Source organism: Allobosea sp. 2KB_26 (assembly GCF_052115715.1).
In the GTDB taxonomy this organism is placed as follows: domain Bacteria; phylum Pseudomonadota; class Alphaproteobacteria; order Rhizobiales; family Beijerinckiaceae; genus Allobosea.
The window spans coordinates 170677-228151 of sequence record NZ_JBFRHE010000011.1 but is presented as its reverse complement, the minus strand read 5'-3'; the positions used below and the strand labels follow the sequence as shown (position 1 = coordinate 228151).

Sequence of the window (57475 nt, the reverse complement as noted above, 5' to 3'; positions counted from 1 at the left end):
TTCCAGCCCGACGATGGTAACGACGGGGATCAGGATGTTCTTGAGGAGATGGACCCGCAGGATCGCGCTCTCGCCAAGGCCCTTGGCGCGGGCCGTGCGGATATAGTCCTGCGGAATGATCTCGCGGGTCTCGGCCCGCACCAGCCGCATCACCAGCGAGATCTTGAACAAAGCGAGGTTCAGGGCCGGCAGGATGAGATGGCGCAGGCCCTCCGGGGTCAGGAACGACCATTGCAGCCCGAGCAATTCGCGCGTCGGTCCGCGGCCGCCGGCCGGCAGCCAGCTCAGCTGCACCGCAAAGACCATGATCAGCAGCAGCCCGACCCAGAAGCTGGGCAGCGAGAAGCCCAGGATCGAGCCGGCCATCATCGTCTTCGCCACCGGCGAGTTCGGCCGGACGCCGGCATAGAGGCCGAGCGGAATGCCGATCACCACCGAGAGCAGCATGGCGGCGAGCGCCAGCTCGAGCGTCGCGGGCATGCGCTGCAGGATGACCCGCAGCGCCGGCTCGTTGAAGACGAAGCTGCGCCCGAGATCGCCCCTGACCGCGCCGCCGAGGAAGGAGAGATATTGCTGCCAGAGCGGCCGGTCGAGCCCGAAGGCCGCGACCACGCGCAGGCGTTCCGCCTGGTCGGCATCGGGCGGAACCAGCACGGCAACCGGATCGCCGATCACGTTGACGCCGACGAAGACGATCACGGTCATGGCGAGCACGACCGCGAAAGCCTGCAGAAGTCGTTGGGCGAACCAGGCAATCATTAGATGTCCCCGGGCGACGGACCGTGCCGGTCCGCCGCGATGTCGATGCTCGAGTTACTTGGCTCGTGTTACTTGGCTCGGGTTACTTGGCTCGGGTTACTTGGCTCGTGTTATTTGGCCTGGCGGGCATCCACCGCCAGCGTGCGCTCGTCGCGGCGCGGGTCGATGACGATGCCCTTGCGGGTGACCCAGGCGTTGTCGAGGATGAAGAGCGGGATGATCGGCACCTCGCGCGCCGCCGTCTCGACCGCGCCGACGAGCAGCTGCTCGCGCTTGCCGTCGTCGATCGTCGCCAGCGCCTGGACGATCTGCGCATCGAGCGCCGGGTTCGCATAGCGCCCGTAATTGAACACGCCGAGGCCCTTGGAGGGATTGTTGCTGGCGAGCACGTTCGAGAGCAGGTAGCCGGCCTCGCCCGTCGGGCTGCCCCAGCCCCAGAGTCCGGCGCCGAATTCCTGCTTGCCGCCGCGCGTCGCATAGGCGCTCCAGGGCAGCGTCTCGACCGCGGTCTTGACGCCGATCCGCGTCCACATCTGGGCGACCGCCTGGGCGGTTGCCGCATCGTTGGGGTAGCGGTCATTGGGCGTGAAGAGCGTGATCTTGAACCCGTCCGGGAAACCCGCCTCCTTCAGCAGCGCCTTGGCCTTGTTGGGGTCATTGGCGGGAACCGCGACGCTCTTGGCATAGGAATAGGTGCCGGCCGGCAGCCACTGGCCGGTCGGCCGGGCCGTCTTCTGCATGATCCGGTCGGCCAGGCCCTCGCGGTTGATCGCGATGGACAGCGCCTGGCGCACCTTGAGATCGAGCAGCGGGTTCTTCGGCAGCGGCTTGCCGTCATTGCCGGTGACGGTGGCGGCACCCGGCTCGAGCGAATTCAGCGCGAGATAGATGACGCGCAGCCCTTCCGTGGTGGCGACAGCGACGCGCGGATCCGCCTTCAGCTTCTCGAGATCGCCGACGGGCGGCGTGTCGATGATGTCGACATCGCCCGCCAGGACGGCAGCGACCCGTGCACCGGAATTGGTGATCATCCGCAGCGTGACCTTGTCCCAGTCCTGCTTGGGCCCCCACCAGGCGTCGTTGCGGACGAGCTCGACCCGGTCGCCCGGGGTCTGGCTGACGAATTTATAGGGGCCGGTGCCGATGGCGGCCTTGCCGGAATTATAGTCCTCGGTCGTGGCGGTCTCGCCGACATGGCGCGAGACGATCGGCACGAAGGCGAGCTCGCGCGGCAGGTTGGGGGCCGGCTCGCCGGTGTCGATGCGCAGCGTCAGCGGATCGACGACCTCGACCGTCTTCACGGCGCGCAGGAAGCCGCCGAAGCCACCGGGGCTGTTGGGGACGTTGCGAGCGCGCTGATAGGTGAAGGCGACATCGTCGGCGGTGAAGGGCTTGCCGTCATGCCAGGTCACGCCGGGACGCAGCTTGAACTCCCAGACCGTGTCGGAGACCGGCGTCCAGCTCAGGGCGAGGCCGGGCTTCAGGCTGACATCGGGCGCGCGGTCGACAAGGCGGTCGAAGACATGCATCGCGACGGAATGATTGGGCGTGGCATTGTAGAAATGCGGGTCGATCGAAGTGAAGGCGCCGCCGATCGCGATCCGCAGCGGGGCCGCCTGTGCGGGCGCGAGGCCGAGCCCCGTCGTCAGCAGCGTCGCCGCAAGCCAGGTTTTCAGTGATGCGCTCATCGGGGTCCTCATGATCGATTGACTGGAATTAGGTCTGCTGGCCGCTTCGTTCCGGCTCAGCCGCTCAGCCACATGCCGTCGCGCTGCGGGTCGGCGCCGGCCGACAGGCGCCCGGCATCGGCGAGCACCGCATGCAGCGCCGCGAAGGCGAAGCCCTGGTAGGAGCGCGCGACGCGATAGCCCTGCCGCTCCAGCTCCTGGGCGACATAGCGCGGGATCCGGTTCGAGATATCGATGCTGTTGCTGGTCACGCTGATCCGTGGCGCCGCCACGGCATCGAAGACCGGCATGCCGAAATCGACGATGTTGCTGATGCCCTGCGCCATTGCCGGCAGGATCGCGGTGCCGCCTGGCGCGCCGATGACGATGAAGGGCCTGTCATCCTTGAAGACGATGCTCGGCATCTGCGAGCTGGTGCGGCCCTTGTTCGGCGCCAGCGAGCCCGGCCGGCCGGGCCGCGGATCGAAGGCGCTCATCAGCCCGTTATACATGAAGCCCAGCCCATCGCTGATGACGCCGCTGGGGATGTTGAGCGTGTGGGTGAGCGTCACCGCATTGCCCTCGCCGTCGACGACGCAGACCTGCGTGGTGTCGTTGGCCTCGGGCTTCAGCTTCATGCGCTCGATGGCGCCGCGCTCGCCCCGGCGGATGCTCTGCGCCAGCGTCGCGGCATAGTCCTTCGCCAGCAGCCGGTCGGTCGGCACCTCGACGAAATCGGGATCGCCGATATGCGCGTCCTTGTCGGCGGTCACCCGCATCAGCGCCTCGGTCAGGATGCGCAGATGCTCGCCGCCATTGTGTTCGAGCTCGCCGAGCGGGAAATTCTCGAGGACATGCAGCAGCTGGATCAGCGAGACGCCGCCGCCGGGCGGCTGGACGCTGGCGATGCGGTGGCCGCGATAGCTGCCCCAGACCGGCTTCGAGCGGCGCAACTGGTAGTTCGCCAGGTCCTCATAGGCGAGCAGGCCGCCATTCGCCTTCATGTCGGCGGCGATCTGCTCGGCGATCTCGCCGCGATAGAAGATCTCGGGGCCGGCCGCCGCGATCCGCTCCAGGGTGCGGGCGAGATCGGGATTGGCGACGGTGTCGCCGGGGCGCTTCAGGCTGCCATCGCCCCGGAAATACAGCTCCCGGCCGGTCGCGCTGAAGCGGAGCAGGTCCTCATTGGGCACCCGTCCCTGCTCGGACTGGTTCAGCGCCATGTAGTAATGCATGTAGGGCCGGATCCTGAACCCGCCCCGCGCGTAGTCGATCGCCGGCTGCATGATATCGGCGAGATCCATGGTGCCGTATTCGGCCAGCGCCGTGGTGTATCCCTTCAGGTTGCCGGGCGAACCGACGGCCTGGTAGCCGATCTCGTTGACATGGCCCTTGACCACGAAGGAGAAGCCGTCCGGCGCTTCGCCGATGATCGCGTCCTGCCACATGTCGGCACGGGTCGCCGCCGGGCTGCGGGCATAGAATTCCAGCACCTCATGGGCATTGCGGCCGGGCATGTAGATCTGCATCGAGCCATAGCCGGCGATGCCGGTCATTTGCGGATCGACGACGGATTGCACGAAGGCGCAGGCGATCGCGGCATCGACGGCGTTGCCGCCGCGCCTGAGAACCAGCGCTCCGGCCTCGACGGCCTCGGGCTGGGCCGCGACGATCATCCCGGCCATCGGCTCAGCCCTTCCCGCCCGGAGCGGCAGCTCCAAACGCTGCGGCGGGAAAACGTCCGAGCTCCTCCAGCAGCATCGGCCAGGCCTGCAGGCCGAGCGGGATCGACGCCAGATGGAAGAACTCGTTGGGCGCGTGTACGTCCTCGTCGGGCAGGTTGAAGCCGAACATCAGCGTGTCGAGACCGAGCGTCTCCTTGAAGATCGCGGTGATCGGCACGGTCGCGCCGAGCCGGACATGGACCGGCTCCTGCTGCGACGTCGTCCTGAGGACGCGCGTGGCGGCCTGGACCAGGGGGTGATCGGCAGCGAGCGTCGAGGCCGGCGAGCCGCCGCCGATCGCCTCGAAGCTGACCGCGACGCCGGACCGCGCCACGGCCAGGATATGCTCCTTGAGCGCCTGCGCCGCCTGGTCGGGGTCCTGCCCCGGTGCGAGACGGATCGTGATCTTGGCGCGCGCCTCGTCGGGGATCACCGTCTTGCTGCCGGAGCCGGTATAGCCGCCCCACATGCCATTGACGTCGATGGCGGGGCGGAGCGTCAGTCTCTCGCGGATGCTGTAGCCCGGCTCGCCCGCGGCGATGCCGCCGATATCGCCGACAAAGGCCGCCTCGTCGAAAGGCAGGGCGGCGGTGTCGTGCCGGTCCCGCTCGCTGAGCGGGCGCACGGCCTCCATCAGCGCCGGGATCGCGATCGCGCCATTCCGGTCATGGAGCGTTGCGATGATCGCGGCGAGTTCGTGCAGGGCGTTGCGGACCGCGCCGCCATAGCGGCCGGAATGCAGCTCCTTGTCGGCGGTGCGGACCACGAGTTCGAGCTTGGTCAGCCCGCGCGCCCCGACATTGATCGTCGGTACGTTCGGGCTGGCGCGGCCGCCATCGGCGGAGATCATGGCGTCGGCCTCGAGAAGCGAGCCATAGCGCTCGACGATGGCATGCAGGCTCGGGCTGCCGGTCTCCTCCTCGCCCTCGATGAAGAGCTTGATATTGACCGGGCAACGGCCGTTGACCGCGAGGAAGGCCGCGACCGTCTCGATGGCGATCGTGGTCGAGCCCTTCACATCGGACGCGCCGCGCGCATAAAGCCTGCCGTCGCGGGTCGTCGGCTCGAAGGGCGGCGTCTTCCAGAGCGCCAGCGGATCAGGCGGCTGCACATCGTAATGGCCGTAGATGATGATCGTGGGGGCGCCCGGCGCGCCGAGCCAGGTGCCGTAGACTGCCGGCTGACCGCCGCCATCGAGCAGCTGGACATCCGACAGCCCGATCTCCCTGAGCCAGTCGAGCAGGAACTCGCGCGTGTCCTGCATGCCCTGCGCATAGGCCGGATCGGTGCTGACGCTCGGCAGCCTCAGGAAGGCATTCAGCCGGTCCAGCACGGCATCGTGCCGGGCGAGCAGATGATCGACGACGGGCTGCGCGCTCATCGCGGGCCTCCAAGGGGTTGGGGATGGCAAATGGGGCTCGCTGCCGGGCTCTCGCCGGCGATCGCGTCCAGCACCGCTTTGGGGACCGGCACGGAGGCCGCGAGCAGCAGGAAGGACAGGGTCTTGCCATGGCCGTCGAGGCCGAGGCTGGCATTGACGCCGCCGTCGAGAACATCGTCGAGGACGAAATTGAAGGCTGACAGCCGGGGCAGTTCATAGCGCACGACCCGGGAGGGTGCTCTCGCCCGAAAGATCTCCGCGACGACATCGGCCGTGAGCTCTGCGGCCAGCACCGGGAAGAGCGCCGGGTGGCGGCAGACCAGCGCGATATTCAGGCGGTTGCCCTTGTCGCCGGAGCGGGCATGAGCAAGCGCATGGAGGGGTGTGCTGAGCAGTTCCATCAGCCCATACCCTCCAGGAAGCTTACGCTGGGCGTGACCCTGTCGCGCGCGACCAGGCAGGACGCGCTGCGCAGCCGCGGCGTCAGGCGCCTGCGCACTCCGCCCCCGCCGGCCGGCCCGGCGCAGTACAGCGCCTCGACCTCGTCCAGCAGGCACTCGGCGGCAGCGCGATCATCGCTTTCGGCCGCGAAGCGGATGCGCAGATCGGACGGCAGCCTGTCCCAGGCGATCCCGGTGACGCCGGAGCCCGCGCGGTCGCCGAAGACGCTGACGGCGCCGATCAGGTCGACGCGGATGGCGAGAGCGGGATGGTACCGGCGCATCCGACGCTGCACGGTCTCGATCGCGAGTTTTGCCCGCGCCCCGGCATTGGGACCGGCATAGGAGATTTCGGCCTCGGCGAGATGGCCGCCATCGACGCAGATCGTCGCCTTCAGGGTGGGCGGCAGCGGGTGGCCCCTGGCGCCGGTGACGCGCACCCGGTCGGGGCCGACCTGCTTGATCTCGACCTTAGTCAGGTCGAGCACGACATCGGGCGTCAGATAGGCGGCCGGATCGTGGATCTCATAGAGGATCTGTTCGGTGACGGTGCGCCGGTCGACCAGCCCGCCGGTGCCGTCGGGCTTGGTCACGACGAAGCTGCCATCGGCCTCGACCTCGGCAATGGGATAGCCAATCCGGTCCATGCCCGGCACGTCCTTGACGCCCGGATCAGCGAAATAGCCGCCCGTGACCTGCGACCCGCATTCGAGCAGATGCCCGGCCAGGATGCCGGCGGCAAGCCGGTCCCAATCGTCCCAGGCCCAGCCGAAGCTGTGAATCAGCGGCCCGAGCACCAGGGCGGGATCGGCGACGCGCCCGGTGACGACGATGTCGGCGCCGCGCGACAGGGCCTCGGCGATCGGGCCCGCACCGAGATAGGCATTGGCGGCGATGATCTCGGGCGCCCGCGCCAGGACCGTGCCATCGCTCTCGCAGGCGGCGAATTCGGCTGGACTCATCAGGCCGAGAAGGTCATCGCCCTCGACGACGGCGATCTTCAGGCGGGGATATCCGGCCTCTACGGCCCAGCCCCGGATTTTCGCGGCAGCGGCCCGCGGATTGGCCGCGCCGAAATTGCCGATGATCCTGATGCCGTGCCGGGCGGCGTCCCTGAGCGCCGGGCGCAGCAGGCGCTCGAGCGCGGGGACCTCGCCGCGGGCGGGGTTGGCGATCCGGTCGATCTGCGCGAGCGCCAGCGTGCGTTCGGCCAGCGTCTCGAAGATCAGGAAACGGGGCCCGTCATGCTGCGCCAAGGCCTCGATCACCGGCCCGGCCGAATCCGATCGGTCCCCGGCAAAGCCCGCCGCAGCACCGATCCGAACCTGTGTCACCATGCCGAACTCATCCGTTTCCGTCAGCCCGGCCCTGGCCGCGCATGATGCATTGATGGCGCTGCATTCAGAAAGTCAAATAATGGGAGTTCATTATTTCATAGGATAAGCCTATGACTGAAACATACGGGGATGCGAGCCACCGCCTGCCCGGCCGATCGAGCGCCGAGGCCGCATGAACCTGACAATCCGGCAATTGGAGATCCTGGTCGCGATCGGCGAGACGCTGAATCTCACGGCTGCGGCCGAGCGCCTGGGCATCACGCAACCATCCGTCAGCGAGACGCTGAAGCGCATCGAGGCCGAGCTCGGCTATCGGCTGGTGCACCGGACGACGCGCGCGCTGACGCTGACCTATGAAGGGCGGCACGTCGTCGCCAGTGCGCGCGATGCCGTGCGCAGCCTGCACCAGACCTTCGAGGCGATCGCCGGCCGGAACGAAGGCGTGCATGGCCGGGTCTCGATCGCCGCGCTGCCATCCGTGGTCTGTACGCTGCTGCCCGCCGCTATCCGCGCCTTTCGCAGCAGCTTCCCCGGCATCGAGGTCCAGATCCGCGACGCGCCGCAGGACCGGGCGACGGAACTCCTGGAGGACGGCATCGTGGATCTCGCGATCGTCAGCCACCCGGCCGCGCTCGGGGCCTTCGCCTTCGACCCGGTCACGTCGGACCGCATGCACCTGATCTGCCACCGCCAGCACAGCCTGGCCGGGCGCGAGAGCGTGACCTGGGCGGACCTTGCCGGACACGACTTCATCGCGATCTCGCCGGCCTCGTCGGTGCGCCGGCTCACCGATGCCGGGTTCGTCCATGGCAACCTGTCGATCGAGCCCCGATACGAAGTCGACCAGATCCCCTCGGCGGCGGCCCTTGCGGCGGCCGGCCTCGGCATCACGGCCTTGCCATCGATGACCTTCGCGATGTTCCGGAGCACGGATCTGGCCACGGTGCCGATCACGGCGCCCACCATCGAGCGCCGGATCGGCTTGCTCTGGGTCAAATCCCGGCCGCTCTCACTCAGCGCGACCCGGCTGGCGGACGCGATCCGGAAACATGGCGGCGGCTGACCCAACGGCGCTTCGACGAGCCCCCTCGCCGTCTCAAGGTGCGACCACTCTTCGCCGAAGAGCTAGATCATCGGACCGGAAATCGTGTCCGGGCCGATGATCTAACCCTTTGTGTTTGCATCGGCTTTCCCGAAAACCGCAATCCACTTTTCCGGCCGATGCTTTATGCGTCGGCAACTGACCCCGCACGATCCGAGCCGATGCGCTCGGCCTCGATGCCCTGGGGATGCGTTCCGGCCGCGGGCTCGGCGGAAGCCCGCAGCCGAAACCGTGCACTGTGCGCAACACCTCAATGCAGCGAGCGGAATGTCGCGCGCAGATCGTCGGTCAGCGCTTGCGGCTGCTCCCAGGCCGCAAAATGTGTGCCCGTGTCGTGGCGCCCGTAGAAGACCAGGTTCGGATAGGCCTTGCGTGTCCAGCTTTCCGGCGCCTGATAGATCTCGTCGTGGAACGCGCTGACGCCGGTCGGCAGCGCTATGCCCTTGGGCGCGAAGAACGCGAGCTTGCTTTCCCGGTACAGCCGCGCCGAGGAGACGGCCGTGTTCGTCAGCCAGTACAGCGTGATGTTGTCGAGGATATCGTCCCGGGTCAGGCCCTCTTTCGCGCCATCGAAGACGCGCGAGATAAGGTTGTAGCTGCGGATGTCGTGGTCGATGATCCAGGCGGCCAGCCCCACCGGCGAATCCGCCAGCGCGTAGAGCGTCTGCGGCCGGCCCGCCATTTCCTGCGCGTAGCCGAGTCCGTTCGCATAGAAATCGACGAGTTGGTCCCAGGCATGCTTTTCCTCGGCATCCAGGCCCGAAGGCTCGGGGCCGTTGGGAAGCAGCGGGGCAATCTCGGCTGGAACCGTGGCGGGCATGTTGGTGTGGATCCCGATCAGGCCGGCCGGGCGTTGCAGCGCCATCTGCTCGGTGACCGCATTGCCCCAATCGCCGCCCTGCGCGACATAGCGCTGGTAGCCGAGCCGCTGCATCAGCACGGCCCAGGCGCGCGCGACATGCTGCGGATCCCAGCCATTGACGGCCGGCTTGCCGGAAAAGCCATAGCCCGGCAGCGACGGGATCACGACATCGAAGGCATCGGCTGCAGTGCCGCCAAAAGCGGTCGGATCGGTGAGCGGGTCGATGATCTTCAGCTGCTCGATGATCGACCCGGGCCAACCATGCGTGACGATGATCGGCAGCGCGTCCGGGTGTTTCGACTTCACCTGGATGAAGTGAATATCCAACCCGTCGATCGTCGTGACGAAGTTCGGGTAGCTGTTGATCCGTGTCTCGGCGTCTCGCCAGTCATGCTGGTCCGCCCAGTACGCGGCGAGTTTCTCGATGGTCGAGAGGCTGACGCCCTGCGTCGGGTCGTTCTCGCGCTCGGGCCATTTCGTCGCCTTGATGCGGCGCTTCAGGTCGGCGAGTTCTTCGTCGGTCGCATGGTAGCGGAATGGCCGGATCGAACTGTCGCCGCTCGCCTTCGGGTCTGCGGCCGCAGTCTCCTGCGGCGAGCCACCGACGCGCGAGGGAGGCGGAGCTGCGGTCGCGTTCACGGCGGGAAGCATCGCGCCGATCGTTCCCACGACGGTTGATGCAATGAAGCTCCTGCGGCCGATCAAGGGGTGGGGGCCAGGCATGGCGGTTCTCCTCAGGGGTTAAAGCGGAGACGGGAACGGTGCTGACGAGCCCGTCCGCGTCCCCGGTTCGGCGTGCATGGGGGCCATCCGCGCCGCGGCATCTGGATGGGGTCAGGCGGCGACGGCGAGCGCGACGCGGGCGTCGATCCCGTTGCGGGTCATCTTCGAATAGGGGCAGGTCGCATGCGCGCGCTCGACCAGCTGCTGCGCGATGTCATCGGCGAGGCCGGGGATGCTGACATTCAGGCGGGCGGTCAGGAAATAGCCTTCCGCATCGTCAAGCGACAGGTTCACCTCGGCATCGACAGCCGTCTCGGGCGGCAGCCTGACGCCCCGTTCCCGGGCTGCGTGTGCCAGCGCGCCCTCGAAGCAGGCGGACCAGCCGGCCGCGAAGAGCTGCTCGGGATTGGTGCCGGGACGGTTCGAGCCGGGCACCGACAACTTGACGTCGAGCTGGCCGTCCGAACTCTTCGCCCAGCCCTCGCGGCCTCCGACGGTGTGGACCTGCGCGGTGAAGAGAGTCTTGGTCGTCATAGCGAAGCTCCTGTCTTTGTATTCGGGGTTGCCAATACGTAGAGGAGGCTTCAGTTCGGCAGCAGATCGTCAAAGCGATAGGCAGCCTCTCACGTGCCGATATGGACGATGCCACGCCGGTTTCGCCTGCTGGCGAGCGGCCAACGATCGGCGCGCTATCCCTGCGCTTACTCTCCCGCTGGCCTGAACGCAGCGAGTTCCTGCAAGCGCCGCCTCAATCGTGGCGCCATCCAATCGATGAACACGCGCACTTTCAGCGGCAAGAGGCCCTGCCGGGCATAGACCAGGTGAACGGGAAAGGACTGGCTCTCATACGCGTCGAACAATGTGACAAGGGCACCCGACTGTAGCTCTCTGGCGACCTGATAGAGAGGCGCGCGAATGATGCCGACCCCGCGCGCGGCGGCGGTGACGGTCGCGGTGACCGTATTGGCGGACACCCGAATGGTGGGTTTGCCTTCCAGCCTGCGGTCCTTCTGCCGATAGATCCAGCCTGGCTCGGTGATCTCGCCGAAGACGACGCCGTCATGGTCGACAAGGTGCTCCGGGCTCGACGGGCGCCCCTTGCGCGCCAGATAGGCCGGGCTGGCGCATGTCACGAAACCGAAATCGCCGACCTTGACCGCGTAGAACGAACTATCGGCAAGCTCGCCCAATCGCACGCCGACATCGACGTGCTCCTCGACGAGGTTCACGATGCGATCGACGGACAGCACGTTCAGCGTGATCTCAGGATGTTCGCAGAGGAAGTCGTAGGTGAGCGGCAGCACATGGTCGTGGCCGAATGCGATCGGCACGGTGATCGTCAGCACGCCCCTCGGCGTCTCGTATTCGCCCGATGCCCGCAGCTCGGCGTTCTCGATTTGCGCGATGATCTGGCGCGCCGCATCGACATAGTCGCGCCCCGCATCGGTGAGCTGGACATTCCGGCTGGTCCGGACGAGCAGGCGCGTGCCGAGATGGCGCTCGAGCTCCGCGACTTTCCGACTGACGCTCGGCAGCGGTGCGTTCAGCTTGCGGCTTCCCGCCGACAAGCTGCCGGCGTCGACGACCGCCAGAAAAACCTGCATCGCATCGAAGCGGTCCATCAGGCCCCACACTCCTTTGCGCCGGCGATAGACACTCTGTCCGCGACACCGGTCCGATCCTTGGTACCGGCCTGGGCCAGCCCGATCGATCGGCCGGGTTCAGTCTAACGCGCGGTCAGCCTTGCTGCCATGGGTGTGGTGATTGAGGCGACGGCGGCACGAACAGGCGCTTGGTTGGACCTATCGATCGGACACACTGCCCACGATCAGCCCAAGTTCGGGCAGGACGAAAAGGAGACGCGCGGTCCCGGACTCCTGGTAGAAACTGCCTGGTCGCTTCAGTGCGTCCGGTATCCCCTGCGGCCAAAGCCACGCATGCTCCTGACCACACTGCAGGTTCGGCGGCAGTCCATCCGAGAAGAACGCTGCAGGGACAGGCGTCTCCTTCCACCCGCCCCTGAAATAGGGCCTGGTTGCCTGACTGTCGGGATTGTCGATGTCGACGAAGAAGTCGATGCCCTTCGACTTGATCGCTGCGACGCTTTGCTCGCTCAGGCTGAAAGCAAATGCCCCTTGATGACCGAGGAAGCTTGAGCAGAGACCTCTGGCGTAGAACCACCCCGTTTGAAGCTTCTGAGGCACAGTGCCTCTTTGCAGGCTGCGGTTCATCAGCCAATAGCCGCCCCATGCCAAGCCGATGACCGCAAGACCAGTGACTGCGCCTTTCAGAATGGCCCGGGACATGGCCCCTCCGCGAAGAGAAGGTCGTTTGCGTGGAATCGACGGCATTGCGGGACCGTCAGCAAACCACGCCCTTCTCGCACATCGCAACATATGCGCGGGCCGGACAATCGAGTCTCAATACTCCATTTGCGGCGACGACCTGCATCCGGCATCGCCAGGACCGGCATGGGCCTTCCCAGCCGCTCAAGGCTCCTTCATAGAGCACCTGAATTCCCCTGCCCTGTCCGACCGACGGCATGGTCTGAAAAGGGCGGGTTCTCCCGGCACTTGTCTTACATGGGCGCATGGAAAACCGCTTCACACTCCTTGGGCTCAGCTCATTCCGGCAAGAGATCAAGAAGAGCCGCTTCATCGCGACGGCCGGTCCCGTTGCGGATGAGGCAGCGGCCAAGGCGTTCATCGCTGCTCACTCCGACCCGGCGGCCAATCACAATTGCTGGGCGTGGCGTTGCGGACAGGGCTATCGGTTCAACGATGACGGAGAACCGAGCGGCACCGCGGGAAAGCCGATTCTCGCGGCCATCGACGGGCAAGCGCTGGACGGTGTCGCGGTTGTCGTGACGCGCTGGTTTGGCGGGGTCCTGCTCGGCAGCGGCGGCTTGATCCGCGCCTACGGCGGCACGGCCGCCCTCTGCCTGCGCGGAGCCGAGAAGACGGCGCTGATAGAGGCGGCCTCGGCGATGATCACCTGTGCGTTCGGCGATCTGGCGCGCGTCCAGGCGCGGCTTGCCGAGCGACCGGGGGTGCAGGTGCGCGATCAGGCATTCACAGATACCGGCGCCGAGCTGTCGGTGTCCGTTCCAAAGCTGGAGGTCGATCTGGTCTCCCAACTGGTAAGGGATGTCACCAGCGGACGCGCGGTGGTCAGATGGGACGAATAGGTTCTCGATCTCCGGGCGGACGCTCAAGCATCGGCCCGAAAACTGGATTGCGGTTCTCGGGAGAGCCGGTCGAACCCAGCGACATCGCGCCAGCTTGGGATGGGCGCCCCTGCTCGAAACCCGCCCAGCGCGCGGCCTGCCTCGAGAATGGATGATGTTCTGATCTCGATGCGGATGCTAGGCATGCAAACATGCTCCGGTCGATCCAACAGCTTCGGGATACCTCCGCGGTGGGCGCGCTGCTTGCCGATGGCCAGGAGCAATTGACGCTGATGGGCGGCGGCTCCGAATACCGCATGCCGTGGCATTGGCACGACTGCCTGATGATATTCCTGCCGCATGTCGGAGCGGTCGATTTCCGCGACGAGACCAGACAATCCGGTGCCTGGCTGAGCGAGGACCGTTTCGTGGTGGTTCCGCCGGGCCTCGCGCACCAGACCTCGGCAGCCCGGCCGGTCCATCACCATGTGGCGATCTACGCCGCAGATGGACAACTGGCGAGGATCGAGGCTCGCATCGGCTCGTTGAACCGTGTGCGCGGCAAGCTCGGACGAACAGGCGTTTTCGCGATGACGTCCGAGATCCGGTCGCTTCGCGGGCTGTGCCAGAGTGGACACGCCGACGACAGAGTTGCGCAGGTCACGCGCAGCCACCTCGCTGCGGCATTGCTGATCAATTGCCTCGCGCAGATCGAGCGAAGCGATGAACTGTCCGGGGCGCGCCCGGAGGGTCATGGCGAGATGCTCGTTTCGGAGATCAAGTCGTTCATCAGCCAGAACGCCAGCAAGGACCTGCCGCTCGACCTCGTCGCCGATCGGTTCGGCTTGTCCAGACGCCATGCAACCCGCTTGTTCCGCGACAAGACAGGCTTCTCGATCGCCACCTTCCAGGACCATGTGCGGATCAGGCAGGCGCAGGAGCTGTTGGTCGAGACCACGCTTCCCATTGGCGAGATCGCCTGGCGTGTCGGCTTCGAATCCGGCTCCGCCCTCGCGCGGGCGATGAAGCGCCTGACCGGTCTGACGCCGACGACCGCGCGCCGGGACTTGGCCCGATCCGACAAACCTTGAGGCCCGCTCGGTCGCGCAAGGGGCCGCCCCGCCCCTTATCCTGGCCGGACGCTTCAAGAGCCAGGCGAGGACATGCGATGCAGGCCGCTCACTCAAAAGACTTCGTCATCTGTTCGGATCTGACGAGGACGTTTCCGGTCGGCTCCGGGACTGCCGCCGTCGACGCCTTTGCGCCGTCCCTGACGTGATCCGGGCAGCGTCGATGAACGACATCAGACTTGTCAACGTCTTCACCCATAGGGGAAGCGGCGGGAATCCTTGCCCGATTGCGATCGACGCGTCGGGATGGCCGGACGAAAGAATGCAGGCGGTGGCCGAGCGCTTCGGCCACGAATCCGGCTTCGTCCTGCCGGGGTCGAGTGTCGATTTCGATCATGCCTTCCGCTTCTGGGTGCCGCGCCACGAGATGGAAATGTGCGGGCACGCCACGATCGGTGCCCTTTGGTGCCTGGCCATGGCTGGCAGGCTCGGTGCCGATCAGGTGCGCATCGAGACGCGCAGCGGACCGGTGACCGGCTATGTCGATCTGACGGATCCCGATGACCCGTCGGTCCAGATCAGCCAGCCCGCCGGCAAGGTCGTCGACCTGACTGCGGCCGAGGAGGAGGAGGTTCTGTCGACCCTCGACCTCTCGCGCCGTGATCTGCTCGACCTTCCCATCCAGAATGCGGTGACATCGCGCGTCAAGACCCTCATTCCGATGAAGAGCACCGCGCTTCTGAATGGCCTCTCGTCGAACATGAGGCGGACGGAAGACTGCTGCGGGCGCATCGGCTCCACGGGCCTGTATCCCTACGCGATCGACGATCGGGGCGCGCAGCGTTTCGAGGCGAGGCAATTCCCCAAATCCTCGGGCTATCCCGAGGATGCAGCAACCGGCATCGCGGCTGCGGCCCTGGCCTTCGGCTTGCTTGGAAACGGGCTGGTGGGCCGCGACAGCCAGCGCATCACCATTCTTCAAGGGCGCGCCATGGGTTCCCTGTCCGAGATCGGCGTGCGCCTGGGATTTGCGGATGATAGGCCTGTCGGCTGCCTTCTCGGAGGCTCCGTCAAGCCAATGGAGCCGCACGAATTGCATCAGGGCAGCGAGCGCCCTGCCGTCTAGAGGTTTCGCGCCGACGATTCCCCAGGTCGAACCACCCTATCGCGCCTGATCGCGGCCCTGCCGCTGCTCGACTGCGGCGATAGAGGCGACGCGCGAGGGGCCGGGATGGTCGCGGCAGAGCTGCACCCGCCCGGCCCGGTCGCCGGCATCGAGCGCCGCGATCATCGCCCCATGCTCGGCGCGAGCCCTGCGCCGGATGCGCGGGATTTGCTGCCGTGATCGAACGCGCGCCATGGACCTTCTGCTCCATCATCTGGATCAGCTCGACCGGATGCGCATCGCCGCAGGCGGTGAACAAGGTCGCGCTTGGCGCGAAATGGCAAGACGGGCTGGCTGCCCGTGCACGAAATGCGCGCAACGGATTCGGCGGCCGATCCAGCCGCGATCGCGTGCGGCCGCGAGCCGGAGCGCTCACGCAGGTTCCGGAGCGGCGGGCAAGGCGGGGGACAAGCAGCAATGTCAGGCGCAACGAAGCGCGATCTCCCCTTTCCGCGGTCCGCCGACACTGTCTCCTGCGCGGTGGCTGCCAGGCTCGACAGCAAGCAGACCCCGCGCTAGGCGAAGGGGGCAAGCCCAATGCCAGATTGCGCCGCCGAGGCCGCAGCTTTGTCCGGGCCATATCGGGGCGCCTCTCCCCTGCAAGGCGTCCAAAACGTTCTCCATGCCGGACAACCGTTTGGCGTGGACAGACGAGTGTCGTCGACTGCTACGCGAGACCGAGACCATGGCTGCTGATTCAAGGACCGACGAGCTCGAGGCTGCATCCGGGATGCTCCATCGGTTCTCCACGCTGATCGAGAACGGTCTGACGACAAGGCTGTCAGGCTGGCTCTCTTCCCGTACTGCGTGGCATGATTTCATCCAAGGTCTCGAAACCGCTGGCTATAGTCCCGCGCTGCTGGCACTCGGCATTGTCGCGGTTTGCCTGACTGCCGCTGCGGCAACGGCAGCTTTGGCCAGCACAATCATCGGCAGAGTGAAGGCCAGGCCGCTTCTGTCGGCGGCCGCCTGGTTCGCATCCGCCTTGCTCGTGGTGGCGGCGTCCTGGGTGCTGCTCCTCAGTCTCGTCACCGATCCGGTGCTCCGCCGCGCCTTGCTGAACTGCGTCGTGATCTCGGCCCTGGCGACAATGATCTGTTTCCCATTGAGCACAGGTCGCAGGTCGATCTTCTGGCGTTGGCGACGCGATCTCGCGGTCGCCATCGGCATCGCGGCCGGCGGCCTGGTGGTCCTTGCCTGTCTGCGCGTATGGAATGCGGCTGATCCGCTACGCGATCTCTTCGCAACATTCGCGGTGTCCTTGCCGTTCACCATTCTGGTCGCAGCGGCGTATCTTCGTCATCGCGGGCTGGTGACCAGGGTTCTGTCCTTCGGCAGCAGGGCAGGATCGCTCCGCCGGAAGCTGGCTGCACTCTGGCCTGGGCTCGTGGTGGCGGTTGTCATAGCCGCCTTCCTCTTCATCCAACTCGACCTGACGATCGGAAGGCCGACGCGGGGCGGATTGTTGCTGCTTTCGCTTCTTCTGGTTCTCGCCGGGCCTCATCTCGACGTCGCCATCGAAAGACGCGGCTGGCAGGCGGTTCGATCGCAGGGAGGCGAACTGACCGGCGCGCTGTGGCGCACCTTCCGCATAGTCGTCGCCGCATCGATTCTCGCGGTGTTGGCCACGCTCTGGCTCCTGCCGATTCTGGATGTCGTCGGCATTCCGCGGGGCACTGTCCTGATGAAAGCGGGCGAGATCCTGATGCTCGTGCTGGTCATTGCCTTCTGCTGGAACTGGGTGGCCATCATGGCCGCGCGCATCAGGCCTCAAACGCCTGGCGATCCGCAGGTCCCCACCGCCATGATCGGCACGCGGCTCACCACCGTCGGCCCATTGCTCGTGGGCCTCACCAAGGCCGCGCTTCTGACGCTGGGGGCGCTGACCGTCCTGGTCATGCTGGGCATCAATGTCTGGCCGCTGATCACCGGGCTCTCGATCTTCGGCCTGGCGATCGGGCTGGGCTCCCAGACCCTGGTCAAGGATGTGGTGGCCGGTCTGTTCTTCCTCGTCGACGATGCCTTCCGCCAGGGCGAATATATCGAGACCTCCGGAGCCAAGGGCACCGTCGAGAGAATTTCGCTGCGATCGGTCTCCCTCAGGCACCCGCGTGGTCCGGTTGCGACGATCCCCTTCGGGCAGATCGGGAAGATTCAGAATTTCAGCCGCGAATGGGTCATCGAGAAGATGATGTTCCGGGTTGCCTTGGACACCGATGTCGAAGCGGTGCGAAAACTGTTCAAGAAGATCGGGCAGGAGATCGAAGCGGATCCGGACCTGAACCCCGATCTGCTCGAGCCGTTCAAGAGCCAGGGCATTGCAGCGCTCGAGGAAGGCACTCTGGTGATCCGCGCCAAATACAAGGCCCGGGCCGGGCGTCAGTTCCAGATCCGCAAGGCGATCCTGTCCAAGGTGCGGATCACGCTGGCGGAGAACGGCATCAAACTGGTGCCCAAGCCCCTTCATGTACCGCAGATGGATGGGTGAGCCTGGCTGTCCGACTGCGTTCACCGGGCATCGGGACATTGCGGCCAAAGGGACGGGTCCAAGCCGAAACCCTGGCCGCTCATCTGCGACGAGGCGCAAGAGCGACCCAGCAGGTCAGCGAATAGACAACCGATCCCATGGCGACCATCGCGATCTCAGCCATACCGCCCTCCATCGATCCTCCGGCCGTCAGGCAACCGGACTCCGGGCGAATGTCGGGCGGGGCTTCGACCTGTCGGCACGGCCTGATCGTCGAAGCCTTCATCCCATCGATCGCTGTCCGATCAGCAGACGAAACCTGTCCCGATCATTTCGCGCATTGCCGGATCGCCGGGTCTTGCCATTTCACGTCAATCGCTTGGGCATTCTTCCGATCCCGTCAGGGAAGACGCCGACGCTGACGCTGGATCACAGAGGCACGGTCTTGTCATTGGCGCGTGGTTTGGATCGGCCAGGCTGCCGGACGTCGTTTCACCCGGCCACAGCCGAGTTGGTCACTTCTCGACGCTTGCCCGGAAACAGGACGCGCGAGCAAACAGAGCAAAGCCCTGGCCGACGAGCCACCGCCTCGAAGCAGCTTGTTCCAATCGCTCCGAAGACGCTGAGCTTTCGGAACAGATCCATTTCAGGCGTGCCGCTTTCTCGCTCGGGAGGTCCGCTTTCGAGCGCGCCGCCAGTGTCTGCTTGTCACCACCCTTTGCGGACGCCGGACCACCGTCCGGAAGCGGACATTGACGAAGCATGAAGCGGGGCCCGGTTAGCGGGCCCCCACAAATGTGCGACCGGTCGATATTTACCGAACGGCTCTTCCCGGAACGATTCCGGGAATGCGGGCCAAGGCCCGGACGAAGATGGCGGGAGCGTTCATTCCGCGCGAGACCACCCGCAGCCCGCTTACTCTTTGAATCCGACCAGGACTTGAATCCGACCAGGACGCCGTCTGCGCCAAGCGACAACCGAAGTCCGCGACGCTGTATCGCGAGCCTCAGGGTCGCCAGCGATCCGGCAACGGCGGGACGCTCCATCGCAAGAACTCGAAAAGAGCGATTCCCACTGAGCCGCTGCGTTGGCGCGGAATGGCAAGACTCACCCCCCAGCGGTTTGCGAGATGGCGCGACGGAACCGCCGTCGTCGTTGGGTGTGCCGCCATGGGCGCCGATCGAGGTTGGGCGGGCAAAAGGGGTCATGATGAGGAGCGCCGGCGGCACGCTCCATCAATACGACATGCTCACGCAGGGGCCGATTGCCGGCATGACGGCGCGCTCCTGAGCTTTGCAGCGCGTCAGGTCCTTCGCAACTTACGGAGTCACACATGAAGATCACTCGTCGGTCCACTGCTCTTGGCGGATTCGCCTTGCTCGCCGGCACGGCAATGGCTCGCTCAGCGCTCGCCCAGCAGGGGGCCTTTCACGGCATTGGCGACGGTCTCGAGGATTTTTGGCTGGCGACCGATGCCTACACTTTCGGATACCCATTGGTGACGATGGAGATGACCCGGCGGATCATGACCAATGTCGCCGAGCCCGTGGGAACGCGGGGGCCGATGGGGCATCTCATCACGCTGCGCAACTACCCCGACGCTTCGTTCAAGGACGTCACGGCGCCGAACGCCGACACGCTCTACACAACCGCCTTCTTCGATGTCGGCAAGGAGCCCTGGGTCCTCAGCATCCCCGACATGAAGGGCCGCTATTCCGTGATGCCGATGCTCGACGGCTGGACGACGGTGTTCCAGGTTCCGGGCAAACGCACGACCGGCACCGGAGCGCAGACCTATGCGATCACCGGTCCGGGCTGGAAAGGCACGCTGCCGGAGGGCGTGAAGGAGTACAAATCGCTCACCAGCATCGTGTGGCTGCTCGGCCGCATCTATTGCACCGGCACGCCGGAAGACTACGCTGCCGTCCACAAGCTGCAAGACGAGTGCAAGCTCGTTCCGCTCAGTGCATACGGCAAGCCCTACACGCCGCCGCGGGGCAAGGTCGATCCGTCTCTCGACATGAAGACGGCCGTGCGCGATCAGGTCAATCGCATGGATGCGGTGTCCTACTTCAAGCTGCTTTGCGAGCTGATGAAGACGAACCCGCCGTCAGCCGCCGATGCGCCTCATCTCGCAAGGTTCGCGCGCATCGGCATCGTCCCGGGACAGGACTTTGACGAGAGCAAGCTCAAGGCGGATTTCGCCAAGCGCGTTCCGGAGATCGCGTTCGACAGGATCATGCAGCAGTTCAAGACCAACACGGCGCTCAAGAACGAGAACGGCTGGGCGTTCACGACGAAAACCGGAATCTACGGCACCGACTACTTGATGCGGGCTCTCGTGACCGCCATCGGACTCGGCGCCAACCGCCCCCAGGACGCGGTCTACCCGACCTCGACGGCGGATGCCGAGGGACAGAAATACAACGGGGCGAACACGTATGTCATGCGTTTCGCCAAAGGTCATTTGCCGCCCGTCGAGGGGTTCTGGTCGATGACGATGTATGACGACCAGTACTTCTTCGTGAACAACCCGCTCAACCGATATTCGATCAGCCCGCGCCAAAACTTGCAGGCAAATCCAGACGGGTCGACGGATCTCTATATCCAGAAGGATTCACCGGGGAAGGACAAGGAGTCGAATTGGCTTCCCGCACCTCCCGGCGATTTCATCCTGATGCTGCGGATGTATTGGCCGAGCGAGACAGACCCGTCGATCATCAACGGGACATGGGCAATTCCAGCAGTCCAAAAAATCGGCTGAGAGTCCAAGCTCAATCATCGGACCTGATATCGTATCCAGTCCAATAATCTAACCCTTTGTGCTTGCATCAGCAGGAAACCGCAATCCTCTTTCGGCCTGATACTTTAGCACATCTTCCGCGATCTGCGCGAAACAGTATTTCGCGCAGATAGCAATGCTCAACCTGAGAAAAGGATAAATTAAGATGATCCGCAACGTCCTCGTTACGTCGATCCTGATGTCGGCATTGATCCAGCCTGTGATTGCTCAGACCCCATTGAGCGCCTATGCCGACGACAAGGGTTATATCGATGTTCAGAAAATGACCTGCGCTCAACTGGCCGGAACCTTCCAGGAAGACGCCGATATGCTCACGACCTGGTATAGCGGCTGGTATAACGGCCTCGCCCACAAGCACCTTCTCAACGTGAAGAGGGCGAAGGAAGCGGAGCACGAGGTCATTCAGTACTGCAAGGCCAATCAAGACAAGCGGATCATCGAAGCGATCGCCGTCGTGTTCAAGGACATGCGCGCGAAGCTCGGGATCGAGATGAAGCCGTAGTCGCGCGCGGAAGCCTCATCCTCCACATCACGATTCCGGAAGCCGGCGTTGACGACAGTCGGCGTCAGGCCCGCAACGCAACCAGCGACGGCTTCCCAAGAGCCGTCACGTTCAACGACCGGTCGGCGCCCCCCTCCCCGACGATGAAGCGCGCTTGCGCGGAGGGGCTTCACCTCCTGGTCTTAGTTGCGCCAAGACCCGATGTCAGAAGCGCCCGATTGCACCGGCTGCACGGATTGGGGGCTGACCACTGGTGGCGAACGGATTTGACCGGCGCGAGCCGGTTGGCGACACGCTGGCGTCGGACGCGCAGGCGCTGGATTGTCGCCCCTCCTCCAGGGATCGAGAGGGCGAGACCACGGCGCGCGGGCCGGCCTCTCAATCCAGAGATGACGCGTCGCGCCAGCCTGGGAAGGCTCGGCGCGCGGGCGGCGGCTCGTTCCTGAGAAAGGTCGCCTATTCCGGGCTCGCGCTCTGCCTGGGTGGCGTCATCGTCCTGGGTGGCGGCGTCGCCTATTACGCCTCGCAGCTGCCTCCGCTCAGTCAGCTCACGGTGCCGAAAAGACCCCCGAACATCGCCATCCTGGCGAACGACGGCTCGCCTCTCGCCAATCGCGGCGAGACCGGCGGCCGCGAAATCTCCTTGGGCGAGCTGCCGCCCGTCCTGCCCAAGGCTTTCGTCGCCATCGAGGACCGGCGCTTCTACGACCATTGGGGCATCGACCTGATGGGCCTCCTCCGCGCAGCCTACCGCAATCTGACCCATGACGGAGGCCTCCAGGGCGGCTCGACACTGACCCAGCAGCTCGCAAAGAACCTGTTCCTGACCCAGGAGCGCACGGTCTCGCGCAAGATCCAGGAAGCGATCCTGTCGCTCTGGCTGGAGCGCAGCTACAGCAAGGACCAGATTCTCGAACTTTATCTCAACCGGGTCTATTTCGGCGCCGGCGCCTATGGTGTCGAGGCCGCGGCCCAGCGCTATTTCGGCAAGTCGGCCCGCAACCTGTCGCTCTCGGAAGCCGCCCTGCTGGCCGGCCTCGTCCAGTCCCCGTCGCGCCTGGCCCCCAGCCGCAACCGCGAGGCCGCACAGGCCCGCGCCGAACGCGTGATCGCGGCGATGAAGGAGCTCGACTTCATCACGCCCGACATGGCCGGCACGGCTCTTGGCGCACCGGCCGAGATCGTGCGTCCCAAAGCGGCCGGCTCCGCCAATTATGCCGCCGACTACGTGATGGAAGCGCTCGACGACACCGTCGGCGCCATCGATTCCGACATCGTGGTCTCGACCACCCTCGAGCCAGCCCTGCAGGCGGCGGCCGAGCGGGTGCTCGTGGACGAACTCGACGCCAAGGGCCAGAAATTCAATGTGAGCCAGGGCGCCTTCGTGGCGATGCGGCCGGACGGGGCCGTGACAGCGCTGGTGGGGGGCCGCAACTACGAGACGAGCCAGTTCAACCGGGCAACCTCCGCCCGCCGCCAGCCGGGCTCGGCCTTCAAGCCCTTCGTCTATCTGACGGCGCTCGAGCGAGGGCTTCGCCCGGACACCCTGCGCACGGATTCGCCGGTCAACATCAACGGCTGGAAGCCCGAGAACTATGACCGGGGCTATCGCGGGCCGATCACCCTGCGCAATGCTCTCGCATTGTCCCTCAACACGGTGGCGGTGAAGCTCATCATGGAGGTCGGTCCTCAGTCAGTCGTGCAAACGGCGCAGCGCCTGGGCATCGCCTCGCCGCTCCAGGCCGACCCCACGATCGCGCTCGGCACTTCCGAAGTCACGCCGCTCGAGCTCGTCGGCGCCTATGCCAGCTTCGCCAACGGAGGCTTCGGGGTTGTGCCCTACGTGATCACCGAGGTGAAGGCTGCGGATGGCAGCCCAATCTTCAACCGCCCGGCACCGGACGATGCGGGCCGGATCATCGATCCTGGCACCGATGCGATGATGAACGCGATGCTGCACAACGTCTTCGTCATCGGCACGGCTCAAAGGGCGCGCATGCCCGGCTGGCCCATGGCCGGCAAGAGCGGCACCACCAACGACTACAAGGACGCCTGGTTCGTGGGCTTCACCGGCAATCTGGTTGCCGGCGTCTGGCTCGGCAATGACGACAGCACACCCACCAAGGGCGTATCCGGCGGCAACCTGCCAACCGACATCTGGCACAATTTCATGAAGATCGCCCTCAAGGACCAGAAGCCGGTCGCCCTGGCGGGCGTGGCCGGCGCCGGGCAGGATCTGCGCTACGCCAATGAAAGCGGCAAGAGCCAACCCCGGCAGCGCGCCAGGCGCCAGAAGAATTTCTTCGAGAGGCTGTTCGGGCTCTGAGGTCCAGTTGTTCGGCGCAGCCGCGCTCGTTGTCGTCACGGGCGCGCGCCAAGGCTGCGCCCCTGGCGGGCTCTGGCTGGCGGCCAGGAAGCAGAGATTGCCAATCGTCTCGCCTGACTTCCGTTCCCGACCCAATTCGGTCATTCGCCGCCCATTGGGGCGGCGATCGAAGTTTGGCCCATCGCTGACGTTCGGAACGTCCGCTTCCCGGCGGTTCAGATCGATATTCAGCGGCGAGGCGGGTGCTGTCGGAGGCCTCAGTTGGCTGGGGCGAGAGACTGGGCCACGTAAAGCCGAAGCCAGTCCTCGAACCGCGTTTGCGCACAGCGTGGATGACCACTCGGAATGAGACTGTCGTCACGCAGCACCGCGCCGAAATAGAGCGCTTGGCGATCGGCAATGATCGGGCGCGGATCCTCGTTCGCGGTCAGTATCTGCCGGGCGAGGTCGTCGAGACGGAAACGATCCGGCCCCACGATCTCCAGCTCGCGGTTCTGCGCGCGCCCTAGGACGACATCTCGCAGCGCCAGCGCGACATCGTCGCCTGCGATGGGCTGGATGAGGGCCGGCGAAATGCGAAGCGCATCTCCTTGCGCGGCTGTCTCGACGATTCCGTTGATGTATTCAAAGAAGGGCGTCGACCTCACGATCGTGTAGGGTACGTTTGCGCTTCTCACCATCACTTCCTGCATCATCTTGGCCCGGAAATACCCGCTGTCGGGCAGCCGATCGGTCCCGACGGCAGAGAGAACGACGTGATGCTCGACGCCGGCGACCTCCTCGGCAGCGAGCAGGTTCCGTCCGGAGGCCTCGAAGAAAGCAAGAGCGACGTCCTGATCGAAGGTTGGAGAGTTGGAAACGTCCACGACTACCCGCGCGCCGGACAGCGCCTCGGCCAGGCCTTCTCCGGTGACCGTATCGACGCCGCGCGATGGCGAGGCGATTTCGATTTCGAGACTACGGCCGGCCAACGCATCGACGAGCTTGGACCCGATCATGCCGGTCCCGCCTACCACAACGATCTTCATCCGCCGTCTCCTTGATAGCCTCGTTCCCTGCCCGGAAGCATGTCACTCGTCGAACGGCGCGCGCTCGACAAAATCGACCGATGACGGCGCGCGGTAGCCTGCGACGAGCCGCTCGCCGAAATCACGCACGAAATTGTCGTAGCTGGTTTCAGGGCGGGTTCTGGCGATGTGGCAGAAGCACTGCGTCATCAGCCGCTTCATCCCGAGCCTCGGATAGGCCAGGAGGATCTGCTGGACCTCGTCCGGCGGGAGCGCGTCGTATTGCAGCCCGACGACATCGAGGCAGATGCCCGCCGTGCAGAGCGCAACCTCAGCCTCCTTGTACAGGCCGATCGACGGCGTCGAGTTGAGGGCGACGCTGTCCCAGATCAACTGGGCGCGGCGCTCGTCGAGACCGCTCTGACGGGCAAAGCCTCGCGCGAGATCGGCGCCTTCGACTTCGAACCGGCGCGGCCCGTTGAAGCGCTCATTCAGCGTGACATCGTGCAGGAGCGTCCCGACCGCGACGACTTCCTCGTCGTGATGAATATTCCGAAGCTGCCCCAGCAGAGCCGCGAAAAGCCAGGAACGGACAACGTGGTTGTACAGGTAGGGCTCGCAGGCCCGGCGCGCATAAGCGAGAGCGCTGGCCACAAGTTCGGTGTCCGGCACGGAAACGCCGGCCAGAATTCGACGGTCCTTTTGGATATCTGACATGGCTTTCAAGGGCCTCGAGTGACGGATTCCAGGAGTCGTCAGCGAACGGTCGGTTCGAAGGCCGCAGCTTCGCTATGCGATGACTGACCAACCAGCGTCCGAGCCGTCGAACCTGATCGGTGGACTGCAAACCTGACGAGGCGGCCTCATTCGCCGCCTCGTCTGCGAGCGTCACCCTCGGACGAAGGCAAGAATGTCCCTGTTGATCGTATCCGCATGGATGGTCGCCATGCCGTGCGGGAACTTGTTGTAGATCGTCAGGGTCGCCCTTTTCAGGAGCTTGGCCGAGAGCGGAGCGCTGTCGCCGATCGGGACGATCTGATCGTCATCGCCATGCATGACGAGAGCCGGAACCTCGATGACCTTGAGATCCTCGGTGAAATCGGTCTCGGAGAAGGCCTTGATGCCCTCGTAGTGAGCCTTGGCGGCTCCCATCATGCCCTGGCGCCACCAGTTCTGGACGACGCTGGCATCCGTCTCGACCCCAGCGCGATTGAACCCGTAGAACGGCCCCGCTGCGAGATCGGTGTAGAACTTGCTGCGATTGGCAGCGAGACTCTTCCGAAGGCCATCGAAGACTTCGATCGGCAGGCCGCCGGGGTTCCGCTCGGTCTTGACCATGATCGGCGGGACTGCGCCGATGAGAACGAGCTTAGCGGCACGGCTCCTGCCATGGCGCGCGACGTAGCGCGTGGCCTCGCCGCCTCCGGTGGAGTGTCCAATATGCACCGCGTTGCGTAGGTCGAGATGTTCGACGACGGCCGCGGCGTCGGCCGCGTAGTGGTCCATATCATGTCCCTCGCTGACCTGGCTCGAACGGCCGTGTCCGCGCCGGTCGTGAGCGACGACCCGGAAGCCTTGCGCCAGAAAGAACAGCATCTGGGCGTCCCAGTCGTCCGAGCTGAGCGGCCAGCCATGGTGAAAGACGAGTGGCTGGGCCGATTTCGGGCCCCAGTCCTTGTAAAAAATCTCAACGCCATCCCGCGTTGTAACGTAATTCATGCGTCGGCTCCTTTTGCTATTGCGAGGGGAAACGGTGGCGGGCTGCGCGGAGGACTGGAGCGGAAGCGTGCCAACCGCCGCTATGCCGGCGCCGCCGCAAAGGAGGTCCCGCCGACTGAGGTCGGTGGAACTGGATAGTGCTTTGTTGGGCATTGGCGCCTCCAGGGCGCAGTTACTGGTTGCGGACCGAAATGCTCAGGGCGCTCGATTCGACATGAAACCCCGATACTTCGACCTCAAATCGGCGACGATATCGGTATGATCGTCAGGTTTTCGAGGCGTATTTATTTTTCATCTTCCTGAAACGACGATCAATACGCTCGAAGACAATTCACTCTATTCAAATGTATAGATCATATCGACTTCGGCATATTTTGATTTCGACGAGGAGCGGCCCAACTGTGGATCATCAATGGAGATCCACATGGGAAAATTGTCGAACAAGGTCGCCGTGATCACCGGCGGCAACAGCGGGATCGGCTTCGCGACAGCGCGCCTGTTCATAGCCGCAGGTGCGAAGGTGCTGATCATCGGTCGTCGAGAAGACGCCGTGACCGAAGCCGTCGCCGCCCTCGGGTCTCAGGCGACCGGCCTCGCAGGTGACGTCGCCGACCTCGCCACGCACGAACGTGTCGCCGCGCTGGTCTCCGATCGGTTCAGACAGGTCGACATCTATGTGGCGAATGCGGGCAGCATCCGCATTCAGCCGAGCTTCAACGTGACGGCCGCCGACTACGACACGCAATTCCTCACCAATGCGCGCGGCACGTTTTTCGGCGTTCAGAAGATCGCTCCGCTATTGCGTGATGGCGGCGCGATCCTGCTGACGAGTTCAATCGCGAGCCGCAAGGTGCTGGATGGTCACGCGGTCTACGCTGGCAGCAAGGCAGCAATCGAAGCGTTTGCGCGCAACTGGGCACTGGAACTTAAGGACAGGCGCATCCGCGTGAACGTGCTCAGCCCCGGCCCGACCGATACGCCGATTATTGGAAAGCTCGGCGTCGCTCCGGAAACGCAGGCGCAGGTAGAGGAGCAGGCCGCCCGGATGATCCCGTTCGGCCGGATGGGCAAGCCGGAAGAACTCGCACAGGCGGCTCTCTTTCTCTGCTCCGGCGACGGGGAATTCATCACCGGCGTCAACCTGGCCGTCGATGGCGGCATCACGCTGACCTGATCTCAGGAGAGGTCGCCATGCCGTTTCCTTCGCCCAGCCATTCCGGCGCATTGGCGAGGCATCACGCCGTGACCATGAGCTCTGGAGCACCGAATCCGGTGCTCCAGCCGCGCCAAGGCTAGGCGGCGTTCGCCATACGCATCCCAACCGGTAGAGCTTCCCACGCCCTGATAAGTTCGCCGAGTGAGGCAGCTTCCATCTTCCGCATCAGGTTGCCCCGGTGCAGCTTGACCGTGACCTCGCTGATGCCGAGGTCGAAGGCGATCTGCTTGTTGAGGCGACCCCGTGCGACCTCGCACATGACTTCGCGCTCCCGTGGCGTCAGAGTCTGCAAGCGCTCGACACATCCCTTGATCTTCGCAGCTTCCGCCCTTCGCGCCGCATCCAGCCCGATCGCCGCATTGACCGCGTCCAGAAGCGTCTGGTCGCGAACCGGCTTCGTCAGGAAATCCACCGCGCCTGCTTTCATGGCCTGGACGGTCATGGGGATGTCGCCATGCGCGGTGAGGAAGATGATCGGCTTGGGATTTCCGTTCATCGTCAGATGACGCTGGAGGTCGAGCCCGCTGAAGCCGGGCATACGCACGTCGAGAATGAGACATCCCGGCCGGTCGAGCATGCTGGTCTCGAGCAGCGCCTGCGTCGAGCTGAACGAAACCGCTGCGAAGCCGGCTGACTCCATCAGCTCGGACAGTGCGTCTCGGACCGAGGCGTCGTCATCGACTATGATGATGAGAGGCTGCTGTTCTTCGGCTGCACCTCGCCTGGAGGAGAGCACCGATTTCCGCGAGAGTGAGCGGTCAATGATCATGTTCACCTTCCACGTCCCTGTTGAGTTAATGCCCTTGCGATCGCGGCGAGTAAGGCTTGGCCATCGAACGGCTTGCAGAAGAAGCTCTCTACGGCCCGCGCCCTGATCTGCTCGGCAATCTCGTGGCGCCCAGTGATGAGAAATACCGGCAGATCCGGACGCTCTTGGTTGACGAGGTCGCGCAGCTCGAAGCCGTTCAACCCCGGCATGCCGACGTCGGTGATGAGGAGATCCAGTCCGGAGAGGCCAGCCCGGGTCAGCGCTGCCGCGGACGAGAAGCTACGAACCGCATATCCCGCAGACTCGAGCAATTCCTCAAGCGATTCGAGCAATCTCGGATCGTCATCGACGACGGCCACGACAGATTTATGCTTGGTCACGCTTAGATTCCTCCCATCCGGCGCGAATGCTGGATCGGGATTTCCAACCGCTCCGCAATTCGCACCAGGTCGGCGAGCGATGACGCCGCCATTTTCTGCATCACGTTTCTTCTATGAATCTGAAGGGTGACTTCGCTGATGCCGAGCTCGGCCGCAGCTTGCTTGTTGAGGAGTCCGCTCACGACCAGCGGAAGCACGTCGCGCTCTCGCGGAGAGAGCTCGTGATAGCGTTGCTTCAGCAGCGTGAGCTCGGCGCGCTTCGCCCTTGTTTCCCGATCCTGCGCTATTGCCGTGCGGATGGCCAAGAGCAGCGCCGTATCGCTGAACGGCTTGGTCAGGAAATCGACGGCACCATGTTTGATGGCTCGCACCGATGACGGGATGTCGCCATGCCCCGTGATGAAGACGATCGGCGGATGGTCTCCCTGCGCGATCTGGCGTTGCAGCTCCAGCCCATTGATATCGGGAAGCTCGACATCGAGAATCAGGCAGGCCGGGAGATCGGGCTTGTTCGAGCCGATATAGTCGCCGGCGGAGCTGAATGGGACTGATCGGACACCGTTCGCCGCCAGCAACTCGCCCAGGGCTTCCCGGAGCGCATCGTCGTCGTCGACGATGAACACGATTGTGTCGTCAACGGTCATGATCGGATTTCGCTTCGACAGGCAGGGTGAAGATGAACGCCGCCCCGCCGTCCTGGTTGTTCTCTGCCCACAGTCGCCCGCCATGGGTCTCGATGATGGTTCGCGATATCGCCAACCCCATGCCCATCCCATTGGGTTTCGTTGAGAAGAAGGCTTCGAAGACCTTATCGGGCGCGCCAAGACCCATGCCGGTGTCCCGGACTTCGGTCCTGACGAAATCGCCGGCGCGCAATGTTCGGACGCGAAGAACCCCGCGCCGAGCAGGCTCCATCGCCTCAAGGCCGTTGCGGATCAGGTTGACCAGGACCTGCTGGATCTGGATGCGATCCAGCTCCAGCGACGGAAGACCAGCCCCGACTTCGACCTCGATACGCATGCGGCGCCGGGCCGCTTCTTCCATCATCAGATCCCTCGCCTCATGAAGAATGGCGTCGAGCGGGCAGAGGTTTCGCGCTTGGTCCGTCTGCCTGAACAAGGCACGGACCCGGCCGACGACATCGGCGGCTGAATTCGCATCCCGGATGATGCGTTCGATGGTTCTCTGCGCCCGCTCAAGATTGGGCGGGTCCGAGGTCAGCCAGCGCTGGCATGCGTGCGAATTGGCGACCACGGCCGCGAGCGGCTGGTTGACCTCATGGGCGATCGAAGCGGAGAGCTCTGCCAGGCTCGCGGCCTGCGCTGCGCGAGCCAGGCGCTCCTGCGTCAATGTCAGCGCTTCCTGCGCGCGCACCTGATCTTCGATCTCGAAGGAGATGCCGTTCCATTGAACGATCTCCCCATCGGCATTTCGCATCGCCGCGGTTCGCGTCTCGACCCAGCGAAACTCGCCGTCCGCCCGCCGGAGGCGGTGTTTCATCGCATAGGACGTGCCGGTCGCCAGCGAACGCCCATATTTTTCTTTGACGTCGGGGAGGTCATCGGGATGGATGATCGCTTCGAGCGTGCCGGCCAGGCGTGTCTGACCCTCTGCGTCCTTGTCTCCGAGTCCGAAGCCAAGAAATTCCCCGAGCTTCTCGCTTCGATAGATCGGTTCGCCATTCGGCGCGGCGCAGTAGATGAGGGCAGGCAGCGTCTCCACCAACTGACGCAGCGATCGCTCGCTTTCCCTGAGTGCATCCTCCACGCGGAGTTGGTCGTCGATGTCGTGGGACAGACCATGCCACTGGATGATGCTGCCATCGTCATCCAGAAGCGGCTCCGCGCGCCCGTCCATCCAGCGATAGACGCCATCGTGGCGGCGTAAGCGATAGCGCATCGCGTAGGGCCGGCCGCTGCTCAGACAACGCTTGAGTTCGGCCCACACCCGACTGGCATCGTCCGGGTGGATCGCCTCCTTCAGGGCGGCCGCGTATCGCTCCGTCTGGGATTGCTCGAGGCCGCCTTCGTCAATGCCCAGGAAGTCGATGAAGCGGCGGTTGAAGAAATTCGGCGCCCCGGTCGGTGTCAGTCGCCAGAGGAAGCTCGGAACCAGATCGATCAGCCGCGTCAATTCCTGCTTTCGGAGATTGAGTTCGGTCTGTGTGGTGATCAGATCGTGGATATCGACGGATACACCGTACCATCGAATAATCTTACCGGCTTCGTCGCGCAGAGGTTCAGCGCGCGTTTGCGTCCATCGATAGGTGCCGCCAGCCCGATGTTGGAGGTACTTGATGTTGTACGGCGCGCCCGTCACGACCGATCTCGTGAAGGTTTGCTCTGCCAGCTCCCAGAAATTCGGATGAATCATCTTCTTCAAAGAAAGAGACCCATCCGACGCCTTGACGGTATCTAGCGTGGCGCCGGTGACCTCCATGATCCGCCTGTTGAGATATATGGGTCGCCCCTCCGATGACATGCTCCAGATCATGGCAGGCACCGTGTCGATGAGCTGTTCGAGATGCTTTTCTCGCTCTCGCAGCGCAGCCTCGGTTTTCTTGTAGACGTCGATATCGATCGAGGTCCCGAACCAGCCGGTGATGCGCCCCTCGCCATCCCGTGTCGGCCGCGCTGAAATGCGGTGCCAGACATAGTGGCCCGTCGCGCGCAGCATGCGGTATTCGATGTTCCACGGCTCGCCCGTCTTCAGGCAATGGCGCAGGGTCGCGGCGGCGCCGTCGACATCGTCCGGATGAACACCGCGCATCCAGCCGACCTCACCGCCATCGATGAATTCCCGCTCGCCGAGACGGCGATTGAGATCCTCCAGAGCCATGTCGATGGCAATCTGAGCAGCAGGGGTCACATAGGTGAACTTCCCTGTCGCATCGAAAGCCCAGGCCTTGCCGTGCAAGCTCTCGATCACCTTGGCGGCCTGTACCGCCTGCACGGTCTCGCCAAGCGATTCCGTGACAGTCCAGCGATCATCCGGTCTCGAAACCATGGCGTCGACATCGACGCTGACGCCATAGCCCGGCTCGGCACGGAGCTCGGTCCAGCGATATCTGCCGTCCGGCAGGCGCAACCGATAGCTCGTCACCTGCGGCACGCCCGTCCAGAACGCATAGGCCGCCGCCTGTGCGATCGCAGCCCTGTCATCTGGGTGGATCGCACCCTCGGCCACGTCATCTGGAATGGCCCCGAGACCACCGGGATGGCCCGGCGCTTGTCGTTGCGCGGCCGCGTCCCGGGCGCCTCGTCTGGACGGATCGCGCACGATGAGCGCGCCCATGCACGCGGCCACCGCGACGGATGCGCCAACGGAAAGCGCGGCTTCCCGTACGGCGCCAGGATATAGTACGGCGGTGACCGTCGCACCGGCAAAGGCGGCAAGCAGCCCGCCCCAGAGCGATCGAAGCAGATATCCTCGCGCATAGAGGAAGAGCGCACCGAGCGGCGCCAGTATTCCTATGGTGGACCCGGCCAGCCAGTATGCCAGGAGGCCAATAGCCAGAGTCAGGGACACGAGGAACGGTGGCGTTCGATGGAGCGCTGCAATCATGGTCGCGTGCCCTTCCCGAGACGGATTACCTGGAAACCGTCACAGCTTCATCTAGCACCAGTCTTCGAACATCCGGCTGGCAAGCTCAGTGGAAACTAGCGCCAGGACGCCTCGGCCGCACTTATGGAAATCCATGACTTGCAGGGAGATCGTCCAGTGTTCCGTTGCTGCGCGCGACGGCGTGCGGGAAGAGCGCCGCAATCCACCTTGGCACCAGAATGGAGACTTCTAGGCAGGCCCGGCCAGCGAAAGACCGCTCGCGCTGCATTGGTCATGGATGAGGTCGATGATCTCGTTCTTGGCGGATGTCCCCGTTGCGAGGCTCGCGACACGGAACTGCAACTCGACCTCGATGGCCGCCGCATCGATGGCCTTGAGGGCAACGGCTGGCGGGGGATCCTTTACGATGCGGGTACTGGTTTCCAGCACGGTCCGCATCGCGTTCTCTACGATGCGCGGCCTTTGCCCCGCGGCGAAGCGCACGCCTAGTGTAATGAGGTGCGACTCGTCGGGGCGGCTCAAGCTGGTCAGGCTTTGCTTTGCTAGCATGCTGTTCGGCAGCACGACGATATTGTTCAACCCGGTCAGCAGGTTGGTCGAACGCCAGTTGGTTTCCGTGACGCGGCCCGCCGTGCCGTCGCTCAACTGGACCCAGTCGCCGATCGCATAGGCCTTGCCGAGAGTCAGCGCGATGCCGGAAAAGACATCGCCGAGCGTGTTCTGCAATGCGAGGCCCAGGATCAAAGCTACGACGCCCGAGGTCGTCACCAGGGTGGCGATGGGCAGGCCGAAGACGAAACCCATGACCGACAGCGCCACACCGAGATAGATGCCGGCGACGGCCATATCCAGGATCAGGTGTGCTTCCCGCGGCTTGCGATTAAGCCTGACATAGATGTGGATGAAGCCGATGATCGTCCAGGCGAGATGGGTCCACCAGAGAATTCTGGCGGATTTGGAAAGCACCGCGGTCAGCCCGTCCGCATAGACATCATCGGCCTGATGCGGAGCGATACCTCCCGTATAGAGCACGATGCTCATGCCGATGAAGAACAGGATCTGGACGATCAGGCGACCCGTCGGACGGTCGCAACCCTGAACGTGCCACACGACGATGCCAGCGGTTCCGAGGATGTTTATCAGTACCAACGGCAGGAAGTGGTCATCGCCGGGCATGGGAAGAGGTTCCGGTGGTGGTAGCTCATGCTGAGGAAGACAGTGCGCCGGATCGCTGTCCGGCGTCGCCAGCTACTTCTTGAGCGGGAAGGTCAGTTCCTGCTGGGCGGTATCGACGACGAACACGGCGAGCAGTTTTGCCGGATGGGTCTTGCTCGCGTTCTCGCTGACACCGTGACGGTCGCCCGGGAATTCCGAGAAGCTCTCGCCGGCCCTGTAGACCGTGACGGGGCCATCATTGACCTGGCTGCGGATCCCCCCTTCGAGCACGGTTGCATAGATGAAAGCGGAAGCCGGGTGAGTGTGGCCATCCGAGAATCCGCCCGGAGCGTATTCGACGAGAACGCCCCTCATGCTCTTGCCTGGTACGTTAGGCAGCTCGCGGTCGTAGACCAGCGTCACCTTTGCACCTTCGCCACCTCCGGGCGTGTCATGTGCGAATGCCGAAATCGACAGAAGAGCCGTCAGCGCAAAGGCGCACGCCAGTGACTTGGTCATGTCTAATGTCCTTTCACGATGGAGGTGGATGAACCGCTTCGAAATCGGCTCATCCACGAGCCATTATTTCCGGGGAGCTGTCGCGAACCAGCGATCGAAGTCGATCCGGCCGATGCGGGGATTGTTGTCGGAGACGAGCGAGCCGGCCTCCAGCTTGGTCCCGAAATACCGGGCATCCGGATCAGCGACGACGGTGCGGGCATCTCCGATCGCCTTGAGGTAGCGGGCGACGAAATCGCAAAGGCGCGCGCGTTCCGGGCCCGAGATTTCGATGATGCCGTTGGCCGGCGCGGCCAGCGCCGCCTCAGCTACGAAATCGGCGACATCGTCGGACGCGATCGGCTGAAGATTGCCCGTCGACAAGCGGGCGGTGTCGCCGGATGTGCCGGCCTGGGCAATGCCGCCGAGGAATTCCATGAACTGCGTGGATCGCACGACCGTATAGCGAATGCCGGATTTCCGGATGATCTCTTCCTGAGCGACCTTGGCGCGAAGATAGCCGCTGTCAGGCAGACGGTCCGTGCCGACGATCGAGAGCGCGACGTGATGCTTGACGCCGGCCACCTTCTCCGCCGCCGTCAGGTTCTTGCCGGACGTCCGGAAGAACTCGAGCACGGCCTTGTCCTCGAAGGAAGGCGAGTTAGCGAGGTCGATTACCACCTCGGCATTCTCGAGTACCTGGGCCAAGCCTTCGCCGGTGATCGTATTGACGCCGGTATTCGGAGCGGCGGCAATGACCTCATGCCCCTGCTTGCGCAGGCGCTCCGCGGTCTTCGATCCGATCAGTCCGGTGCCGCCGATAATGACGATTTTCATGAGATGCCTCCTGCGCAGCCGCCCATGCGGTGCGTCGTTCGATCGATGGGATGGGGGCGACCTCGTCGAGGTCGGGTTGTCGGCCGAACCGGCATGGCTTTGAAACCTGCGCAGCCAAGCTCGGCCGACGGCCAGACAGGTATTCAATAATCCCAGAAGACGGGGACCCAGCGGAACGCAGCGCCCTCGACCGCGACCCGACCGACCGACGGGAATGGGAGGTGGGTGGCCACGAGCTGTTCGCCGGTCCCCGCCAGCTCCGTTAGAAGACGCTGGCGAACGCGGGCCGCTTCCTCGGGGTCGTGCTCGAAGCCGTTATACCAGTCAGGGTGTTCGAACCCCACAGCGAAAACGGCGTCACCGGCGAATGTCAGGCGGTCGCCGCCTGAGGACAGACGGACCACGCTGTGTCCGGGCGTGTGGCCGCCCGTACGGCGGACGATGACGCCCGGTGCGACCTCGTGTTCCTCGTCGAACAGCCGCAGGTGTCTGCGATACTCTTGCGCGAACCGCTTGGCCGCCGACCGAAGCGCATCCGGGAAACCCGCCGGCATGTTGACGTGCGTGAAGTCGGGCGCCTCCCAAAACTTCACCTCGGCGGCCGCCACATGGATCCGCAGGTCCGGGCGCAGTCGGTCCTTCACCCCCTCGACGAGGAGACCGCCGACATGGTCCATATGCATGTGGGTCAGCACCACGTCGGTGACGGAGCCGAGATCGATGCCGGCGGCCTCCAGGCGCTTAACCAGTTGTCCGGCCCGCGGCAGGTTCAGTTCCGGATCAAGACCCAGCCCGGCGTCGATAAGTATGACCTGCTCGCCGCTGCGCACCAGGACTACGTTCAGCGCCCAGTCGAAAGCGTCGGACGGCAGGAACATGTCGTTCAGCCAACTGGCCCGGTCGGTCTCGGCGACGTTATGCCCCAGCATCTTGGTCGGGAGCGGCAGCACCCCGTCGCTGACCACCAGAACATCAATCTCGCCGACCCGCACCGCGTAGCGCGACGGGACCAGCTCTTCGGGCCCCGGTCGTCCGGAGCGTGAAGCGACGTCTAGGCTCATGGTTCTCTCCTGATCGATACCGTTCAAATTACGGCTTGGACGATGCTAGATTGAGAGCACGGCGCAGTCGATTAGATCCAAGTATAAACTCACCTAGACCATATAATAGGTAAGCTCAACTTCTGTAATATATCTCGCAATTCCATTATTTCACAATAAAAACTGATAAAATTACCATAAAAATCCGAATTATTGAATTCCTTCAGTCGCCGCGATTGGCATTGTCCCGGAGGGTCGCGGAGTGACAGAGCCGACACTGCCGTCAATCGTCGAACTCCTACACCAGATGTCTATTTGACGAGTGATCCGATGAGCGATGGTCACGACGAATTCAGTCGAGCACGCGCAGTTCGATCCCCGTGATCGTTGTTCGACTATCGTGACGACGCAGCCATCTCGATCATGGATACAACCTCTGCGGGGTGCGAAATCATCAAGGCGTGCGACGCGCCGTTGATGGCGACGGTCTTCACCACCCGCGCACGCTGCGCCATGAAATCCATCGCAGCCGGCGGAATGTTCCGATCGCCGGTTCCATAGATCATGTACGACGGCAGCGACTTCCACGAAGGCACCCCGGACGGCTCGGCCAGGGCTGCTTCGGCAACGGGGCGTTGCGTGGCAGCCATCAACGCAGCCTGGCCTTTCGGAACGTCGGCTGCGAACTGCATCCGGAATTTCTCCGGCTTGATATAGAGATCGCGCCCACCGTTCTGCGTCGCGACCGCCCGGATAGCACCTCCCAACGTGCTTCCCGGAAACTTGCCCGAAAGCGACAGGCTGGTTTCCCCCATCTCCGGCGCGAACGCAGCCACATAGACGAGCGCCTTCACATTCGCCTGCCCGTTCGCAGCCTCTGTTATCACCGGACCGCCATAGGAATGGCCGACGAGAACAACCGGGCCGGAGATGGATCGAATTACCGTCGCGACTTCCGCCGCGTCTCCCTTCACGCTGCGCAGGGGATTGGCAGCCGCGACCGTCTCATAGCCCGCCTTGTTGAGCCGGGCGATCACCGCGTTCCAGCTCGCGGATTCGGCGAAGGCTCCGTGCACCAGAATGATGACCGGCTTGGCACGGGGCGCTGCTTGCGCTGGTCGCATGGCCGAATTGAGCAGCACGGCGGCTGCCGCCAGAGCGAAGACACTCGGTTTCATATGCGTTCTCCGGGTTTGTCGATAGGTTCGGAGCAGCCTGCGCCAAGCTCGGGCCTCGGGCTGCTTGGCCAACGAATTCGCCAATCAATCCAGATTTCTAGGTGATCAAGACCGACGTCGAACACAGGAAGAGGCGCAGTCAAGCGGCTCTGAGGCCGCGGCCGGTCGTTGACTTGCCTGTCGGGGATTGCGCAGCGCCAAGAGGGTCAGCGCCAGTCGGAGAAGCGCCGGCAGCGTCACCGCCGGAAAGTCCCGCGGAATGACGGCAGGCGAGCAGATTCCGACGGCAACCTCCCAAAAATGGAAGAGCGCATGCGCGCAAAGCCAAGATGTCGCGGCTGCCCATAGTCCAACGCGACGCTCCGGCACGAACAGGCCGAGGCCGAACGCCACGCCGAGAAACATCTGAATCATCCCGATGTCGCGAATGAAGTGCTGGTTGAAGAAGCCGGTATCAGTCACACCCGGGACCATTTCGTACCAAGCCAGTGGCGCGATCAGCATGAAAAGGCCGTTCGCGTTCAGAAATATGCCGTTGAACGCCACCATGATGACGACCGCCGCGGCAGCAGCGCCGCTTCGAGGGAGCATCGCCTCGCACGTCAAGAGCGCTTTCATCAATTACCTCTCGCCAGAAGTGCGCTCACCACCGAGCACTCGCGATGATCTCGGAGCGGGGTGACAGAGCAGGAGCGAGGGAAATTGTTCGCGTTGAGCGCTTGGATCTCTACTGGCCCCTCCGACCTCTGCTCTCGATAGATCGCCAGACTGACCTGTACCTTGGCATAGACAAGAAAGAGCAACAGCATGCGCAGAGCCCGATCCGGATTCCGGTGGATCGAGCTTCAACCCGCCTGCTGCTGGTCAGGATCGTAGGTGAGAGGTGGCCGGAGCTGCGAGCTCGCGACGCTAGACGCCGGCACCCGAACGTCCGACTCCGGGAGCTACGCCAAGTTCCGCTCCTGGCGCGCGGCGGCCGGTCAAAGGAGATCCGAGCGAACGTCAGCAATCCACCCTCAGCCGACATCGGCGAGGCCTGCTACTGGCGCCCCGGCTTGGCGATTGCCAGCGCGATCCAACACAGCTTCTGTCCGCTAGCTCGGCGTTTCCGCCGTCCATCTGCCGCAACGCCGAAAACCGGCCGATCCAGCACGTGCGGCCGAGGCGTGGTTGTCCACCTGCGAGCGCGCCTTGCGCCCACCCACCGCTGTTCCGCGCCAGGCAGAGCTGTTCGCGCCAACCCCAATGGCGAATCGGACCAGCGACTGTCGTTCGACCGGAGAGAGGCACACCGATGGGATCGGCGATCGACCTGCGCGTCGCGAATAGCCGATTTCCAGCGTCACGCCCCCCGTGCCCGCTAACTCAGGTTGTTGCCCCAGATCATGATCGACAGCGAGAAGGTGATGAGGCCCATGACCGCCAGGATGAAGGCGCGACGACGGGCCCGTGCCTCGCTGTGGTTCAAGCCGATTAGCAGTGTTGCAAGCGTCCAGAGGCCCGTGAATGCCAGAAGCACCAGGGTGTAGACTGGGCCGGAGAGGTCATAACCGCCCCCTCCGATCGATGGGTATTCCGAAGGGCCGGGGCTGAGGCTCCAAACCAGAACGCCGACGACCACGGCGAAGACGGTCATCCACACATAGAACCCCGTGTCTTTCAATCAGCCCTCCTCAGGCATCCGACGGTCCGAAAATGGATCAAGCCAGTGGATGACAACATCGGCAAACCACTCACCCCGGTCGCCAGCTCGGCTAACGGAGCTTGGCGATCCCGATACCATCGAGTTTGGCGCGGTCCTTGATGGATTCCTCGCTGCGGGTCATCGCTTTCGAAATCGCCTTCAGTGCCATGCCCTTCTTGGCGAGCAACTTGAGCTTCTCAAGTTCCTCATGTGTCCAGGGTTGGCGATGACGTTCAAATCGCTCGGTCACATTCTGCTCCTGCTCTGCCGGGACATCTCCCGCATTCGCGCCCACTATAGCAGTGATGGCGACGGATTTGACCGCAGGGATGGATCGGTGCCGAGCCCATCCGGGCGCTCGGCGCCGGAAGCGGACTATGCCCTCCTGTCCGCAAGCGAACATCGAGAATGCCGTTGCGGCACAGGCGATCGCGGGGCTTAGGAGGCTCGGCGAGCGAGCGCGAGCTCGTGGCCATGACCCGACCATTCGTCGGCCGGGCCATGGCCGTCCATTCGTCAGAACATGTGGAAAGGCGGCTTGGCGTCGTCTGGCAGGAGCGCCTTATAGGGCGTCCGGACAAGGCGCTCCTCGAAGTCGGCCTTGGCCTTTTCCAGCAACCCCGGTTCGACGAGCACGTCCGCGGCTACGCCCGCCATGATCTTCGCAACGTGAACCATGCCCTTGTGCGCCAGCGGCGATTGACCATGGGCCGTCAACTGCCAGGAATGCCCCGGCGTGCCGATCGTATACGTCGCGCCCCGCGCCTGTACCGTCGGCACGGCCCAGGAGACATCACCGACATCGGTCGAGCCCATCATACGCGGCCCCGGCACCTCCTTGGGTGCGATCGCGTTGCACAGGGGAAAATCCGTCACCGGCAATCCCGAGCGGCGAAATGCGCTTTCGATATGAGCGGGCGTCACGCTCTTCTGCATGCGCCTGGCGAAGGCGACGTCGTCTGCATCGAACGGAGGCGGACCAAGCCGATCGAAATTGCGCTGCATGGCGTCCTCCAGGGGCGCGTTCGCCAGCAAGCTGCTCATCGCGCTGACGACTTCGCTGGTGACCGTGGTCTCCGTCATCAGGGCCGCTCCTTCGGCAATTTTCCGGACCCGGGCGAGGAGTTCATGGACTTCGGAGACCATCGTCGCCCGCACGACATATCGGAGCTTGGCCTTGGCTTGGACAACGTTCGGCGCGATGCCGCCTGTATCCAGATACGCGTAGTGGATGCGCGCATCGCTCGGCATGTGCTCGCGCATGTAGTTGACGCCAACATTCATCAACTCGGCGGCGTCGAGCGCGGAACGGCCGAGATGCGGAGAAGCGGCGGCATGGCTGGCGCGCCCGGAAAACTCGAAGTCGATCGTCGTGTTAGCCAGGGATATGGCTGCCGTCACCGCCGCAAAATCCGCCGGATGCCAGGAAATCGCGATGTCGACGTCCTTGAAGGCGCCCTCCTTGACCATGAACGCTTTGCCTGCCCCACCTTCTTCCGCCGGGCAGCCATAGTAGCGGACGCGGCCCTTGAGCCCACGCTCGGCGAGGAAATCCTTGACCGCCGCGGCCGCCAGCATGGCGCCGGCCCCCAGCAGGTTATGGCCGCAGCCATGGCCGGCCGGCTGGTTCGAAAGCGGTTGATGCTCGGACACGCCGGGGGCTTGCGAGAGCTCAGGCAGCGCGTCGTACTCGCCGAGGATGGCGATCACCGGGCCGTCTTCTCCCGCCTCGCCCATGACGGCGGTCGGCAATCCGGCGATGCTCGTCTCCACGCGAAATCCCTCGCGCCGAAGCTGCTCGGCGTGGGCCGCAGCCGACTTGACCTCGCGGTAGTTGAGCTCGGGCATTTCAAAGACGCGGTCGCTCAACTCGATGTAGTCCGCCTGCTTTGAATCGACGATCGTCCAAATCTTATCGGTATTCTGCACAGACTTCTCCCGAGTTTGCATTCGCGCCATAGAGGCTGGTGGAGGCCGCCGTCATCCGCAATCGCCGGATATCGACAGCCCCACCCTTCGAGAGGCTACTACAAGGCGAACGGCAGAAAGGCCGAATTTTACTCAGAAGAATCGGCAATTGTTGCAGACCGATCGACGTTTGCTTGTGCCCTCCGAAATTCGCGATTGCGGGTCCATGGAAGCGCGACGGTTGCTCGCCGCGCCGATCGACTGACAGATCGGTCTGCTCGGAGAGGATCGGGGCATCGTCGGCGACAAGACCGAGATAGCACCCAGTGATTTCGAGGAATGACCAAGGCGACGTTCAGGTGTGTGGGGTGTCGGGCCGGAAGATATCGGCTTTGCGAGGCGTGGCGGTTGGGCGTTCGATCGAGAGGGTCACGTCCGGCGCGTCATGCCCCATATGCAGATCAAAGAGGCTGGCATTCAGCACTCTATCGGCTGCGGTCTGGCGGTAATTGAAACGCAGGTAATCGTGCCAGGTGGGCGTGTGGAACGACTCGGTCCACATTTTGGTATCGCGCAGATTCCGCGTCAGAATCCATCTCCGGGCGCCGTTGCGCCCCTGGGCACGCCGGCGCTGCAGCATCAAGGCAAGAAAGTTCTCAACCTGATCGGTGGCGATCTGATACTCGATTCTGACAGCAATCGGCCCGCTGCGTGGCTTCAGATCGAGGTTGATCGCGGGCGCCTCGAAGGTCTCGGCCGTCGAAACATCAGAATCCTTGCGCTGATGGATGGGCAGGAGCAGACCGAGGACGGCGACGCCAAGAGAGGCTGCGGTCGAGGCCTGCAGGGCAAAGCTCAAGGAATAGCTCTCGGTGATCATCCCCCAGAGCCAGCTCCCGGTGGCGAGCCCGAGTGACGTGAGGGCGTAATACAGCGAAATCGTCCGGCCGACGACCCAACGGGGGCTCGCCCATTGTACGCTGATGCTCAGGCCCGACCACCCCAGAACCCATCCGGCGCCGCCGAGCATGAGCGCGACAGCCGCGACAGCCGGGGTTTTCGTCAGCGAAAGACTGAGCGTGCATGTCGCGCACGCCACGCAAGCCAGCTTCAGGAGCTGCTCGTCTGACAATCTTCGTCTGAGCGCGGTCGACGTCAGGCCCGCCAGCAGCGCACCTGCGCCGAAGCCGGCCATGAGGGTGCCATAGGCAACGGCTCCCTGTTTCAGCTGATCACGAACCACCAACGGGAGGAGAGCGAGAATGGCGATGCCCGCGAGCCCGAACAGGAAGCCGCGGGCGAGCGCCGTCTTGATCTCCGAAGACAGCGACGTGAAGCGAATGCCGTCGGAGATCGCCGTCAGCATCGCTTCGGGTGGCAGTCTCGAGGTTGGGACTTTCCACCGGGATCGCCAGACCACGATCAGCGGCGCGAGATGGCCAAGGGTGTACAGGCAAAACGCCGTCAAAGGGCCGAAGGACGCGAGAATAATGCCCCCGAGAGCCGGCCCGACGCTGCGCACGGTGTTGAACCCGACGGATGTCAGCGTCACAGCCGCGGCGAGATCCTTTCGATCGACAATATCGCCCACGGACGCCTGCCAGGCCGGGTCGTTGAAGGCGATGCCGCACCCCGCGAGGAAGCTGAAAAACAGGATGATCCAGGGGTTGATCATGCCAAAGGCGACGAGAATCGTCAGCGCAGCAGCAGTCACGGCCATCAAGGACCGCGCCGCCAGCATCACCTTGCGGCGGTTGAAATTGTCGACGATGGCCCCGGCGAAAATCGACAGGATGAAAGCGGGCAGGTTCGTCGCGGCCTGAACCAATGCAACCATCACACTGGACGGCGTGATGGTTGCCATCAGCCAGCTCATTGCGATGGTCTGGATGAGCCATCCCAACCCCGAGATCAGCCCGGCGAGCCAGATGGCCCGGAACGTCAGATTGTTGAGAGGCGCAAACGGCCCAGTGCCTGCCGCGGGCTTCTGCACATCCATGACCCGGCTCTTTTCCGACGTTTGTATCTGGGGCGCCGGCGTTGATCCCCGAGCGTGATTCCCGAGTCTTACGTCACGAATTCTGTTTGGAAAGCGCCCGTTGCGCATGTTGGCGCTCCATCCAGAGCGGGCATCCCCCGAAACTGCGCCGGGCGTCGCCCCTGCCCCTTTGCCGTCGTTATCGTGGCGTTCTCAGGACGGCTGCTCCAGCGGCCACACCTCGACGACACCGTGTGCAACAGCGCAGGGAGTTCGTGACACCATGTTTATGGCTTCAGCGAGATCGGCAGCCTCGACGATGGCAAATCCAGCCACTGGCAAGGCGGATCTCATGAATGGACCGTTCGCCGTTTCAATCTGGGCAGCATCGGGATTGCGCACCTGTACCGGTGGCCCCGCGATGCCCATCAATACCCCGTCCTTCTGCAATTTTGCATCATGGGCATGGGCGGCGTCTCGAATGGCGACTGCGGTACGATCGTACCCCTCTCGGTCTCCATATCCGATCGTCACGAACTTCGGCATGGCTCGCCTCCTTCCGCTTGCTGCAATGGGGAGAAACGTACCTGCGATCAGCACGGCCGAACATGGCGTCAGGGACGGCCGCAGTGACCCGGCGAAGACGGCCTGGCGCCATTCGAAGACATTGGCGCATGGCCCAGCAGCGGACGTTGGGCGTTGGCTCTAGGCCGAATCTCGGGGGTTTCGGGACCGGCGAAGGTGAAGAATAGCCGGTCGCGATTGGCGCGAAATGGCAAGACTGACGCCTGCCTATGCACCAAGTGACCCCAACAGAGTTGGTCACTTTGATCGGAGAGCCTCATCGATCGTTATCAGACCATCGGGTGTACAGTCATCGCCGAAGGCGTTGAGACCGATGCCGAATTTTCGCTGCTCTCTCAGCTCGGCGTGAGCCTGATCCAGGGCTTCCTATTCGCACAGCCGGCGCTTGCATGCCCTTCAGCCATCACGTGCAGGTGAGCGTCACCGCACATGGCTCCCCGCCACACCGCGCGGGTCCCTTTCATCGCCATTGAACTGATCAGCCATCCGCAGGGTGGCCCTCTAAGACTGCATATTGAGGAGCTTTTGCATGCTGTCGAGAATCGACCAACTGGCTGTGTTCTCAGCCGTTGCATTCGTTGGTCTAGGAATTAGCCTGGCCGGTACCGGCGGCGCACGGGCGCAGGACGCGAATGCCGATCTGGCGAAAAAGCTCAGCAATCCCGTGTCATCGCTGATCAGCGTGCCCTTCCAATTCAACTACGACCGGGGCTTCGGACCCAACCATGGCGACCGGAAAACGCTCGACATCCAACCCGTCATCCCGTTTGCATTGAACGGCGACTGGAACCTCATCTCCCGCACAATCATTCCTGTCACCCGGCAGCATGACCTTGCCGGCTCCTCCGGCAACCAGTTCGGCCTCGGTGACGTCACGCAGAGCTTCTTCGTTTCCCCGACGCAGCCGGCCGCTGGCGGGATCATCTGGGGTGCAGGACCCGTCTTCCTCGTTCCGACGGCGAGCGACGATCTGCTCGGAGGCGGCAAGTTCGGGCTGGGTCTGACTGCCGTCGTTCTGAAGCAGGAAGGGCCATGGACGGTCGGCGCGCTTGCAAACCACATCTGGTCCGTTGCGGGCAAGGGAGACAGGTCCGACATCAGCGCGACCTACGTGCAGCCCTTCATCTCCTACAGGACATCGGACGCCTGGACGTTCACGCTCAATACCGAGAGCACCTATGACTGGGAGGCCGAACAATGGTCGGTGCCGATCAATTTCCAGGTTTCGAAGCTTGTGAAGTTTGGTGAGCAGCCGGTGAGTCTCTTCGGCGGCGTACGCTATTGGGCGACTGCGCCGAAGAACGGACCGAGCGGCTGGGGTCCGCGGGTGGGGCTGACGTTCCTGTTTCCGACATAGGTGAATTCGGCGACCCAACGCTTGTTCGGCCGCGTTGCGGCGAACTGACGATCGAGCACATTTGGTGCGATGATCGAGGTCATCGGTGAACTGGCAGGAGACAAAGTCGAGCGACCAGCGCTCGTTCGGCCCGAGCGGACTCAGCATCGGCGCTCTTGCGCCGATGGCTCGTTTGCGGCCGCCGCGCCGGCGCACCGCCAACTTCTCCTCGCGATACAGCCGGAAGAGCCGCTTGTGGTTCACGACGGCGTTGTCACGTCAACGTCCGGCGGGCGCAAAGAGGCGCATTTGGCCGGGTGAGAGGCTTAGGCGGTGAGGCCGGCCACGGCCTTCCAGTGCGCCAGCGCCCTGAGACCCTCTTCTCCTCCAGATCAAGGAAGAGTCCTGAGTTTCTCTTCCGGCCTTAGGCGGCCTGTTTTTCCAGCCTGGATTTCTGGGCGAACTCGGTTGGCGTCATGTTGCCGAGGGCCGAATGTGGTCGATGAGCTGACGGCGCTGCCGGCCTCGGCGAGCGTCGAAAACAGCGTGTCATTCAAATCTTCGACGCTGAAACGGCACAGCATGTACATCACAGAACGAGCAATTTTTTCAGGACGGAAAGTACATCCTTGTATGGCAGCATCGTCGCAGCCACCAGGGCGAAAGGAATGAGCGCTGCGGCGGCGACGGGAACTACGGTGGCCCTGCTGACGAGAATCGTCGAGAGCTTGCACGTTGCCTCATAGTGCTTGCCCGGATCCGACAATTCAGTGTCTGGCTCGGGAGTGGAAGCCGGAAAGACATTCTGGCCGATGGCCTTCCGCTCGGCAGATCGACAATAGTTTGTCGCCTGTGCCCCCAGCAACGACATGCCTTGCTCCTTCAATCGATAAAGCGGCGGGCTGAAGGCGGATAACGAGTAGGCGAAAAAACTGATGACGATTGCCAGCCAGCCGCCCATGACCGTAGTCAGCGTCGCTGTGGACAGGCCTTCGTTGAGGTGATGTTTTGCAACTGCCGCAGCGATCGCACAGCTCATTCCAAAGACGAAAATGGCATAGGCGTTCGGATACTGTCCCAGGAACGCCAAGCCGCCCTTGCCGTCGGGATGGGTTGCAACCAGGCGAAGGTCAAGCGTCGCCAACTTGCGAAGCAAGCGCGTCCAAACAAGGTGCCGCCACGCTCCTCGCAAAAAGAGGAACACGAACAATGGAAGGCTGAAGCAGATCGACCACCAACCGGCAAGCGTAATCCTATTGCCTTCGAGCAAATGCTCAACCGCCCATGAAGATGCTTCGGCGGTGTGAAAATTGAGATAGGAAAGGGTCGAGGCGAAAACTGCCAAGGCTAGGCAGGCGAGCTCCGCTCCCCGAGAATCGCGCTGGCGAAGCGCCCAGGACACAATCGTCGCGGCGGCCGGAATTGACGTCGGAGCAACGATTGGCGCGCGCGCAAGTTGGGCCAGCTTCGCTTTCAAGCCATTTTCGACCTGTAGCTCAGCCAAAACAAAAGCACCGATCCCGATGAAAAACTTCGCCCATACTCCGAGATCGGCAAGATAGGCTCCTTGGCCGCGCTCCAAGGAGAAGCTGCGTGGCAGGCCAAGCAAAAAAGGAACGCCCCAAGCCAAAGCCACGAACAAGACCGCCCGAGATTCTACGCGAAGCGCGTTCTTCCGCAGCAATTTCAGTTGCTCTTGCAGTTCGAAGAAAGGTCCGCCGTGGGACGCGAGAAATTCGTGCAGATCGGGATCGAGGCGCAAAGAGGAATCTCCCGCGTTCACTTTCGCTGAGGCTGGAGCAGCAGTTTCGTTCATTTCCCAAGCCACTTCTTGATCGAGATTTTTGAATACGCCTTACCACACCGCCGCATGAGGTCGCCGGCGAGATACACCGTCGCGGGTCCCAGGCCCGTTAATGTGACAGTGCCTGTTGGTGGACGTTGGGCTCTCCACCTATTGGCATGAAGAACAAATTCCACTGCACCCGTCCCTTCGTTGCTCAGTCCGAAGGGACGTGCACGCCTGGCGATGAGGAAGTTCTATCCCCCTATCGCGCCTGGTCGCGGCCCTGCCGCTGCTCGACCGCAGCGATATAGGCGTCGCGCGAGGGGCCGAGATGGTCGCGGCAGAGTTGCACCAGCCTCGCCCGGTCGCCGGCCTCGAGCGCGGCGATCATCGCCCAGTGCTCGGCGCAGGCCAGCGCCAGATGCGAGGGGCTGGCCGCCGTGATCGAACGGGCGCCATGGACCTTCTGCGCCATCATCTGGATCAGCTCGACGAGATGGGCATTGCCGCAGGCGGCAAAGAGCGTCTCGTGAAACGCCATATTGGCGCGGAAAGCCGCGCGCGCATCGGCGTCAGCGACTGCGGCCGCATGGACCTCCTGAATGGCTTTCAGCCGCGACAGGATCTCGGGCCCGGCCGGCAGCGGAAGCTGCTCAGCCGCCAGGGTCTCCAGCGCCTCGCGCACCGAATAGATCTGGCGCACCTCGTGGGGCTCCAGCAGCCTGACCGCTGCGCCTTTGTTCGGCACGCGCTCGACCAGCCCGACCCGCTCCAGCTCGGCCAACGCCTCGCGCACGACATGGCGCTTCACTTCGAGCCGCGCGGCGATGTCCTCCTCGATCAGTCGCTCGCGCGGCAGGAGCCAGCCGAGCACGATCTCCTCCTCGAGAGCGTCCGCCACCAGGCGGGTGCGGTCGGCGGTGGCGGGCTTCAACGCGAGGACGGACATGCGACCAACTCCAATTCCAACATAATTGTTGACAATCCTGTCAACGGCAACGCCTCATCCTGTCATGACGAGCGCCAATGACAAGACTGCCCCCGCCAAACTGGCCCCGCGCGGCATGCGCCGCAATCTCGCCAGCTATGGCGATCCCGGTTTTTCGCTGTTCCTGCGCAAGGCCTTCATCAAGGCGGCCGGCTTTTCCGACGATGCGCTCGACCGGCCGATCATCGGCATCACCAACACCTTCAGCGACTTCAACCCCTGCCACGGCAATGTGCCGCGCCTGATCGAGGCGGTGAAGCGCGGCGTCATGCTCGCCGGCGGCCTGCCGATGGAGTTCCCGACCGTCTCGATCCACGAGTCGTTCTCGAACCCGACCTCGATGTTCCTGCGCAACCTGATGGCGATCGACACCGAGGAGATGATCCGCGCCCAGCCGATGGATTCGGTCGTGCTGATCGGCGGCTGCGACAAGACCGTGCCGGCGCAGCTGATGGGCGCGGTCTCGGCCGATATCCCCGCGATCCAGCTGATCACCGGCCCGATGCTGGTCGGCCACCACAAGGGCGAGATTCTCGGCGCCTGCACGGATTGCCGCAGGCTCTGGGGCCAGCACCGCGCCGGCACCATCGACGAAGCCGAGATCGAGGTCCTGACCGGCAGGCTCGCGCCGACGCAGGGCACCTGCATGGTCATGGGCACGGCCAGCACCATGGGCTGCCTCGTCGAGGCGCTCGGCATCGCGCTGCCGGGCACGGGCACGATCCCCGCGACCCATGCCGACCGCATCCGCGCCGCCGAGGCCAGCGGCCGGCAGGCCGTCGCGCTGGCCAAGGGTGGGCTCAAGCCCAGCGCATTGCTGACCGAGACGGCCTTCCGCAACGCCATGGTGGTGCTGCAGGCGATCGGCGGCTCGACCAACGGGCTCGTCCATCTCGCGGCCATCGCGCGCCGCGCCGGCTTGAGCATCGATCTGGAGGAGTTCGACGCGATCGGCCGCGCGGTGCCGGTGCTGATCGATCTGAAGCCGTCGGGCGATCATTACATGGAGCATTTCCACTGGGCCGGCGGGGTGCCGAAGCTGATGAAGGAGCTGCGCGCGCATCTGGCGCTCGACGCCATCACCATCAGCGGCCAGACCATCGGGGAGATTGCCGAGGCCGCCGAGGAGGTGCCGAACCAGACGATCATCCGCAGCGCCGCAAACCCGCTGAAGCAGACCGGCGGCATGGCCGTGCTGCGCGGCAACCTGGCGCCGGGCGGCGCGGTCATCAAGCATTCGGCCGCCTCTCCTGCCCTGCTCCAGCACACCGGCCGGGCCGTGGTCTTCGACTCCGTCGAGGACATGGTCACGCGCATGGACGATTCCAGGCTCGATGTGACCGCCGATGACGTGCTCGTGCTGCGCAATGCCGGCCCCAAAGGCGCGCCCGGCATGCCGGAGGCCGGCTATCTGCCGATCCCGAAGAAGCTCGCCCAGGCCGGCGTCAAGGACATGGTCCGGATTTCGGATGCCCGCATGAGCGGCACCGCCTTCGGCACGATCGTGCTGCACATCACGCCTGAATCGGCGGTGGGCGGCCCGCTCGGGCTGGTCCGCGACGGCGACCTGATCAGGCTCGACGTCCCCGCCCGCCAGATCGAACTGCTGGTCGATGCGGCCGAGCTCGAACGCCGCAGGGCAGAATGGCAGCCCCCCGCCCATCTCAGCGAGCCCTCGCGCGGCTATCGCGGGCTCTATCTGAGCAGCGTCCTCCAGGCCGATGAAGGCTGCGATTTCGACTTCTGCTGACCGGCCGCCGCGCGGCTCAAGACACGTGATGCAGGGCCGGACGAACCGGCCCGCAGCCCAACCCGGAGGAGACTACGCCCGATGCTGAAACGCGCCTTTCTCGGCGGCACGCTCGCCGCTCTCTCGTTCGCTGGTCTCTCGCTCGCGCGGGCCGCTCCCGCAGGCGCCCAGGCCTATCCGCAACGGCCGGTCACGCTGCTCGTGCCCTATGCGCCGGGCGGGGCGACCGACATCATCGGCCGCGTCATCGCCGAGGAACTCTCGCAGAGCATCGGCCAGCGCGTCGTCGTCGAAAACCGCGCCGGCGCGGCCGGCAGCGTCGGCGCGGCTGCCGTCGCCCGGGCCCAGCCCGACGGCTACCTGCTGCTGATGGGGGCGCTGACCAGCCACTCGATCAATATGGGACTGCAGGCCAAGCCCGGATTCGACCTGAAGAAGGATTTCGCGCCCGTCACCCTCGCCGGCACGGTCGGCCTGGCGCTCGTCGTCCACCCCTCCGTGCAGGCGAAGACGATTCCCGAACTGGTCGCGCTCGCCAAGGCCAAGCCGGATGACTTCAACTACGCCTCCTCCGGCAATGGCTCGCCGCAGCATCTCGCCGGCGAGATGTTCAATGCGCGCGCCGGGACGAAGCTCGGCCATGTGCCCTATCGCGGCAGCGGCCCGGCCATGACCGACATGATCGGCGGCCAGGTCAAGGTGATGTTCGACACCATTCCCTCCGTGCTCCAGCATGTGAATGCGGGCTCGCTGAAGGCGATCGCGACCACCGGCCGCGAGCCCTCCCCCTTCATGCCGGATTATCCGACCGCCATCGCGCAGGGACTGCCCGATTTCGAGATCGGCTCCTGGTTCGGGGTGCTCGCCCCGGCCGGCACGCCGCAGCCGATCATCGACAAGCTCAACGCCGAGATCGTCAAGGCGCTCAAAAGCCCCAAGGCACTGGAGGCGATGAAGCTGCAGGGCGTGACGCCCAAGCCCGGCACGCCAGCCGAGGCGGCCGCGCTGATCGACAGCGAGATGCAGAAATGGAGCGACCTGATCAAGGCGACCGGGCTGAAGCCCGAGTGATGGAATTTGGCTCCGCGCTGCGCTAGGCCCGGAATGGTGGCGCCGGTGAGAGCTTACGCTCATCAACGCCAACCCTTGAGAGCGAGAGCATCATGACTCATCCCATCGAGCGCATCGCCATTGTCGGTGCCGGCATGATCGGCGCGAGCTGGGCGGCGCTCGCCTGCGCCCATGGTGTCGCTGTCGCGGCTTATGACCCCTCGCCCGCTGCCGAGGAGACATTCTTCGCCTATGTCGCGCGGGCGCGTTCGCAACTCGCCGAACTGGGGCTTGACGGCGCGGGTGCGCTCAGCTTCTCGACCAGGCTCGGCGCGGTGCTTGAAGGCGCGCAGTTCATCCAGGAGAACGGCCCGGAGAACGAGGCCGTGAAACGGCAATTGCTGAGCCAGATCGACGCCCAGACGGCGCCGAATGCGATCATTGCCAGCAGCACCTCGGCCTTGCTGCGCAGCGCCATCGTCGCCGAGTGCAGCAGGCCCGAGCGCATCATCGTCGCCCATCCCTTCAACCCGCCGCATCTCGTGCCCTTGGTCGAGATCATCGGAGCGGATGAGGCCGTCATTGCCCGCGCCAGCGCCTTCTATCGCGCGCTCGGGCGCAGGCCCGTGGTGCTGAACCGCGAAATGCCCGGCCATATCGCCAACCGGCTGGCGTCCGCGCTCTATCGCGAGGCGGTCCATCTGGTCGAGCAGGGCGTCGCCAGCGTCGCCGACATCGATGCCGCCCTGTGCCATGGGCCCGGTCTGCGCTGGGCCCTGATGGGTCCGCATATGACCTATCATCTCGGCGGCGGCGCCGGCGGCATCAAGGGCTATCTCGCCCATCTCGGGCCGAGCCAGCTCAAGCGCTGGGACTCGCTCGGCCAACCCTCACTCAGTGATGAGGTGCAGCGCCGGATCGTGGAGGGGGTGGCAGAAGAGAGCGCCGGCCGCTCGATCGCGGAGCTGGAAGCGCGCCGCGACGAGGGCCTGCTGGCGCTGCTGAAATCGCGCAAGCTGGTGAGCGAGTAGGTCGGGGTCCGGTCGGACGAAGGCGATCGATCGCAACTGCCGCGGATCAGGCGGCGGCGCGCCCTGCCGGCTCCACGATCTCGGTCAGGGCTTCCCCGGCCGTTTCCGGGTTGCCCTTGAGCGCGCCGTCGGCCAGCGAGACGACGCCGACAAGCCGCTTGTTGCGATCGACGACAGGAAGGCGCCGGATCTGGTTGTCGCCCATATTGTGGATGACGCTCTCCATCTCCTCGTCCTCGAAGCAGTATTTGACATCGCGCGTCATCACGTCGCGAACGAGGGTCCAGCCGTCACGCCCCTCGGCAACAGCCCGGATAACGATATCGCGGTCCGTGATCGTACCGACCAGCCGATCCTCGTCGCCGACCGGCAGGAAGCCGATATCCTCCTCGGCCATTCGGCGAGACACCAGCTGCAGGGTCTCCTCGGGGTGGGCGATGCGCGCCCCTCGGGTCATCGCTTCGGATACTTTCATCGCAATGGCTCCTTCTCGTCGGCTCCGGGATTGAACGCCCCGGAGTCGGAAGCGTTCCGGCTGAGAGTGTCAGGGGACCCTGCGCCTGCTGGTCGGGCCTGTGCCGAGCCCACGGCACGCCCGCCCCGTTCCGGGCGAGCAGGCCTGCGTGAACCCGTGCATCGCGCCGAAACCGACACAATCTCACCCCAGCGACGACATGCCAGCATACTGAAGCGCCGCGTCAGCCGAAGCCCGCAGGGCTATCGTGCCCAGGGGAAGGATGGCGGGTGAAGCTGACTTGGAGCTGCCCGCCAGTCGCGTCGCGTTGCCTTAGTTACCGGGCTTGTTCTTGATCGCCTGATCGATTTGCCGCTTTACGGCTTCCAGATTGAACGAGGCCGGGTCCTGCATCGGTGGGTAGTCGAGTGCGGTCCGAGCCAGCTTGGCGACTTCTTCCTGAACGGAGACGAACCGCCAGAACTCTCGGGCATAGAAGTCGTTCATGTAGCCGCCGCCCAGGTCATTGAGGCTCTGGCCACCGATCGACGGGGTTCGCTCGAAGGGGTCCTGGCGGATATTGACCATGGTCGGCATGTCGGTGGTGACCTTCGCGCCGGGCCAACCCTGCGGCTGCTGGTAGAACTGGTACTTGAAGTTGTCGATCCGAACGGCGCCAAGCTGCGGACCGCCGAAATAGAAGAACTCATGCCGCGCGGACGGGCCATTGCCCTGGAGCAGATCAATCTGGTTGTAGCCGTCGAGATGGTTCTTGTAGGTCCTCTCGCCCAACGCCACACCCTTCAGGAGCTGGCCGGTGATGTCGCCATTGCCTGCCGCAGCCAGGAGCGTCGGGAACCAGTCCAGCGCCGAAAAGATCCCGTTCTCGACCGTGCCCGACTTGACCTTGCCCGGCCAGCGAATGATCGCAGGCACCCGGAAACCGCCTTCCATGACCGTCCCCTTGGTCCCTTTGAAAGGGGTCATTCCGCCATCGGGCCAGGTGAAGACTTCCGCGCCGTTGTCGGTGGTGAAGATGACGATCGTGTTGTCCGCCTGGCCTGAATCCTCCACGCATTTCAAAAGGGCGCCGACGCTGTCATCGAGCTGCGCCATGCCCGCCTCTTCAAGGCCGAAATTGGTCTTGCTGTTCATCAGCGCCTGATATTTCGGCGACAGGAACGTCCAGACATGCATGCGCGTCGTGTTGTGCCAGACAAAATAGGGCTTCTTGTCAGCTTTGGCCTTGTCCATGAAATCACATGACGACTTGACCAAGATTTCGTCGAAGGTCGTCATGTCATATTTGGCCTTCGGCGTGATGTCGTGCATGTTTGGCACGTTGCTCATATTGGGGTAGGGCGCCAAGGGGCCCTCATCCACGATCCTCTGCTTGCCGATCTTGCCCCAGCGCGGCATTTCGGTCGCGTCATCCACGGTTGTGGCAAAGGTATGCAGCAAGTTGCGGGGGCCGACCTTGTCGCGATAGGACTGCTCGTCCGGGAACGAATACCAGAACGGATCGGACATCGCGTCGAGGTGGTAGAGATAGCCGAAGAACTCGTCGAAGCCGTGAAGTGTCGGCAGGAACTTGTTCAGGTCGCCCAGATGGTTCTTTCCGAACTGCCCGGTGGCATATCCCTGTGTTTTCAGAGCCGTGGCGATCGTCGCCGCCTGGGCGGGCATGCCGACATCTGCGCCGGCTTGTCCAACCGTGGTCAACCCCGTGCGCAAGGGGATTTCGCCGGTGATGAAACTGGCCCTGCCCGCGGTACAACTGGCTTCGGCATAGTAATCAGTGAACATCATTCCCTGCGCCGCCAGCCTGTCGAGGTTGGGAGTCTTCCCTGACATGATCCCCCGGTGGTAGGCCCCGACATTGAACCAGCCTACGTCGTCGCCCATGATCACGAGTATGTTGGGCCGCTGTTGCTGCTGGGGCTGAGGTTGCTGCGACATCGCAGGGAGGCTCGCCCCGGTCAGCATGGCGATACTCGCAGAGAGACCAAGCCATTCGCGTCGACCAATCTTCATGTCCGACCCTCCAGGATGATGCTTACGGCCGCACCCGGCGCCCACGGGCCTCCGCGGGCACCTCAAGGACTTGTTCAGAATGGCGGCCGCGCCGATTTACCGGGATAGCAGGGCTGCGTTCTATTGTACCTTGGGGCAGTAGCGAACGGATCCATTAGCGCTTCGATGCCCCAGGAAGGGGCACTCCGAGGGTCCGGATTGGCCCAACTTCGTCCGTCACCGGCCTCGCCGCCCACGTCTCGGTTGGGGCGAGTCCGGACGTGGCGACGGCGCGTCGTCACGTCCGAGTTGGATGGATGGCTGAAGGTCATTTGGCGCGCTCGGGTGCCGCCATCGCGCCATAGCCGGACATGAGCGCCTTTCGGGGAAGGCGGACTCTCGTCAACGGCCCAAACAATGCGCGTTCGCGATCATGAAGCGGCGGGCGGTCGCCACGCCCAGAAACGACCGGCCCATTGTGTTCCTCGCCGGCAGATCGCCCTACAAATCGGATATCGGCCCCGTCCCCTCGCGGAAGGTTCTATCCTGCCCCCTCGTCCGCGACGCGTCCCGGCGCTCGATCTGGACGGAGAGGCTGAAATCAAGCGCGCCGGAGCAGCGGCCGCTCAGGGTGAGCCTCGTTTCCCCCTGGTCGCCGCTGAAGCTGCAGGTGAGCGAGTGGCTGAACCCAGGGTGTTGGTCCTGCCCCCAGGCTGGCGATGTCGCGGCCATGACCAGAGCCACCGCAAACGCCTTGTCGATAAGGGTGTGTCGCATCGGTCGGTCCTCCCGTTGGCTGAACCCAGGAGAGCGCATCATGATCAGGTCGGCGTGACGCATTGTGGGGCTCGGCATCCGCGGGATGACCGGAATCCCTCACCGGACGAGCCGGCGCCTCATCTCGCTTGCACGCGACAGGACAAACCTAGCACGGCGGTCGCCCGCCATGCCACAAATCGCTCTGCCCGCAGAGACTGAGCGCAGCGTCGAGCTCGATGCGAGGCGATCACCTTGAGCCTCGTCATCGGCGCCGACGCGCAGCTTCGCGCCGATATCTGAATCATGTCAGCCGCTTGATCTGAGATCATCACGTTCCAGTGGAACCGGGCTCACTGCGCCTTCTCATAGGCGGCATATTGCTCCTCCGTCATGCCCGGCAGCGTCTGCACGAAGGCGACGACGGCCCGCAAATCGTCGTCGCCATGGCTGTCCGCGAAGGACGGCATGCCGGTCATCCGAACCCCGTTCTTGACGATCCAGAAGATCTCGGCGGCGCTCCAGCGCCGGATCGTGTCCGGCAGGAATGGCGGCTCCGGATTGAGACCCTTGCCGATATCGGTCGGGTCCTTGCCCGGGCCGCCGTGGCAATAGACGCAGGTCTCGTTGTAGAGACGGAACCCTCGGGCAAGGTCCGTGGACGGTGCCGGCGCCGGCACCTTGGCCGCCTGGCGGGCCACCGACTGGCGCATGGCGGTCTGCAGGAGGAAGAACACCGGAGCGCTGTGCGGCTCGCGGGCGGCGATATTGACGACGCCGCTGAAGACAAGGGCGAGGCCGGCGACGGCCAGGACGATGAAGGCTGTGATGAAACCCGCGATGAAGCGCATGGCACCCTCCCGCGCGGGATGCGGCCCGGGCGGCCACTCTCCTGCGGCCGAGCCATGCTACCTGAACGATGCAGGGTCGAACAGCGCCCGGCGCGCTGCGCCCCGCGACGGCTGGCCGGCAGCACGTCAATGCGCGAGGCCGCCGGGCTCCTCCCGCTCGATTGACAGCATGCCGAATATTGCTACGCAGGCCGGCGAGGCAGTGTCCTCAGTCCTGTTGCGGGATTGAAATCTCCAGGGCCGGCCCGGCTCGTTTTTTGGTTCCCGTGCGTGGCTAAACTCAAACCTTGGACATCAAGCACAGCCCTGCTTGTCCGGTGGTTCATCTCATCGGCGACGCTCTCTGTCCCGCAGGCCGCGGGGCCGGTCGCCTTCGCGCTGGTCGCCCTGGCTCTGACGGGAGACACCAGCGGCGGCGCGGCGATGATCCTGGCGATGACACTCGCGCAAGTGATCGGTGCGATCCCGATCACCCGGGCCGGGAGACGCTTTCCGCCGACGACCTTCCTGCGGTTGCTGGTGGTCTTCCGAACCCTTGCGCTCGCCGCCATCGCCGTGCTGGCTCACCAGGCGGCCGCCTTCGGCTGGCTCGTCGCAGTTTCAGCGCTTGCCGGGGCGGTGAACGGCGCCGCCTTCGGATATCTGCGGACCGTGCTCAACGCGCTGGCGCCGGCCTCGAAATTGCCGCGAGCGCTCGGCATCTCAGCGACCCTGAACGAGGTGACGTTCGTCCTGGCTCCCGTGGCCGCCTCCGGGTTGGGCAGCGTCTCGCCGGTCTTTGCCGTGCTGGTTGTCGCGGCACTCGGAGCCATCCCTGCCCTGCTGGTGCCGACGGCGGCTGCAGCCCCCTTGGAAGACGCGCATCATCCCGATGCGTCGGTCATAAGCCCGGCGATCCTGCTCTGGCTGACATGCGCCGCGGCAGGCGGATCGACCGTGGCGGCGCTCGAGATCGGCGCCGTCGCTCTTGCCCTGCATTTCGGCTACGAGCCGACCCTGGCGATCCTGTTCACGGTGCCGCTCTGCCTGGCTTCAGTGGCGGGCGGTGTCTGGGTCAGCATTCGCAACCGCATGCAGACACGCCGGACCGTGCTGATCCAGCTGGCGATCATGACGACCGGCTCTATCCTCGCCGCGCTCCAGATCTCGCTGGCGGTGACGGTGCTTGGCGCGGTCCTTGTCGGAGTGGTTCTGGCACCGCTCGGCACCTATTACTCGCTCGCTCTCGATGCGCTGGCGCCTCCGAAGAAGCGGCCGGAGGTTTTCGCCCTGCTTCGCACCGCCAACGCGACCGGCGTCATCCTGGCCAGTGCGGTGATGACGGCCGTCTCCCTGTCCACGGCCTTGATCGTGGTGAGCTGCCTGATGATCACGGTCGTGGTCGTCGTCGGCCTGTCCTCGCGCAAAGCCTGAGGATCGACGACCGCGTTTCGCAGCGTCGGACGGCTCAGGCCCAGGATGACGCTGCCGGGACAGGTCAGCGTCGACGGTACGATCATCTCCCCGGTGCCGCGCAGGATGTTGGCGAGTCCGTTTGAAAAGCCAGACCAGCGGCATCCCGCGGAGCCGGCCGACGCCTCCACCTCCCCCGCGTCAGGGCATGGGGACCGTCTTCGGCCGGCGGCGGTCGTGATCGTTGTCGGCGTAGTAGCTGCGCTTGTTCTCATACATCAGCCGGTCGGCGCGCTTCACCAGCGACTCCATGGTTTCGCCTGGCTCGGAGGTCGCCATGCCGAGCGACAGGCTGAGCGCCGTGTCGCCATGGAACTGGTTGTTGAGCTCGACCAGTTGCTGGACATTGGCCAGAACCAGCCCCGCCTCGCCCGTGCCGGCGCCCGGCAGCACCACGGCGAATTCGTCGCCGCCGATCCTTGCTGCGAAAAGCGGCTTGTCCACGGCCTTGGCGAGCACCTCGCCGGCGCGGCGCAGCAGATCGTCGCCGGCGCCATGGCCGAACTCGTCATTGACGCGTTTCAGGCCGTTGAGATCGACCAGCATGAGCGAGACGCGCTGCGTGCGCTTGCGTTCGAGGCGGTTGAGCTCGTCGACATAGAAGCTCCGGTTGTAGAGCTTGGTCAGCACGTCGTGCTTGCCCAGGAATTCGAGATAGGCCTCGGCCTTGCGCCTTGCGGTGATGTCGGTCAACGCCACCTGGACCAGCGACCAACTCTGTTCATGGCCCGGCAACACCGAGAATTGCAGGTGCAGGTAGAGCAAGGTGCCGTCGAGCTTGTAGTTCACCACCTCGCGCTGCTGGAAGATCTTGCCGTTCCAGAGATCGATGAGCTGTTCGCGGAAGGGAACGCGCATCTCGTCGCGGAAGACGTCGTCGAGATTGTCGAGCAGATGGCCCTTGTCGCGGGCCGCGAAGAGTTCGAGCGTGTGGCTGTTGACGTCGATGACCCTGATCTCGTGCATGCAGCGGTCGATGAATTCGGGGTGCACCTC

The 57475-nt window shown here is 64.3% G+C and carries 51 protein-coding genes and 1 pseudogene (2 of these 52 running past the window's edge); 15 read left to right on the top strand and 37 right to left on the bottom strand.

Annotated elements, in window-relative coordinates:
• From AB4099_RS25425 to AB4099_RS25400, 6 genes are all read right to left on the bottom strand, one after another.
• Window positions 1-759, bottom strand: the 5' portion of a protein-coding gene (locus tag AB4099_RS25425; RefSeq protein ID WP_441480098.1) for an ABC transporter permease. 210 nt of this gene lie to the left of the window's left edge; only the first 759 of its 969 coding nucleotides appear in the window; the start codon lies at window positions 757-759; the stop codon falls past the left edge of the window.
• A 110-nt stretch (window positions 760-869) separates the two neighbouring features.
• Window positions 870-2447: an ABC transporter substrate-binding protein gene (locus tag AB4099_RS25420; RefSeq protein WP_441480097.1), complete on the bottom strand. Its 1578-nt coding sequence runs from the start codon at window positions 2445-2447 to the stop codon at window positions 870-872.
• A gap of 56 nt (window positions 2448-2503) precedes the next feature.
• Entirely contained in the window at window positions 2504-4111 is a 1608-nt protein-coding gene (gene ggt, locus AB4099_RS25415; protein ID WP_441480096.1) for a gamma-glutamyltransferase, read from the bottom strand.
• A 4-nt stretch (window positions 4112-4115) separates the two neighbouring features.
• Window positions 4116-5531, bottom strand: coding sequence for a dipeptidase (locus AB4099_RS25410; protein WP_441480095.1), 1416 nt, complete (start codon window positions 5529-5531; stop codon window positions 4116-4118).
• Window positions 5528-5932, bottom strand: a complete 405-nt coding sequence (locus tag AB4099_RS25405) for an AtuA-related protein (protein WP_441480094.1) — start codon at window positions 5930-5932, stop codon at window positions 5528-5530. Before AB4099_RS25405 ends, AB4099_RS25410 begins: the two co-directional genes overlap by 4 nt.
• Window positions 5932-7308 carry an acyclic terpene utilization AtuA family protein gene (locus AB4099_RS25400; RefSeq protein WP_441480093.1) on the bottom strand — a complete coding sequence of 459 codons (1377 nt, stop codon included), beginning with the start codon at window positions 7306-7308 and terminating at the stop codon, window positions 5932-5934. Before AB4099_RS25400 ends, AB4099_RS25405 begins: the two co-directional genes overlap by 1 nt.
• A gap of 172 nt (window positions 7309-7480) precedes the next feature.
• On the opposite strand from AB4099_RS25400, the gene AB4099_RS25395 reads away from it, so the two are divergent.
• Window positions 7481-8371, top strand: a complete 891-nt coding sequence (locus AB4099_RS25395; protein WP_441480092.1) for a LysR substrate-binding domain-containing protein — start codon at window positions 7481-7483, stop codon at window positions 8369-8371.
• 289 nt (window positions 8372-8660) lie between these two features.
• Here the strand turns inward: AB4099_RS25395 and AB4099_RS25390 are convergent, their stop codons facing one another.
• The 4 genes from AB4099_RS25390 to AB4099_RS25375 all read right to left on the bottom strand — a co-directional run bounded on the left by AB4099_RS25390 (window position 8661) and on the right by AB4099_RS25375 (window position 12301).
• Complete coding sequence (locus AB4099_RS25390) at window positions 8661-9995, bottom strand: epoxide hydrolase family protein (RefSeq protein WP_441480091.1); 1335 nt, start codon at window positions 9993-9995, stop codon at window positions 8661-8663.
• Window positions 9996-10106: 111 nt separating this feature from the next.
• Window positions 10107-10529 (bottom strand): organic hydroperoxide resistance protein, encoded by a 423-nt coding sequence (locus AB4099_RS25385; RefSeq protein ID WP_441480090.1) that lies wholly within the window; start codon window positions 10527-10529, stop codon window positions 10107-10109.
• Window positions 10530-10696: 167 nt separating this feature from the next.
• Complete coding sequence (locus AB4099_RS25380; protein ID WP_441480089.1) at window positions 10697-11617, bottom strand: LysR family transcriptional regulator; 921 nt, start codon at window positions 11615-11617, stop codon at window positions 10697-10699.
• 180 nt (window positions 11618-11797) lie between these two features.
• Window positions 11798-12301: a hypothetical protein gene (locus AB4099_RS25375; protein ID WP_113519209.1), complete on the bottom strand. Its 504-nt coding sequence runs from the start codon at window positions 12299-12301 to the stop codon at window positions 11798-11800.
• Window positions 12302-12585: 284 nt separating this feature from the next.
• Between AB4099_RS25375 and AB4099_RS25370 the strand changes: the two genes are divergently transcribed.
• The 3 genes from AB4099_RS25370 to AB4099_RS25360 all read left to right on the top strand — a co-directional run bounded on the left by AB4099_RS25370 (window position 12586) and on the right by AB4099_RS25360 (window position 15357).
• Window positions 12586-13182: an IMPACT family protein gene (locus AB4099_RS25370; RefSeq protein WP_441480088.1), complete on the top strand. Its 597-nt coding sequence runs from the start codon at window positions 12586-12588 to the stop codon at window positions 13180-13182.
• 191 nt (window positions 13183-13373) lie between these two features.
• The gene (locus AB4099_RS25365; RefSeq protein ID WP_441480087.1) at window positions 13374-14252 is read left to right on the top strand and encodes a helix-turn-helix domain-containing protein; all 879 of its coding nucleotides are present in this window, start codon (window positions 13374-13376) and stop codon (window positions 14250-14252) included.
• 202 nt (window positions 14253-14454) lie between these two features.
• Entirely contained in the window at window positions 14455-15357 is a 903-nt protein-coding gene (locus tag AB4099_RS25360; protein ID WP_441480086.1) for a PhzF family phenazine biosynthesis protein, read from the top strand.
• 36 nt (window positions 15358-15393) lie between these two features.
• Here the strand turns inward: AB4099_RS25360 and AB4099_RS25355 are convergent, their stop codons facing one another.
• Window positions 15394-15591, bottom strand: a complete 198-nt coding sequence (locus AB4099_RS25355) for a hypothetical protein (protein ID WP_441480085.1) — start codon at window positions 15589-15591, stop codon at window positions 15394-15396.
• A gap of 490 nt (window positions 15592-16081) precedes the next feature.
• Between AB4099_RS25355 and AB4099_RS25350 the strand changes: the two genes are divergently transcribed.
• The 4 genes from AB4099_RS25350 (at window position 16082) to AB4099_RS25335 (ending at window position 23494) form a co-directional block, all read left to right on the top strand.
• The gene (locus AB4099_RS25350; protein WP_441480084.1) at window positions 16082-17884 is read left to right on the top strand and encodes a mechanosensitive ion channel family protein; all 1803 of its coding nucleotides are present in this window, start codon (window positions 16082-16084) and stop codon (window positions 17882-17884) included.
• A gap of 1312 nt (window positions 17885-19196) precedes the next feature.
• Window positions 19197-20627, top strand: a complete 1431-nt coding sequence (locus tag AB4099_RS25345) for a DUF1254 domain-containing protein (RefSeq protein ID WP_441480083.1) — start codon at window positions 19197-19199, stop codon at window positions 20625-20627.
• Between the two features lie 184 nt (window positions 20628-20811).
• Window positions 20812-21168: an HdeA/HdeB family chaperone gene (locus tag AB4099_RS25340; RefSeq protein WP_441480082.1), complete on the top strand. Its 357-nt coding sequence runs from the start codon at window positions 20812-20814 to the stop codon at window positions 21166-21168.
• Window positions 21169-21421: 253 nt separating this feature from the next.
• Window positions 21422-23494, top strand: coding sequence for a transglycosylase domain-containing protein (locus AB4099_RS25335; protein WP_441480081.1), 2073 nt, complete (start codon window positions 21422-21424; stop codon window positions 23492-23494).
• A 257-nt stretch (window positions 23495-23751) separates the two neighbouring features.
• Here the strand turns inward: AB4099_RS25335 and AB4099_RS25330 are convergent, their stop codons facing one another.
• From AB4099_RS25330 to AB4099_RS25320, 3 genes are all read right to left on the bottom strand, one after another.
• Window positions 23752-24522 (bottom strand): SDR family oxidoreductase, encoded by a 771-nt coding sequence (locus AB4099_RS25330; protein ID WP_113517887.1) that lies wholly within the window; start codon window positions 24520-24522, stop codon window positions 23752-23754.
• 42 nt (window positions 24523-24564) lie between these two features.
• The gene (locus AB4099_RS25325) at window positions 24565-25218 is read right to left on the bottom strand and encodes an HD domain-containing protein (protein WP_441480080.1); all 654 of its coding nucleotides are present in this window, start codon (window positions 25216-25218) and stop codon (window positions 24565-24567) included.
• Window positions 25219-25389: 171 nt separating this feature from the next.
• On the bottom strand, window positions 25390-26220 hold the full coding sequence (locus AB4099_RS25320) for an alpha/beta fold hydrolase (RefSeq protein ID WP_113517885.1): 831 nt from the start codon (window positions 26218-26220) through the stop codon (window positions 25390-25392).
• Between the two features lie 424 nt (window positions 26221-26644).
• On the opposite strand from AB4099_RS25320, the gene AB4099_RS25315 reads away from it, so the two are divergent.
• Window positions 26645-27394 (top strand): SDR family NAD(P)-dependent oxidoreductase, encoded by a 750-nt coding sequence (locus AB4099_RS25315; protein WP_113517902.1) that lies wholly within the window; start codon window positions 26645-26647, stop codon window positions 27392-27394.
• A gap of 118 nt (window positions 27395-27512) precedes the next feature.
• On the opposite strand, the gene AB4099_RS25310 is transcribed toward AB4099_RS25315, so the two are convergent.
• From AB4099_RS25310 to AB4099_RS25240, 15 genes are all read right to left on the bottom strand, one after another.
• Window positions 27513-28205 (bottom strand): response regulator transcription factor, encoded by a 693-nt coding sequence (locus tag AB4099_RS25310; RefSeq protein WP_113517884.1) that lies wholly within the window; start codon window positions 28203-28205, stop codon window positions 27513-27515.
• A 2-nt stretch (window positions 28206-28207) separates the two neighbouring features.
• A complete protein-coding gene (locus tag AB4099_RS25305; RefSeq protein WP_113517883.1) occupies window positions 28208-28585 on the bottom strand; it encodes a response regulator in 378 nt (125 codons plus the stop codon).
• 2 nt (window positions 28586-28587) lie between these two features.
• Entirely contained in the window at window positions 28588-29229 is a 642-nt protein-coding gene (locus AB4099_RS25300; RefSeq protein ID WP_441480079.1) for a response regulator transcription factor, read from the bottom strand.
• The gene (locus tag AB4099_RS25295; protein WP_441480078.1) at window positions 29219-32149 is read right to left on the bottom strand and encodes a PAS domain-containing protein; all 2931 of its coding nucleotides are present in this window, start codon (window positions 32147-32149) and stop codon (window positions 29219-29221) included. Before AB4099_RS25295 ends, AB4099_RS25300 begins: the two co-directional genes overlap by 11 nt.
• A 228-nt stretch (window positions 32150-32377) precedes the next feature.
• Window positions 32378-33325, bottom strand: coding sequence for a mechanosensitive ion channel family protein (locus AB4099_RS25290; protein ID WP_441480077.1), 948 nt, complete (start codon window positions 33323-33325; stop codon window positions 32378-32380).
• Window positions 33326-33397: 72 nt separating this feature from the next.
• Window positions 33398-33823, bottom strand: a complete 426-nt coding sequence (locus tag AB4099_RS25285) for a cupin domain-containing protein (RefSeq protein ID WP_113517879.1) — start codon at window positions 33821-33823, stop codon at window positions 33398-33400.
• 63 nt (window positions 33824-33886) lie between these two features.
• Window positions 33887-34639, bottom strand: coding sequence for an SDR family oxidoreductase (locus tag AB4099_RS25280; RefSeq protein ID WP_113517878.1), 753 nt, complete (start codon window positions 34637-34639; stop codon window positions 33887-33889).
• Window positions 34640-34782: 143 nt separating this feature from the next.
• The gene (locus tag AB4099_RS25275) at window positions 34783-35700 is read right to left on the bottom strand and encodes an MBL fold metallo-hydrolase (RefSeq protein ID WP_113517877.1); all 918 of its coding nucleotides are present in this window, start codon (window positions 35698-35700) and stop codon (window positions 34783-34785) included.
• 374 nt (window positions 35701-36074) lie between these two features.
• Entirely contained in the window at window positions 36075-36857 is a 783-nt protein-coding gene (locus tag AB4099_RS25270) for an alpha/beta fold hydrolase (RefSeq protein WP_441480076.1), read from the bottom strand.
• Between the two features lie 105 nt (window positions 36858-36962).
• A complete protein-coding gene (locus AB4099_RS25265; RefSeq protein WP_441480075.1) occupies window positions 36963-37475 on the bottom strand; it encodes a hypothetical protein in 513 nt (170 codons plus the stop codon).
• A 742-nt stretch (window positions 37476-38217) separates the two neighbouring features.
• The gene (locus AB4099_RS25260; protein WP_441480074.1) at window positions 38218-38520 is read right to left on the bottom strand and encodes a hypothetical protein; all 303 of its coding nucleotides are present in this window, start codon (window positions 38518-38520) and stop codon (window positions 38218-38220) included.
• Window positions 38521-38611: 91 nt separating this feature from the next.
• Window positions 38612-38791, bottom strand: a complete 180-nt coding sequence (locus AB4099_RS25255; protein WP_038362276.1) for a Myb-like DNA-binding domain-containing protein — start codon at window positions 38789-38791, stop codon at window positions 38612-38614.
• A gap of 266 nt (window positions 38792-39057) precedes the next feature.
• Entirely contained in the window at window positions 39058-40470 is a 1413-nt protein-coding gene (locus tag AB4099_RS25250; protein WP_441480073.1) for a M20 family metallopeptidase, read from the bottom strand.
• 334 nt (window positions 40471-40804) lie between these two features.
• On the bottom strand, window positions 40805-42448 hold the full coding sequence (locus tag AB4099_RS25245; protein WP_441480118.1) for an MFS transporter: 1644 nt from the start codon (window positions 42446-42448) through the stop codon (window positions 40805-40807).
• 192 nt (window positions 42449-42640) lie between these two features.
• On the bottom strand, window positions 42641-42973 hold the full coding sequence (locus AB4099_RS25240) for a YciI family protein (protein ID WP_441480072.1): 333 nt from the start codon (window positions 42971-42973) through the stop codon (window positions 42641-42643).
• Window positions 42974-43270: 297 nt separating this feature from the next.
• Here AB4099_RS25240 and AB4099_RS25235 point away from each other — a divergent pair, with 297 nt between their 5' ends.
• Together AB4099_RS25235 and AB4099_RS25230 are read left to right on the top strand one after the other, a co-directional pair.
• Window positions 43271-43429, top strand: coding sequence for an EAL domain-containing protein (locus AB4099_RS25235; RefSeq protein ID WP_113517900.1), 159 nt, complete (start codon window positions 43271-43273; stop codon window positions 43427-43429).
• A gap of 112 nt (window positions 43430-43541) precedes the next feature.
• The gene (locus AB4099_RS25230) at window positions 43542-44369 is read left to right on the top strand and encodes a transporter (protein ID WP_162768398.1); all 828 of its coding nucleotides are present in this window, start codon (window positions 43542-43544) and stop codon (window positions 44367-44369) included.
• A gap of 81 nt (window positions 44370-44450) precedes the next feature.
• Here the strand turns inward: AB4099_RS25230 and AB4099_RS25225 are convergent.
• From AB4099_RS25225 to AB4099_RS25215, 3 genes and pseudogenes are all read right to left on the bottom strand, one after another.
• Window positions 44451-44627 (bottom strand): annotated as a pseudogene (locus AB4099_RS25225) (IS3 family transposase); the annotation flags it as partial.
• Between the two features lie 310 nt (window positions 44628-44937).
• Window positions 44938-46164: a hypothetical protein gene (locus tag AB4099_RS25220; RefSeq protein ID WP_441480071.1), complete on the bottom strand. Its 1227-nt coding sequence runs from the start codon at window positions 46162-46164 to the stop codon at window positions 44938-44940.
• Window positions 46165-46396: 232 nt separating this feature from the next.
• Window positions 46397-47083 carry a GntR family transcriptional regulator gene (locus tag AB4099_RS25215; RefSeq protein ID WP_441480070.1) on the bottom strand — a complete coding sequence of 229 codons (687 nt, stop codon included), beginning with the start codon at window positions 47081-47083 and terminating at the stop codon, window positions 46397-46399.
• A gap of 64 nt (window positions 47084-47147) precedes the next feature.
• On the opposite strand from AB4099_RS25215, the gene AB4099_RS25210 reads away from it, so the two are divergent.
• The 3 genes from AB4099_RS25210 (at window position 47148) to AB4099_RS25200 (ending at window position 50953) form a co-directional block, all read left to right on the top strand.
• A complete protein-coding gene (locus AB4099_RS25210) occupies window positions 47148-48872 on the top strand; it encodes an IlvD/Edd family dehydratase (protein ID WP_441480069.1) in 1725 nt (574 codons plus the stop codon).
• 81 nt (window positions 48873-48953) lie between these two features.
• Complete coding sequence (locus tag AB4099_RS25205; RefSeq protein ID WP_441480068.1) at window positions 48954-49943, top strand: Bug family tripartite tricarboxylate transporter substrate binding protein; 990 nt, start codon at window positions 48954-48956, stop codon at window positions 49941-49943.
• 92 nt (window positions 49944-50035) lie between these two features.
• Entirely contained in the window at window positions 50036-50953 is a 918-nt protein-coding gene (locus AB4099_RS25200; protein ID WP_441480067.1) for a 3-hydroxyacyl-CoA dehydrogenase NAD-binding domain-containing protein, read from the top strand.
• Window positions 50954-50999: 46 nt separating this feature from the next.
• Here AB4099_RS25200 and AB4099_RS25195 read toward each other — a convergent pair whose 3' ends face one another.
• From AB4099_RS25195 to AB4099_RS25180, 4 genes are all read right to left on the bottom strand, one after another.
• Complete coding sequence (locus tag AB4099_RS25195; protein ID WP_113517868.1) at window positions 51000-51428, bottom strand: CBS domain-containing protein; 429 nt, start codon at window positions 51426-51428, stop codon at window positions 51000-51002.
• A 312-nt stretch (window positions 51429-51740) separates the two neighbouring features.
• Complete coding sequence (locus AB4099_RS25190) at window positions 51741-53441, bottom strand: arylsulfatase (RefSeq protein ID WP_441480066.1); 1701 nt, start codon at window positions 53439-53441, stop codon at window positions 51741-51743.
• A 480-nt stretch (window positions 53442-53921) separates the two neighbouring features.
• Complete coding sequence (locus tag AB4099_RS25185) at window positions 53922-54197, bottom strand: hypothetical protein (protein WP_441480065.1); 276 nt, start codon at window positions 54195-54197, stop codon at window positions 53922-53924.
• A gap of 332 nt (window positions 54198-54529) precedes the next feature.
• Window positions 54530-55027 carry a c-type cytochrome gene (locus AB4099_RS25180; protein ID WP_441480064.1) on the bottom strand — a complete coding sequence of 166 codons (498 nt, stop codon included), beginning with the start codon at window positions 55025-55027 and terminating at the stop codon, window positions 54530-54532.
• Between the two features lie 270 nt (window positions 55028-55297).
• Between AB4099_RS25180 and AB4099_RS25175 the strand changes: the two genes are divergently transcribed.
• Entirely contained in the window at window positions 55298-56440 is a 1143-nt protein-coding gene (locus tag AB4099_RS25175; protein ID WP_441480063.1) for an MFS transporter, read from the top strand.
• A gap of 180 nt (window positions 56441-56620) precedes the next feature.
• Here AB4099_RS25175 and AB4099_RS25170 read toward each other — a convergent pair whose 3' ends face one another.
• Window positions 56621-57475 carry the 3' portion of a sensor domain-containing diguanylate cyclase gene (locus tag AB4099_RS25170; RefSeq protein WP_441480062.1) on the bottom strand. It continues 588 nt past the right edge of the window, so the window shows 855 of its 1443 coding nt (coding positions 589-1443); the start codon falls outside the window, past its right edge; its stop codon occupies window positions 56621-56623.

Excerpts from the sequence above, each read along its gene's own strand:
- AB4099_RS25190 (WP_441480066.1), bottom strand. The coding sequence starts at position 53,441 with ATGAAGATTGGTCGACGCGAATGGCTTGGTCTCTCTGCGAGTATCGCC.
- AB4099_RS25355 (WP_441480085.1), bottom strand. The coding sequence starts at position 15,591 with ATGGCGCGCGTTCGATCACGGCAGCAAATCCCGCGCATCCGGCGCAGG.
- AB4099_RS25185 (WP_441480065.1), bottom strand. The coding sequence starts at position 54,197 with ATGCGACACACCCTTATCGACAAGGCGTTTGCGGTGGCTCTGGTCATG.
- AB4099_RS25205 (WP_441480068.1), top strand. The coding sequence starts at position 48,954 with ATGCTGAAACGCGCCTTTCTCGGCGGCACGCTCGCCGCTCTCTCGTTC.
- AB4099_RS25410 (WP_441480095.1), bottom strand. The coding sequence starts at position 5,531 with ATGAGCGCGCAGCCCGTCGTCGATCATCTGCTCGCCCGGCACGATGCC.
- AB4099_RS25340 (WP_441480082.1), top strand. The coding sequence starts at position 20,812 with ATGATCCGCAACGTCCTCGTTACGTCGATCCTGATGTCGGCATTGATC.
- AB4099_RS25350 (WP_441480084.1), top strand. The coding sequence starts at position 16,082 with ATGGCTGCTGATTCAAGGACCGACGAGCTCGAGGCTGCATCCGGGATG.
- AB4099_RS25275 (WP_113517877.1), bottom strand. The coding sequence starts at position 35,700 with ATGAGCCTAGACGTCGCTTCACGCTCCGGACGACCGGGGCCCGAAGAG.
- AB4099_RS25395 (WP_441480092.1), top strand. The coding sequence starts at position 7,481 with ATGAACCTGACAATCCGGCAATTGGAGATCCTGGTCGCGATCGGCGAG.
- AB4099_RS25325 (WP_441480080.1), bottom strand. The coding sequence starts at position 25,218 with ATGTCAGATATCCAAAAGGACCGTCGAATTCTGGCCGGCGTTTCCGTG.
- AB4099_RS25240 (WP_441480072.1), bottom strand. The coding sequence starts at position 42,973 with ATGCCGAAGTTCGTGACGATCGGATATGGAGACCGAGAGGGGTACGAT.
- AB4099_RS25295 (WP_441480078.1), bottom strand. The coding sequence starts at position 32,149 with ATGATTGCAGCGCTCCATCGAACGCCACCGTTCCTCGTGTCCCTGACT.
- AB4099_RS25380 (WP_441480089.1), bottom strand. The coding sequence starts at position 11,617 with ATGGACCGCTTCGATGCGATGCAGGTTTTTCTGGCGGTCGTCGACGCC.
- AB4099_RS25420 (WP_441480097.1), bottom strand. The coding sequence starts at position 2,447 with ATGAGCGCATCACTGAAAACCTGGCTTGCGGCGACGCTGCTGACGACG.
- AB4099_RS25360 (WP_441480086.1), top strand. The coding sequence starts at position 14,455 with ATGAACGACATCAGACTTGTCAACGTCTTCACCCATAGGGGAAGCGGC.
- AB4099_RS25390 (WP_441480091.1), bottom strand. The coding sequence starts at position 9,995 with ATGCCTGGCCCCCACCCCTTGATCGGCCGCAGGAGCTTCATTGCATCA.
- AB4099_RS25375 (WP_113519209.1), bottom strand. The coding sequence starts at position 12,301 with ATGTCCCGGGCCATTCTGAAAGGCGCAGTCACTGGTCTTGCGGTCATC.
- AB4099_RS25220 (WP_441480071.1), bottom strand. The coding sequence starts at position 46,164 with ATGAACGAAACTGCTGCTCCAGCCTCAGCGAAAGTGAACGCGGGAGAT.
- AB4099_RS25405 (WP_441480094.1), bottom strand. The coding sequence starts at position 5,932 with ATGGAACTGCTCAGCACACCCCTCCATGCGCTTGCTCATGCCCGCTCC.
- AB4099_RS25245 (WP_441480118.1), bottom strand. The coding sequence starts at position 42,448 with ATGGATGTGCAGAAGCCCGCGGCAGGCACTGGGCCGTTTGCGCCTCTC.
- AB4099_RS25200 (WP_441480067.1), top strand. The coding sequence starts at position 50,036 with ATGACTCATCCCATCGAGCGCATCGCCATTGTCGGTGCCGGCATGATC.
- AB4099_RS25230 (WP_162768398.1), top strand. The coding sequence starts at position 43,542 with ATGCTGTCGAGAATCGACCAACTGGCTGTGTTCTCAGCCGTTGCATTC.
- AB4099_RS25400 (WP_441480093.1), bottom strand. The coding sequence starts at position 7,308 with ATGGTGACACAGGTTCGGATCGGTGCTGCGGCGGGCTTTGCCGGGGAC.
- AB4099_RS25310 (WP_113517884.1), bottom strand. The coding sequence starts at position 28,205 with ATGATCATTGACCGCTCACTCTCGCGGAAATCGGTGCTCTCCTCCAGG.
- AB4099_RS25180 (WP_441480064.1), bottom strand. The coding sequence starts at position 55,027 with ATGCGCTTCATCGCGGGTTTCATCACAGCCTTCATCGTCCTGGCCGTC.
- AB4099_RS25195 (WP_113517868.1), bottom strand. The coding sequence starts at position 51,428 with ATGAAAGTATCCGAAGCGATGACCCGAGGGGCGCGCATCGCCCACCCC.
- AB4099_RS25210 (WP_441480069.1), top strand. The coding sequence starts at position 47,148 with ATGACGAGCGCCAATGACAAGACTGCCCCCGCCAAACTGGCCCCGCGC.
- AB4099_RS25290 (WP_441480077.1), bottom strand. The coding sequence starts at position 33,325 with ATGCCCGGCGATGACCACTTCCTGCCGTTGGTACTGATAAACATCCTC.
- AB4099_RS25365 (WP_441480087.1), top strand. The coding sequence starts at position 13,374 with ATGCTCCGGTCGATCCAACAGCTTCGGGATACCTCCGCGGTGGGCGCG.
- AB4099_RS25280 (WP_113517878.1), bottom strand. The coding sequence starts at position 34,639 with ATGAAAATCGTCATTATCGGCGGCACCGGACTGATCGGATCGAAGACC.
- AB4099_RS25265 (WP_441480075.1), bottom strand. The coding sequence starts at position 37,475 with ATGAAAGCGCTCTTGACGTGCGAGGCGATGCTCCCTCGAAGCGGCGCT.
- AB4099_RS25300 (WP_441480079.1), bottom strand. The coding sequence starts at position 29,229 with ATGACCGTTGACGACACAATCGTGTTCATCGTCGACGACGACGATGCG.
- AB4099_RS25330 (WP_113517887.1), bottom strand. The coding sequence starts at position 24,522 with ATGAAGATCGTTGTGGTAGGCGGGACCGGCATGATCGGGTCCAAGCTC.
- AB4099_RS25270 (WP_441480076.1), bottom strand. The coding sequence starts at position 36,857 with ATGAAACCGAGTGTCTTCGCTCTGGCGGCAGCCGCCGTGCTGCTCAAT.
- AB4099_RS25315 (WP_113517902.1), top strand. The coding sequence starts at position 26,645 with ATGGGAAAATTGTCGAACAAGGTCGCCGTGATCACCGGCGGCAACAGC.
- AB4099_RS25345 (WP_441480083.1), top strand. The coding sequence starts at position 19,197 with ATGAAGATCACTCGTCGGTCCACTGCTCTTGGCGGATTCGCCTTGCTC.
- ggt (WP_441480096.1), bottom strand. The coding sequence starts at position 4,111 with ATGGCCGGGATGATCGTCGCGGCCCAGCCCGAGGCCGTCGAGGCCGGA.
- AB4099_RS25385 (WP_441480090.1), bottom strand. The coding sequence starts at position 10,529 with ATGACGACCAAGACTCTCTTCACCGCGCAGGTCCACACCGTCGGAGGC.
- AB4099_RS25215 (WP_441480070.1), bottom strand. The coding sequence starts at position 47,083 with ATGTCCGTCCTCGCGTTGAAGCCCGCCACCGCCGACCGCACCCGCCTG.
- AB4099_RS25370 (WP_441480088.1), top strand. The coding sequence starts at position 12,586 with ATGGAAAACCGCTTCACACTCCTTGGGCTCAGCTCATTCCGGCAAGAG.
- AB4099_RS25320 (WP_113517885.1), bottom strand. The coding sequence starts at position 26,220 with ATGAATTACGTTACAACGCGGGATGGCGTTGAGATTTTTTACAAGGAC.
- AB4099_RS25285 (WP_113517879.1), bottom strand. The coding sequence starts at position 33,823 with ATGACCAAGTCACTGGCGTGCGCCTTTGCGCTGACGGCTCTTCTGTCG.